36 protein-coding genes are annotated in these 44,889 nt (G+C 66.7%); 16 read left to right on the top strand and 20 right to left on the bottom strand.

Translation table 11 applies throughout. From position 1 onward, the window contains the following. Positions 1-392 precede the first annotated feature (392 nt). Complete coding sequence (locus tag KA419_16075; protein MBP7867451.1) at positions 393-2,546, top strand: glutamine synthetase III; 2,154 nt, start codon at positions 393-395, stop codon at positions 2,544-2,546. A gap of 192 nt (positions 2,547-2,738) precedes the next feature. Here KA419_16075 and KA419_16070 read toward each other — a convergent pair whose 3' ends face one another. Both KA419_16070 and KA419_16065 read right to left on the bottom strand, forming a co-directional pair. Further along, a complete protein-coding gene (locus KA419_16070; protein MBP7867450.1) occupies positions 2,739-4,559 on the bottom strand; it encodes a M3 family oligoendopeptidase in 1,821 nt (606 codons plus the stop codon). Between the two features lie 286 nt (positions 4,560-4,845). Continuing rightward, the gene (locus tag KA419_16065; protein MBP7867449.1) at positions 4,846-5,409 is read right to left on the bottom strand and encodes a ribonuclease H-like domain-containing protein; all 564 of its coding nucleotides are present in this window, start codon (positions 5,407-5,409) and stop codon (positions 4,846-4,848) included. A gap of 165 nt (positions 5,410-5,574) precedes the next feature. Between KA419_16065 and KA419_16060 the strand changes: the two genes are divergently transcribed. Then, positions 5,575-6,636 (top strand): AIM24 family protein, encoded by a 1,062-nt coding sequence (locus tag KA419_16060; protein ID MBP7867448.1) that lies wholly within the window; start codon positions 5,575-5,577, stop codon positions 6,634-6,636. A 189-nt stretch (positions 6,637-6,825) separates the two neighbouring features. Beyond that, positions 6,826-7,038 (top strand): hypothetical protein, encoded by a 213-nt coding sequence (locus KA419_16055; protein ID MBP7867447.1) that lies wholly within the window; start codon positions 6,826-6,828, stop codon positions 7,036-7,038. Between the two features lie 200 nt (positions 7,039-7,238). On the opposite strand, the gene KA419_16050 is transcribed toward KA419_16055, so the two are convergent. After that, entirely contained in the window at positions 7,239-8,180 is a 942-nt protein-coding gene (locus KA419_16050) for a pseudouridine-5'-phosphate glycosidase (protein ID MBP7867446.1), read from the bottom strand. A gap of 706 nt (positions 8,181-8,886) precedes the next feature. Beyond that, the gene (locus tag KA419_16045) at positions 8,887-9,780 is read right to left on the bottom strand and encodes a hypothetical protein (GenBank protein MBP7867445.1); all 894 of its coding nucleotides are present in this window, start codon (positions 9,778-9,780) and stop codon (positions 8,887-8,889) included. 260 nt (positions 9,781-10,040) lie between these two features. Between KA419_16045 and KA419_16040 the strand changes: the two genes are divergently transcribed. The 5 genes from KA419_16040 (at position 10,041) to rnk (ending at position 15,308) form a co-directional block, all read left to right on the top strand. Beyond that, entirely contained in the window at positions 10,041-10,415 is a 375-nt protein-coding gene (locus KA419_16040; protein MBP7867444.1) for a PAS domain S-box protein, read from the top strand. 373 nt (positions 10,416-10,788) lie between these two features. Then, positions 10,789-11,184, top strand: coding sequence for a 4Fe-4S binding protein (locus tag KA419_16035; protein MBP7867443.1), 396 nt, complete (start codon positions 10,789-10,791; stop codon positions 11,182-11,184). A gap of 65 nt (positions 11,185-11,249) precedes the next feature. Continuing rightward, the gene (locus tag KA419_16030) at positions 11,250-13,388 is read left to right on the top strand and encodes an aldehyde:ferredoxin oxidoreductase (protein ID MBP7867442.1); all 2,139 of its coding nucleotides are present in this window, start codon (positions 11,250-11,252) and stop codon (positions 13,386-13,388) included. A 186-nt stretch (positions 13,389-13,574) separates the two neighbouring features. Beyond that, positions 13,575-14,852: an ATP-binding protein gene (locus KA419_16025; GenBank protein MBP7867441.1), complete on the top strand. Its 1,278-nt coding sequence runs from the start codon at positions 13,575-13,577 to the stop codon at positions 14,850-14,852. 39 nt (positions 14,853-14,891) lie between these two features. Beyond that, complete coding sequence (gene rnk, locus KA419_16020; GenBank protein ID MBP7867440.1) at positions 14,892-15,308, top strand: nucleoside diphosphate kinase regulator; 417 nt, start codon at positions 14,892-14,894, stop codon at positions 15,306-15,308. 41 nt (positions 15,309-15,349) lie between these two features. Here rnk and sfsA read toward each other — a convergent pair whose 3' ends face one another. The 3 genes from sfsA to thiL all read right to left on the bottom strand — a co-directional run bounded on the left by sfsA (position 15,350) and on the right by thiL (position 18,959). Then, entirely contained in the window at positions 15,350-16,060 is a 711-nt protein-coding gene (sfsA, locus tag KA419_16015) for a DNA/RNA nuclease SfsA (protein ID MBP7867439.1), read from the bottom strand. Between the two features lie 19 nt (positions 16,061-16,079). Further along, complete coding sequence (locus KA419_16010) at positions 16,080-17,603, bottom strand: glycosyltransferase family 2 protein (protein ID MBP7867438.1); 1,524 nt, start codon at positions 17,601-17,603, stop codon at positions 16,080-16,082. Between the two features lie 342 nt (positions 17,604-17,945). Next, positions 17,946-18,959, bottom strand: a complete 1,014-nt coding sequence (gene thiL, locus KA419_16005) for a thiamine-phosphate kinase (GenBank protein ID MBP7867437.1) — start codon at positions 18,957-18,959, stop codon at positions 17,946-17,948. A gap of 530 nt (positions 18,960-19,489) precedes the next feature. Between thiL and KA419_16000 the strand changes: the two genes are divergently transcribed. Continuing rightward, positions 19,490-20,338 carry a DUF4350 domain-containing protein gene (locus KA419_16000; protein MBP7867436.1) on the top strand — a complete coding sequence of 283 codons (849 nt, stop codon included), beginning with the start codon at positions 19,490-19,492 and terminating at the stop codon, positions 20,336-20,338. 745 nt (positions 20,339-21,083) lie between these two features. On the opposite strand, the gene KA419_15995 is transcribed toward KA419_16000, so the two are convergent. From KA419_15995 to nuoE, 7 genes are all read right to left on the bottom strand, one after another. After that, a complete protein-coding gene (locus KA419_15995; GenBank protein ID MBP7867435.1) occupies positions 21,084-22,577 on the bottom strand; it encodes a response regulator in 1,494 nt (497 codons plus the stop codon). Between the two features lie 49 nt (positions 22,578-22,626). Then, positions 22,627-23,019, bottom strand: a complete 393-nt coding sequence (locus KA419_15990; protein ID MBP7867434.1) for a response regulator — start codon at positions 23,017-23,019, stop codon at positions 22,627-22,629. Positions 23,020-23,300: 281 nt separating this feature from the next. Continuing rightward, positions 23,301-23,699, bottom strand: a complete 399-nt coding sequence (locus KA419_15985; GenBank protein ID MBP7867433.1) for a response regulator — start codon at positions 23,697-23,699, stop codon at positions 23,301-23,303. A gap of 11 nt (positions 23,700-23,710) precedes the next feature. After that, positions 23,711-25,732, bottom strand: a complete 2,022-nt coding sequence (locus KA419_15980) for a 4Fe-4S dicluster domain-containing protein (protein ID MBP7867432.1) — start codon at positions 25,730-25,732, stop codon at positions 23,711-23,713. Positions 25,733-25,748: 16 nt separating this feature from the next. Continuing rightward, positions 25,749-27,482, bottom strand: coding sequence for a [FeFe] hydrogenase, group A (locus KA419_15975; protein ID MBP7867431.1), 1,734 nt, complete (start codon positions 27,480-27,482; stop codon positions 25,749-25,751). 9 nt (positions 27,483-27,491) lie between these two features. Then, positions 27,492-29,495, bottom strand: a complete 2,004-nt coding sequence (locus tag KA419_15970) for an SLBB domain-containing protein (protein ID MBP7867430.1) — start codon at positions 29,493-29,495, stop codon at positions 27,492-27,494. Continuing rightward, positions 29,492-29,986, bottom strand: a complete 495-nt coding sequence (gene nuoE / locus KA419_15965) for an NADH-quinone oxidoreductase subunit NuoE (GenBank protein ID MBP7867429.1) — start codon at positions 29,984-29,986, stop codon at positions 29,492-29,494. Before nuoE ends, KA419_15970 begins: the two co-directional genes overlap by 4 nt. Before the next feature lie 501 nt (positions 29,987-30,487). On the opposite strand from nuoE, the gene KA419_15960 reads away from it, so the two are divergent. From KA419_15960 to KA419_15950, 3 genes are all read left to right on the top strand, one after another. After that, positions 30,488-31,876, top strand: coding sequence for a sigma-54-dependent Fis family transcriptional regulator (locus KA419_15960; protein MBP7867428.1), 1,389 nt, complete (start codon positions 30,488-30,490; stop codon positions 31,874-31,876). A 66-nt stretch (positions 31,877-31,942) separates the two neighbouring features. After that, on the top strand, positions 31,943-34,696 hold the full coding sequence (locus KA419_15955; protein MBP7867427.1) for a tetratricopeptide repeat protein: 2,754 nt from the start codon (positions 31,943-31,945) through the stop codon (positions 34,694-34,696). Next, positions 34,642-35,445 carry a CHAT domain-containing protein gene (locus KA419_15950; GenBank protein ID MBP7867426.1) on the top strand — a complete coding sequence of 268 codons (804 nt, stop codon included), beginning with the start codon at positions 34,642-34,644 and terminating at the stop codon, positions 35,443-35,445. Before KA419_15955 ends, KA419_15950 begins: the two co-directional genes overlap by 55 nt. 210 nt (positions 35,446-35,655) lie before the next feature. On the opposite strand, the gene KA419_15945 is transcribed toward KA419_15950, so the two are convergent. The 5 genes from KA419_15945 to KA419_15925 form a co-directional block, all read right to left on the bottom strand. Further along, the gene (locus KA419_15945; GenBank protein MBP7867425.1) at positions 35,656-35,850 is read right to left on the bottom strand and encodes a hypothetical protein; all 195 of its coding nucleotides are present in this window, start codon (positions 35,848-35,850) and stop codon (positions 35,656-35,658) included. Between the two features lie 75 nt (positions 35,851-35,925). After that, complete coding sequence (lon, locus tag KA419_15940; protein MBP7867424.1) at positions 35,926-38,313, bottom strand: endopeptidase La; 2,388 nt, start codon at positions 38,311-38,313, stop codon at positions 35,926-35,928. Positions 38,314-38,342: 29 nt separating this feature from the next. Continuing rightward, on the bottom strand, positions 38,343-38,777 hold the full coding sequence (locus KA419_15935; protein ID MBP7867423.1) for an Hsp20/alpha crystallin family protein: 435 nt from the start codon (positions 38,775-38,777) through the stop codon (positions 38,343-38,345). Between the two features lie 126 nt (positions 38,778-38,903). Then, a complete protein-coding gene (nrdR, locus tag KA419_15930; GenBank protein ID MBP7867422.1) occupies positions 38,904-39,362 on the bottom strand; it encodes a transcriptional repressor NrdR in 459 nt (152 codons plus the stop codon). 65 nt (positions 39,363-39,427) lie between these two features. Then, entirely contained in the window at positions 39,428-40,498 is a 1,071-nt protein-coding gene (locus KA419_15925) for a class I fructose-bisphosphate aldolase (protein ID MBP7867421.1), read from the bottom strand. Positions 40,499-40,669: 171 nt separating this feature from the next. Here KA419_15925 and KA419_15920 point away from each other — a divergent pair, with 171 nt between their 5' ends. The 4 genes from KA419_15920 to KA419_15905 all read left to right on the top strand — a co-directional run bounded on the left by KA419_15920 (position 40,670) and on the right by KA419_15905 (position 42,558). Continuing rightward, positions 40,670-41,311, top strand: a complete 642-nt coding sequence (locus KA419_15920) for a threonylcarbamoyl-AMP synthase (protein ID MBP7867420.1) — start codon at positions 40,670-40,672, stop codon at positions 41,309-41,311. Between the two features lie 110 nt (positions 41,312-41,421). Beyond that, positions 41,422-41,925, top strand: a complete 504-nt coding sequence (locus tag KA419_15915; protein ID MBP7867419.1) for a polymer-forming cytoskeletal protein — start codon at positions 41,422-41,424, stop codon at positions 41,923-41,925. A 13-nt stretch (positions 41,926-41,938) separates the two neighbouring features. Beyond that, a complete protein-coding gene (locus KA419_15910) occupies positions 41,939-42,391 on the top strand; it encodes a YqhA family protein (protein ID MBP7867418.1) in 453 nt (150 codons plus the stop codon). Further along, positions 42,388-42,558: a hypothetical protein gene (locus KA419_15905; GenBank protein MBP7867417.1), complete on the top strand. Its 171-nt coding sequence runs from the start codon at positions 42,388-42,390 to the stop codon at positions 42,556-42,558. The genes KA419_15910 and KA419_15905 overlap by 4 nt, the downstream gene beginning before the upstream one ends. 71 nt (positions 42,559-42,629) lie before the next feature. Here the strand turns inward: KA419_15905 and KA419_15900 are convergent, their stop codons facing one another. Next, positions 42,630-44,489 carry a trypsin-like peptidase domain-containing protein gene (locus KA419_15900; GenBank protein ID MBP7867416.1) on the bottom strand — a complete coding sequence of 620 codons (1,860 nt, stop codon included), beginning with the start codon at positions 44,487-44,489 and terminating at the stop codon, positions 42,630-42,632. Positions 44,490-44,889 lie beyond the last annotated feature (400 nt).

Genomic DNA, 44,889 nt, shown 5'->3' with positions numbered 1-44,889 from the left:
TAGACCCGCTCGGCGCCGTCGGCGACGATGTTCTTGCGCGCGATGGCCATGGCAGCCTCCTGGAAGTGGACTTCACCCTTACTAACGTTTTCGCCGAACAATATCCGAAGTTATTTCGCCAAACCGGTGAAAAAAAATGGGGGGAGGCTCCGCGCTGACCCGGGAGAGGGGACCGGGCCGCGGGGCGGGAGACGCCGGGAAGCGCCGCGAGCAGGCCCGGCGGGCAGGTCGGGAAGGGGGACACTCAGTCTTCCGCTTCGCTTGAGTGTCCTGTTCCGCTCTTTGCCCAGCCTGGAGAAGGCAGCCGCCGATGGCCTCTGCCCTGTGCTTTTCTTTTCCCGCAGTGCAGGGTATAATGCCGGTCTTTCAGGTCAGGGGGAAAAGGAGGCAGCATGCCAACCCGGGATTACGTGGGCCGGAAAGTGTCCAGCTATTTCGGTGAGAACACCTTCAGCTTCGAGGTGATGAAGGAGAAGCTCCCCGCAGACATCTACGCCCGCCTGGAGCGAGCGGTGAAGCACTTCGAGGAACTGCCCGTGGAAGTGGCTGACGCCGTGGCAGCCGCCATCAAGGAGTGGGCCCTCGGCAAGGGCGCCACCTCCTACGCCCACTGGTTCCAGCCGCTAACGGGTCTCACCGCGGAGAAGCACGACTCTTTCCTTTCTTATGGGCCGTCCGGCCGCCTCCAGGAGAACTTCACCGGCGCCAAGCTGACCCGGAGCGAGCCCGATGCGTCCAGCTTTCCCCACGGCGGGATGCGCAGCACTTTCGAAGCCCGCGGCTACGCGGCGTGGGACCCTTCCTCCCCGGCCTTCATCCTGGAGGGCGAGTTCGGAAAGACCCTCTTCATCCCCTCGGTGTTCGTTTCCTACGACGGCTGCGTTCTGGACAAAAAGACCCCGCTCATCAAGTCCATCAAGGCTGTCAGCGAGGCTTCCCTGCGGCTCCTGGGCCTGTTGGGCGCTAACGGGACCGAGTGGGTCTACCCCCAGCTCGGTCCCGAGCAGGAGTACTTCCTGGTGGAGACCCGCCACACGGAGAGCCGGCCCGACCTGGCCATGCTGGGCTATACCATCTTCGGGAGCCAGGCCCCACGGGGGCAACAGTTCGAAGACCACTACTTCGGGTCCATCAAGGATCGCGTCCTGGCTTTCATGCAGGAGTCCGAGATCGAACTGTACCGCCTCGGGATCCCCGCCAAGACCCGGCACAACGAGGTGGCCCCCAACCAGTTCGAGTTGGCCACCCTCCACGAGAACGCCAACATCGCCACGGACCACAACCAGCTGTTGATGGAGGTCCTCCGCAAGGCGGGGAACCGCCACGGCTTCACCGTACTCTTCCACGAGAAGCCCTTCGCCGGAATCAACGGCAGTGGGAAGCACAACAACTGGTCGCTGGTGGACTCCCGGGGGGTGAACCTGCTCGACCCGGGGGCCACGGAGTCGGACAACGTGCGCTTCCTCTGCGTCGTGACGGCGGTCCTGCTGGGTGTCCGAGCCTATGGCGACCTCTTCCGCGCCATCGTGGCCGGCCCCGGCAACGACGACCGGCTGGGCGCCGACGAGGCGCCCCCGCCCATCATGTCGGTCTTTCTGGGCTCGGAGCTTACCGACGTGCTGGAGCGGCTGGAGAGAGGCAAACTCCTCCCCCTCCGCCAGCCCGGGAAGTTCTCCACGGGGGTACCCTTCATCCCCCACTTCCCCCGGGACGCCACCGACCGGAACCGGACGTCTCCCATCGCCTTCACCGGAAACAAGTTCGAGTTTCGGGCCGTGGGGGCTTCCGCCTCCACCGCCATGCCCACCGCCGTGATCAACGCCATGGTGACCCACGGGCTCCACGTTCTCGCCGACGCCCTCGAGCGCCGCTCCGAGCGGGCGGAGGACCCCTTGGGCACTGCCCTAGCCGTGGTGGGGGAACTCTACGGGACGGCCCGGGAGTCCCACTTCGAGGGGGACAACTACACCCCCGAGTGGCGGGAAGAGGCGACGCGGCGCGGCCTCTTTGCCGCAGCCACGGCCCCGGAGGCCCTGGAGGCCCTGCGCGCCCCCAAGAACCTCGACCTCTTCCACCGTTTCCACATCCTGACCCCAGAGGAGACCCAGGCCCGCTACCGGGTGAACCTCCGCAACTACATCCACACCGTGGAGCTGGAGCTGCGCCTGGCGATCTCCATGGTCCGGACCCTCTACGTGCCCGGCGCCGTGGAGTCTCTCGGCGGACTGCTGGAAACAGCCTCCCGGGCGCGAGCGGCCGGTCCGGACCTGAAGGCCCCGGCAGAGGCGCTCGATGTCTATGCACAGGACGTGGCCGTGCGGGTCCAGGCGGTGCTGGAGCGCCTTCCGGAACTGGCCGCCCTGGAGGCGCGATTGGGAGCGTTGGCCGAGGAGGAGTGCGCCCGGTTCTGTGCGGATCAGGTTCGACCCGCCCTGCGCGAGGTCCGCTCCACCGTGGACGAACTGGAGCGCTGGGTGGATGCACGGCGCAGACGGGTACCCGGTTACGCCGATATGCTTACCATCCGGCCCGGGGGAGAGTTATAGGCACTTTCGCCAAAGAAAACCGGATCGCCAGGGGTGCCGCCTCGGGGCACGAAAGGCCGCCTCCACCGGGTCGTCGCCCCCGGGATCCATCCTGTGGCGTTCTTTACGTTTTTCGCGGCCGAAATTGCGGCGGTGGCGTCATCCGTGGTTCGGGTCGGGCAGGGGCCGGCGGTTGTGCTGGGCGGTCCGGGCTCAGGTCCTCGGAACCAGGGCGGACAGTTCGTCGAGATAGCCCCGGAAAACCGAAAGGCCTTTCTCCCAAAAAGCGGGGCTGTCGAGATCTTCCCCCACGGACCCCGCCAGTTCGGCAGGCGTGCGGGAACCGCCGGCGGCGAGCAGGTCCATGAACTTCCCGGCAAAGGCGCCCCCTTCCTCTTTCCATTTGCGGAAGAGGCACCATACGAAGAGTTGGCCGAAGGAATAGGCGTAGCAGTAGAAGGTGTAACGGAAGAAGTGGGGGATGGCCGCCCAGTTCCATCGCTGCTCCGGCAGGAAGTCCACCACGCCGCCGTAAAGATCCCGGGCGCGGGTCTCCCAGGCTGCGCAAAGCTCATCCGCGGAGAGGATCTCCCCGGCGATCCGCGTGTGAGTGTCCCACTCGAAGTCGATGTACATGTTTTGCCGGAAGAGGGTGGCGATGGCGTCCTCCAGGCGGCCGCAGAGGAACCCGACCCGCTGGCCGGGGGTCATGGGCGTCTCCAGGAGGCGCTCCGTCAGGAGCATTTCGCCGAAGACGGAGGCCGTCTCCGCGGCCACCAGGGGTGGGTGGTAGTTCAGCCAGCTCCGGCCGGAAGCCAGGAGGTCGTGGATCCCGTGCCCCAGCTCATGGGCCAGCGTGAAGACGTCGCGGAGTTGCCCGGTGTGGTTCAGGAGAATGTACGGACGGCACGACGGCCCCGGGCCGTAACAGAAGGCGCCGCCCTGCTTCCCTTTCGCGACGGGGGCGTGGATCAGGCGCTCGTCGAAGAACAACCCCGCCAGGCGGCCGGCCTCGGGGTGAAAGCGTCCGTAGGCTTCCCGCGTCAGTCGTTCGGCGGACGGGAAGTCGCAGAGGGGCGCCGGGTCGCCCACGGGGGCGTAGAGGTCGGCGCCCGTCAGCCGCTCGACCCCCAGGAGGCCGGCCTTGAGCCGGTAGTACTCCCCGACGAGGCCGTAGGCGCCGGCGATGACCCCCCGCATGCGGTCGAGGGTGGAGCGTTCCAGCAGGTTGTCGGCGAGGGAGGGCGCCAGGGGGTCGCCCCACCGGCGCGTGCCGCACTCCAGCGCGTGGTCCTGGGCGAGGCTGTTGAAGACGGTGGTGATCACGGCCCCGTGCTCGCCGTATCGGCCGTAGTACGCCTCGACGGCCTGCCGGCGGACGTCCGGGTCGGGGTCGTAGAAGAGGGCTCGCATCTCGGAGCCCGTCCGCACCCGGGCTTCGCCGCGCACCTCCGCACCGAACACGAAGGAGGCCGTCAATTCCTCGTACAGCCGGGTGAAGGCGAGGCGGCCCGTCACGTCCTTGCGCGCCGTCACCACCTCCTCCGGTTCGCTCAGCCGGTGCGGTGCGAAGGCCCGGAGGTGGCGCAGGAAGGTTCGGTACCCGGCCAGCCGGGGGTCGTCGATGAAGGCGTCGAGGGCCGGGCCGCCCCGTTCCATCAACTCCAGGCGGAAGAAGACGAGCTTCTCCTCCAGCCGGGCCTCCAGCAGGTCGGTTTTCACCAACAGTTTCTGGAGGGTGGGGTCGTCGGTACGGACGGCGAAGGCCAGGTGCGCGTAAGCCCGGACCCTGGAGAGCAGCGCCTGGATCTCCTCGTAACAGGCGATCGCCCGAAGCACCGTTCCCGCCGCGTCCAGGGTGCCCCGGAACTTCCTCTCGAAGGCCTCCGCCAGCGGCTCGAGCGTCTCCATGTCCCGGGCCAGGGCCGGGTCGTCGGGCGACCGGTAGAGCCCCGAGAGGTCCCACACGGGCTGGGGGGAGGGGACGGCGCCGGAGGTTGGCGGGATGGACGTGTCCGGTGATGGCTGGGTCATGAGGATCTCCTTTGCGGCTTGCCCGGGGCCCGGTTCCTGAACATATTTCCTGCAGCCTGCGACACCTGGCGATGAAACAGGTGGGATCACGCCCCGGACGGAGCTACGGAGGTAAGTGCCGGTTACCGGTCTGCCGGCATTGTCGCCCCGGAAGGGGCTCCCGAACGGTTCACCGAGCGACGTCCAGGCCCTCTCCGGATCGGATTCCGGCGCCATAACCGCCCCGGCACGCAACGCGGGGCCGATCGTCCCCATCGCAAACACCGGAGCCGACCCGCTTCTGCCGTCACCACGAAACCCCGACGGTGCGCACCTCGCCGTTCTTCTCCCGGAACTTGACGTGCCGATTGGCCTTGCCGAACTCGTACACCCGGCGGGTGACCTCCACGTCGTCCCGGCAATAGGTCTCGATCAGGTCCATCCGGCCTTCCTTGAACCACCGCAGGGCGTCCAGGCCCGACCCGCTCTTCCCCTTCCCCAGGGTGGCTCCCGCCACGTTGTCGAGACCGATGCGGAAGCCCAGCCGGTCCGCGAGGTGCTCCATGAGGTCCAGCGTCGGCAGCTTCCGGTGCCAGCCGCCGGACCGGTAGGCGGACAGCACGGGATAGTCGAACCCCTTGACGTTGTAGCCGATCACCAGGGTGCTGGCCAGCAGTTCGTCGATCAGTCGCTCCATGTCGGGCTCGAAAAAGGTCCGGTAGGCGTCCGCGGCGTAATCGTACATCACGGCCAGCGAAACCCCCATCCGGGCGAGGTTGCCCCGCCCCCCCACCTCCAGGAAGCTCCGCTGGGTCTCCAGGTCGAAAACCACCACCCGTTCGGGGGTGTCGAAAAGGCTGAGTTGCGGCATCGGTTCCCTCCCCATCCCGTCGGCATCAAGGACGCAGTGTAGCCGTCCGGGGATTCGGCGGCAAGAAAATTCTCCCCCGGGAGAAGGCTACCCCTTCCCCGGAGCGCCCTCTTTGCGATATAATCTTTTCGGTTTCAGAATAAACCCTCGAACGAAGGAGACACCATGCCGGAGAACATTTTCCTCTTTGAGAACGGGCAGCAGCACGGACCCTACACTTCCCAGCAGCTCAGCGAGTGGATCCAGGCCCAGCGGGTCAATCCGAGCTCCCTGGCATGGTTCGAGGGGCTTCCGGGGTGGAAGCCCCTGAACGAGGCCTGCCCCGAACTGTTCCAGCAGGCGCCTCACATGGCCCCCACCGTCCCCCACTGGCAGCAGCAGCAGGCTCAGGCGGCAGCTCCCCAGCCACAGCAGCCCCAGACCCCGGCCCAGCCGGCTTACGGGGCGCAGCAGCCCTACGCACCCCAGCCCGCGCCTGCTTACGGGCAACCGCAACAGCCGGCCCCCCAGCAGTGGCAGCAACCGGCGCCCTACACCCCCCCCAAGACCGTCTTCGAGGTCATCACCAAGAACTTCTTCCGGTTGCCGAAGATCACCCTCGAGAATGAAGAAGTCGTGCTGGAGTCCGGCGCCCTCCACTACATGCTGGGGAACATCGAGATCGAGTCGAAGCTCCCGTCCATGGGCGGGGCGTTCAAGTCCCTGCTGTCGGGGGAGAACATCGTTCGGCCGCGCTACCGCGGCACCGGTGAGATCTACCTGGAGCCCACCTTCGGCGAGGTCAACATCATGGACATCCGCAACGAGGAGTGGATCCTGGACCGGGGCGCCTTCATGGCCGCAGACCGCACCATCGAGGTGGGGATGTTCACCAACAAGGCCTTCTCCGGGTTTTTCGGCGGCGAAGGTTTCTTCCAGACCTCCATCAAGGGGTCGGGCAAGTTCTTCTACCTCTCGCCGGGCCCCGTGGAGCGCATCGACCTCAACGGCGCCCAGACCCTGGTGGTGGACGGTTCCTTCGCCGTGGCCCGGACCGCCTCGCTGGAGTACACCGTGGAGCGCGCCACCAAGAAGCTCTTCGGCTCCATGACCTCGGGCGAGGGACTGGTGAGCAAGTTCCGCGGGACGGGCACCGTCTGGATCGCGCCGGTCCCCAACGAGTACATGGCCATGATGTCCAGCTTCGGGTCGATCCAGGCCGCCATCGCCAAGATCCAGACGAAGTAGCCTGACGATTGCCGGGTGTCCGCAATCGAAACCCCGGAAATGGGAAGCGGGGTGTGATCATCGAACCGATCGAACCGATCGGCCCGATCGGGCCGGTCGGACCGGTCGGACTGGTCTGACGATGGTCCGATTGGCCGGATCGGCCCGATCCGGTCCGCCCTTTCAACTCGAGCTTCTATTGAGGTAAGCGTGCATCCCGTTTTCCCCGAACCCGTCACCGCCCTGCCCGAGGCGGACATCCCGCTGCCGGGGCTGAAAGCCTTCCTGCTCCAGGGCGAAAACCAGCAACTGCTGTTCATGGCCTTTGCCGAGGAGGTCCGGTTGCCCGAGCACGCCCACGCGGCCCAGTTTGAGGAACGGTGCCAGGTTCTATCCAACCCTTTTGTTATCTTTGAGACATAACGGCGCGGCTCGCAACTGTTTTAAAATCAGCAGAGCATACCAACCCGCCCGGGACCGGCACCGACGGGCCGGCCCGGGCCCCCTCCATGCCCCTGTGCCTCCGCGAGAGAATATTCCGGAATATCTCTCACGAAGGCACGGAGCACTTGGACAACACGCGGTCCCCTGCCTGGGGTAGATCTCGAAATCCGGGTCCGACATCAGCCTTTTCGGGCCCGTTCGCCGGAACCGGCCAGGGCCGCGGCGATGCGGGCGGCCAGGGCGGCGTTGTTGCGGACCAGGGCGACGTTGGCCTTCAGCGACGCCCCGCCCGTGGCCTCCACCACCTTCGCCAGGAGGTACGGGGTCACGGCCTTCCCCCGGACGCCCTCGCGGGCGGCCTGGTCCAGGGCGGTCCCGATGGCCGCGTCCATGACCGCCGCGTCCAGCGCCTCCGCCCCCGGGACCGGGTTCACCACCAGCACGCCGCCCCCCAGCCCCAGCGCCCGCTGGGCGGCCAGCACCCGCGCCACCTCGCCCGGGGTGTCGCAGCGCCAGGGGGCGTCGAAACCGGACCGCGGCGTGTAGAAGGCGGGGAACGCGTCGGTGCCGTAACCGATGACGGGGACCCCGAGCGCCTCCAGGGCCTCCAGGGTCCGGCCGATGTCCAGGATGGCCTTGGCGCCGGCGCAGACCACGGCCACCTCCGTCCGGGCCAGCTCGCCCAGGTCCGCGGAGACGTCGAAGCTCTCCAGCACGTCCCGGTGCACGCCGCCGATCCCGCCGGTGGCGAAGAGCGGGATCCCCGCCAGCCGCGCGCCGATCATGGTGGCCGAGACGGTGGTGGCGCCGCACAGGCCCCGGGCCAGCACCACCGGGAGGTCCCGGCGGGAGACCTTGACCGGTGCCGCGGCCGGGTCGCCCATCCGGGCGATCCCGTCGGCCCCGAGGCCCACCACCAGGCGCCCGTCCAGGACACCCACCGTGGCGGGCACGGCCCCGTTCTCCCGCACGAGCGCCTCCACGGCCAGGGCCGTCTCCACGTTGTCCGGCCACGGCATCCCGTGGGAGATGATGGTGGACTCCAGCGCCGTGACGGCCCCGCCGCAGGTCAGCGTGTCCGCCACCTCCTCGTCGATCCGAAGAAAATCCTCGCGCCCCATGGACGTCTCCTCTGTTTTTAAAGTGCGGTGACACGTGTCGTGGCGCCGCTTTCGTCACCGGGAACTCTCGCCGGCAGACAGCTTTGTTCAACTGCCCCAAAGAACAGCATGGAAAACCGCTTCCTTTTCACCTCGTCCCTCCTCCCTGTTCTTATTCCGGCGATGCTCTCACCGGGCGCACCGTGCCAGGTTCTATCCAAACCCCTTATTATCTATGAGACATAATGACACGTTTCGCAACCGGCTTAATATCAGCAGAGCATATCGACCCGCCCGGGACCGGCACCGCCGGGCCGGCCCGCGTCCCCTCCGTGGCCCTGGGCCTCCGTGAGAGAATAATCCGGAACATCTCTCACGGGGGCACGGAGGCACAGAGAGAGAAAGACCAATAAATCTATGAGATAAATCTTGGCCATCTGATTCTCTTCTCCGTGTCCCCGTGCCTTCGCGAGGGAGCATCCGGACCGTTCACCGGTTCGCCGTCCGGCTTATCCGGGTGGGTCCACTCTGCGCACAAACTGTCGGACCAGACCTCACAGTAACGCCAGGACGTCAAGGGGGATTTCGGAACCTCACCATCCCACTTTATGCCACGACGTTTCCAGGCCCAGCGCTTTCAATTCCCTGCGTTCTTGCGCCCTGCGTTTCAACTTCCCCCGCTTCAGGACGTCCTGGCGGTCGCGGCTCAGATCACGCCGGATCATGATCACCGGAGCAGGTCCGGCGAGAGTTCAGGGCTGACGGGGCCCGACACCCGGCACGCGAGGGCGGCGCAGCGGGCCGACACTGCCGCGGCGCGGCCCGGGTCAAGCCCGGCCAGGCGGGCGGCGAAGTAGCCGGCCAGGAGCGCGTCCCCGGCGCCGGAACAGTTCGCCCCGTTCACCGGCTCGGCATCCACGGCCTGCTCGACGTCGCCGTCGGACAGGACGAAGCCCTCGGCGCCCAGCGAGACCAGCACGGCCCCCGCCCCCCGCCGGCGCAGTTCCCGGGCGCAGGCGAGCGCCTCCGCCCGGCCCCCGCACGGCATCCCGCTCAGCGCCGACGCCTCCAGCGGGTCGGGCTTGACCAGGGCGCACCCCGCCAGGGACTCCCGGAGGCGCGGCGCCCGGGCCGCGGACACCGGCTCCAGGGCGAAGGGCACGCCGTGCGCACGCAGGGTCCGCGCCAGCGCCGTCAGGGTCTCCTCCGAAAGGTTGGCCTCCAGGACCGCCCCGTCGAACGCTGTCCAGTCCAGTCCGAGGGCGTCAACCGCGGCGGGGGTGAGGGCCTCGGTGTCCACGTCGCAGAAGCCGGCGTGCAGGGAGCCGTCCGGGTCAAGGACCGCCACGTACCGGCCCGCGGGGACCTCGACCGCGGAGAGAACCTGGACACCCATTTTCTCCAGCCGCTCGCGGATGCCCGTGGATACGGGCTCCGACGCCAGGTGCGTCACGAAGGTCACCGCGCAGCCCAGCCGCGCGAAGTTCTCCGCCAGGTTGCGCCCGACGCCCCCGTCCGCCGCGGCGATGTCCGAACGGTTGGACGTCCCGTGGACAACTGCGGCTTGGGGCCTCACCACGACGTCCGCGTTGCACCCGCCCACCACCAGGATCTTCGGCACGTTCTCCTCCTGCCTGAAAGCCGGATTCTACACGCTCCGCTCCCGGGCGTCAACGCACCCCGGAAGCGCGGGAGAAAAGTCGTCCCGCCTCACGCGAAGGCGCCAGGACGCGAAGCCTTGCAAAGGGAAAGAGAATCGCCTCCGCAATGACAGGCCTTCAAAGCCCTGCCGCCCTGGACGCTTCCAATGAGCTCGCCGCGGCCCTTGACAATGGCGCCGGCCCGGTGCATGCTCCCGGTTCGATTCGGAAAGGAGTGTCCATGAGCGAACAATTTCTGTCGGAAAGCTTCGAGGAGTTTCCCGGGGCCGTCACCCTCTGCGACGAGAACGGGATCATCCGTTACATGAACCGGAAGGCGGCAGACGTCTTCCAGGCGGACGGGGGCGGCGACCTGGTCGGCCGCAACGTGCTGGACTGCCACCCCGAGCCCTCCCGCACCAAGCTGGAGACCATGCTGCGAATAGGAGAGCGCAACGTCTACACCATCGAGAAGAACGGCGTCCACAAGCTCATCTACCAGGCGCCCTGGTACCGGGACGGCGTCTTCGGCGGTCTCGTGGAGCTATCCCTGGAGATCCCCGCGAAGATGCCCCACTTCGTCCGTGGCCAGCCGAAGGCAACTACTGGGGATTGAGATTATTTCCATCTGAAACCTCTCGTGCGGAAAACGAAGAGTGACGGCCTCGTAACAGTCTCTTTCTCTCGCAGAGGCACGGAGGCTCGGAGAAATGCAAGTTATATTTCATAGAAAAAACTGGTCTTATGATTCTTCTCCGTGCCTTCGTGCCTCTGTGAGATCAAAAATCCGGACTTTTTGATGCGAGGGCATCAAGAGTGGGTGTCCTCCACTCTTGCGGCAAAGCCCCGGCGGGCCCACTGCGGCGAGGAATGTAGCAACCGTCACGGAATTCCGCTGTTCGCGGCCCTTTTCCCCTCTTTCGTTTTGACTTTTCGCGGGCGGCTACCTATAATTCCTCGACTATTTTGGGGAGGAGGCCACTGAAGCCATGAAGTACCTGAAAACCTATCCCGAGAAGTGCACCGGGTGCGGGACATGCATGCGTGTCTGCTCCACCACCTTCTTCAAGGAGGACAACCCCCGGCGCTCCGCCATCCGGGTCGAGGCCGACGGGGAGAACCGCTGGAAGATCACGGTTTGCAACCAGAAGTGCCGCCTGTGCGTGTCGGAGTGCCCCGTGGTGGCCATCACCGTCAGCAAGCAGGGTGTCCCGCTCATCAGCAAGAAGACCTGCGTCGGCTGCCTGGCCTGTGTGGCCGTCTGCCCCATCGGCGCCATGATGACCGACGACGGCCTGGAAAACCCCTTCAAGTGCATCGCCTGCGGCGCCTGCGCCAAGCAGTGCCCCGAGCACGCACTCGAGATCGTCACCGAGGAGGAATGACCATGTCCTGCGCCACGCCCGTCACCATCCCCGAGAACACCCGGCTCCACTTCGACATCGCCGGCATGAAGGCCGCCCACCGGCTGCTGGCGGAATACACCTACGAATTGCGCCCCGTGGTCCGCGGCTACAATATGCGCTCCCTCCACATCGACCTGGGCGCCAACCGGATCACGGAACTGCCGGTGTCCGAGGAGATGAAAGAGAAGTTCACCGGCGGCAAAGGCTTCGCCCTGCGCCTGCTGTGGGACGGCACCACCGGGAGCACCCGGTGGAACGACCCCGAGAACGTCCTCTCCATGGGCTTCGGGCCCCTTTGCGGCAACACCAACTACCCGGGATCGGGCAAGACCATCGTCACCACCATTTCGCCCCAGACGGGAATCCCCGTCGACTGTAACGTGGGCGGGTACTTCGGCCCCTACCTGAAATTCTCCGGCTTCGACGCCCTGGCCATCACCGGTAAGGCCGCCGGGGAGGTCATCGTCTTCATCGATGGCGACAAGGGGCTCGTCCGGATCTTCGAGGCCCCCGGCGAGGCGGTGGACAGCCACGTGCTGGCGGAGCAGATGGTGGAGATGTTCGCCGAAAACGAGGCCGGCAAGCAGTTCATCTCGTCCGTCTCCGCCGGCACCGGCGCCGAGCACGCCTGGATCGGCTGCCTCAACTTCTCCTTCTACGACAAGCGCCGCAAGGTGGCCCGCCTCAAGCAGGCCGGCCGCGGCGGAACGGGCACCGTCTTCCGCGACAAGAAGATCAAGGCCCTGGTGGTCAAATACTCCGGCCTCAAGGTGAGTTCCAACCAGCCGGCGGACCTGGCGAAGCTCCAGAAGACCGGCCTCAAGCTCCACAAGGAGATCATCACCTACGACGACCAGCAGTGCCGCATGCGGGAGATCGGGACCGCCCACCTCACCGAGATCATGGACGAGTACGACCTGCTCCCCACCAAGAACCACAAGTTCGGCTCCCACCCGGAGGCCCCCAAGCTCTCGTCCCACGAGTTCGTGAAGCTGGTCACCCACGGCCTGCCCGACGGCTGCTGGTTCGGCTGCACCATGGCCTGCGCCAAGGCGGCGGACGGCTTCGAGCTGGTTTCCGGCCCCTACAAGGGCCACAGGGTCACCGTGGACGGCCCGGAGTACGAGACCGTGGCCGGCTGCGGCTCCATGCCCGCCATCTGGGACGCCCGCGCCGTCATGGAGATCAACTTCTACTGCGACACCTACGGCCTGGACACCATCTCCTTCGGCACCCTGCTGGCCTTCGTCATGGAGTGCTGGGAGAACGGCGTCCTCAACCTCGAGCGGACCGGCGGCCTGGACTTTTCCTGGGGCAATTCGGCCTCCGCCTTCGAGCTTCTTCACCAGATCTCCCGCGGCGAGGGCTTCGGCCTGATCGCCGGGAAGGGCGTCCGCTACATGAAGAAGCACTTCGCCGAACACTTCGGCGCCGACCCGGCCTTCTTGCAGGACATCGGCATGGAGTGCAAGGGGCTGGAGTACTCCGAGTACGTCTCCAAGGAGTCGCTGGCCCAGCAGGGCGGTTACGCCATGGCGCTCAAGGGCCCCCAACACGACGAGGCCTGGCTCATCTTCATGGACATGGTGAACAACCACATCCCCACCTTCGAGGCCAAGGCGGAGGCACTGCACTACTTCCCGCTGTTCCGCACCTGGTTCGGGCTCCAGGGACTGTGCAAGCTGCCCTGGAACGACATCGAGCCCCCCGACAACGCCCAGACCTCGGAACCGGCCAAGGTCCCCGAGCACGTCCAGAACTACGTGGACCTCTTCAACGCCATCACCGGCGCCAGCATCGTCAAGGAGGACATCATCCGTCAGTCGGAGCGGGTCTACAACTTCCAGAAGACCCTCTGCCTGCGTCTGGGGAAGGGCAAGCGCGAGCACGACATCCCGCCCTACCGCTCCCAGGGCCCGGTCACCGTGGAGGAGTACGAATCCCGCGCCGAGCGCTACGACAAGCAGCTCAAGGAGAAGGTGGGCATCGACCCGGCGGGGATGTCCTCCGCCGAGAAGGTCAAGGCGATGCGCGAGTACCGCGTCAAGCAGTACGACAGCCTGCTGAACGCCGTCTACAAGCGCCGAGGCTGGACGCCGAACGGGGTTCCGACCCTCGAGCACCTGAAGGCCATCGGCATGGACCTGCCCGAAGTGGTGGAGGTCGTGAAGCAGCACCTGTGACGTGGAAATCCGCACAGAACGCAGGAGCGCAAAGGGGATTCCTTTTGCGCTCTTTTCCTTTTCACGGACGGCGTGGTGAGGCCCCGGTTCTTTCCACCGGGAAGCCTGGAATTGTCTTGACGTTCCTGTCACGGCAACATAGTATTCCCCTCGAGATCGTGAGCGTATTCCATGGAAAGGGGTACCGTGTCCTTTCCCCGAGCCATTGTCCATGACGTCCTGACAGGCCTCTCGGAACCGGAGGTGATCCTCCTCCTGGGCGCCCGGCGGACCGGCAAGACCACCGTCGCCCGGCAGGTGGCCGAGACGTCGGGGTACCCGCCGGAGAAAGTCCACGTCTTCGACCTGGAGGATCCCCGCAACCGGGAGCTGTTCCGCGACGCGGGCCTTGAGGCCATGCGCCGCGTCCTCTGGCTGGAAGGCGTCCTGGAGGGCCGGAAGGGCCTCCTGGTCTTCCTGGGCATCCAGCACCTCCCCGACCCCTCCAACCTCCTGAAACGGCTCCACGACCACTTCCCCTGGCTCACCATCCTCGCCACCGGGCCCTCGAGCGTGGACGCCCGGCGGAAGTTCTCCGACTCCCTGGCGGGCCGGCAGCGGACTTTTCTCGTGGAGCCGCTCTCGTTTGACGAGTTCCTTCAGTTCAGGGGGGAGGACAAGCTGCGAAAGCTGCGGGAATGCTTCGCCGCGGAGGGGGACCCGAAGGGCCTGGGGGAACTCGTCGGCACGCACGCCCCGGACTTGTCCGCCCTCATGGAAGAATACCTCTGCTACGGTTCCTACCCGGAAGTCGTCCTGCTTCCCGACAAAAAGGCCAGGGTGGCCAAACTCGAGGCGATCGTCGAGGCGTACGTCCGGAAGGACGTCCGGGACCTGGCACGGGTCGAAAACCTCGATGGCTTCACCCGGCTCCTGAAGTACCTGGCCGTGCACTCCGGGGCGGAGCTGCACCCCGGCTTCGCCGCCGCCGCCGTCGGCCTGTCGCGCGTCACCGTCAGGAAATACCTCGCCCTCCTCGAGCAGACCTTCATCACCCGGCCGCTGCCGCCGTTCTTCCGCCGGCGGGACAAGGAGATCTCCCGGACGCACAAGGTCTATTTCAGGGATGCCGGAATCCGCAACCTGCACCTCATGAATTTCGACCCCCTCGCCCTGCGGACCGACGCCTCGGTTCTGTTCGAGACCTACGTCTGCAATCGCCTTCTCGGCGGCGCCCCCCCCGGAGCCCGGCTCTTCTTCTACCGGACCATGGAGCGGACGGCGATCGAGTTCGTCCGTGAAGATCAGGGCGCACTGACCCTCGTCAAGATCCGGCCGGGGGACCAGCGAACGGTCCCCCGGGCACTGCCGGAGTTTCGGAAGAAATACCGGGGGCAGCTGGACGTCCGGCGGAGCTGGGTGGTCACCCGGTCGTTCTTCGATTTCACCCGGGACGTCAAGTTCGTGCCGATTTTCCTGCTATAATCGAGTGTCGTTGCCGCTTTTTTTCAAGAGGAGGCCCCGATGAGCCGCAGAAGGATTCACATCACCCAGGTCGACCTGATGAGACTGAAACGGATGATCCTGGAATTCGAGCAAACCAGCGGCCGCGACCAGCGGCATCTCGGGGAACTCCAGGACGAGCTGAGACGGGCGAAGATCGTCGCCTCCAGCGAGGTCCCCCCTGAGGTGATCACCATGAACTCCCGCGTCCGCATCCAGGACCTGCACTCCGGTGAAGAAATGGTCCTTACCCTCGCTTATCCCGCGGAGGCGGACATCGACCGGCAGCGGATCTCGGTCCTGGCGCCCGTCGGCACGGCCCTGCTGGGGTACAAGGTGGGCGACGTCATCTCCTGGTCCGTACCCGCCGGGACCCGCCGCTTCAAGGTCCTCGAAATGCTCTACCAACCGGAAGCCGCCGGGGATTTCAACCGGTAGCCGGCGGGGAGGAAATCCCAACCGATGCCGCGAGGCGCCGGCTACAGGATGACCGGGATGCGGCGGCCGAGGGAGAGGCCGTCGCGGGAGGGGCGGCTGGTGTACGCCAGGATCTCCAGCCCCTTTCGGAAGGCCAGGCGGAGGGCGGCGGCGAAGGCCGGGTCGGTCTCGTCGTTGGGGCGCAGCCCGCTCGCGTCCTCCCGCTGCACCAGGAAGAAGACGGTGCCGCAGACCCCCTTCCCGGCGATGGCCATGAGGTCGCCGAGTTGGCGGGTCCCGCGGGTGGTGGGGGCGTCGGGGAAGAACGCGACGCCGTCCCGCACCAGGCTCGCCCCCTTCACCTCCAGGTAGATGTCGATGCCCGCCGTCAGGAGGTGGAAGTCCACCCGCCCACCGCCCGGGAGCCGCTTCTCCCGGGCGCCCAGGTTGTAGTCCCGGAACTCGTGGAGGCGCCCCGCGCGGAGGCAGGCCTCCACCAGGGCGTTGGGCAGGGCGGAGTTGATCCCCACCAGGACGCCGGCGTGACGCGCCAGCACCACGGTGTGGGCGGTCTTCCGGCCGGGGGCCGGGTCCGCCCGCAGGTACAGCTCGACACCGGGCGCCAGGATCTCCCGGAGGCGCCCCGGGTCGTGCAGGTGGGCGGAGAACGCGCTCCCGCCCCGTTCCACGGTGACGAGGAAGCGGTTCTCCCGCCGCACGAACCGCGCGGGTTCCAGGGGCGCCGGGAAAGGGAGGTCGCAGGTCGTTGTCACGGGCGGGCCGTCCCCTTCGTCACGCCTCTTCCCCCATCCGGGACCGGATGCGCCGCCACTGCACGTTCACGAAGTCGAACTTGAGCAGGCCGTGCAGCAGGGAGCCGAAGCCCGTGTAGAAGTACCCCACGATGAAGAGGGTCAGGAAGGGGAGGACCATCCAGCACCCGATGCTGAGGGAGTAGCCCAGGACGTAGAGGAAGAAGGCGCCCAGCCCGATCTCCACCAGGGGCCAGACACCGATCTTTCCCCGGTAGGTGCGCACGCGCCGGCGCCAGTCGCGGCCGCCGTTCTCCGAGAGGCTGTACTTGGGGGTCCGGACGAACTCGTTACGGTACCCGAAGATCGCCTCGATGACCGCCTTCCCGTTGGTCACCGAGATCCCGATTCCCACCGCCATGAGGAAGGGGAGGAGGAGAGACCGTTTCTTCCAGTCCCGGTAGAGCGCCTTCTGGCTCTCCACGTAGAAGAGGACCACGCTCAGGGTGGACGCCAGGAAGATGGGCACGTCCATGAGGTACTTGAGGTGCTCGCCGGCGTTGGCGCGCACGATCATGGCGGGGAGAAGCAGCAGCGCCAGCACCGTCATCAGCGGGTAGACGAAGTTGGACGCCAGGTGGAAAAAGGCCTCGGTTTTGACGTGGCGCGGGATGGGCGCGCGCAGGATGGTGGGGAGCAGCTTGAGGCAGACCTGCGTGGAGCCCTTGGCCCAGCGGTTCTGCTGGTTCTTGTAGGCGTTCATCTCGGCGGGCAGTTCGGCGGGGGTCTCGATCTCGGGCAGGTAGACGTACTTCCAGCCCTTGAGCTGGGCGCGCAGGCTCAGGTCCAGGTCCTCGGTGATGGTGTCGTGCTGCCAGCCGCCGGCGTCGTCGATGGCGCACTTGCGCCAGAGACCGGCGGTCCCGTTGAAGTTCACGAACTTGCCGCCCCGGCTCCGGGGGAAGCTCTCCATCATGAAGTGGCCGTCCAGGAAGATGGCCTGGACCCGGGTCAGCAGCGACTGGCGGGCGTTGATGTGCCCCCACCGCGTCTGAACGATGGCTACCCTGGGGTCGGTGAAGTAGTGGACGGTCTTCTGAAGGAAATCGGAGGGCGGCAGGAAGTCGGCGTCGAAGATAGCCACGATGCCGCCTTTGGCGGTTCGGTTGCCGTTTTCGAGGGCGCCGGCCTTGAAGCCGGTCCGGTCCGTGCGGTGCACGTAGTCGACGTCGAAGCCCCGCTCGCGCCAGAAGAGGGTCGCCTTGTGCATGATCTCCACGGTGTCGTCGGTGGAGTCGTCCAGGACCTGGATGTGGAGGCGGTCCTTGGGGTAGTCGAACTGGCAGACGGACTCCAGCAGCCGAGCGCCCACGTACTTCTCGTTGTACATGGGGAGCTGCACCGTCACGACGGGCAGTTCCTCGAACCGGGCGGCCGGCTCGAAGTAGACGTTGCGGTTCTTGCGGTAAAGGTAGATGTAGTAGTACTTTCTCAGGCCGAAGAGGCTCATCACCAGCAGGACGCCGAAGTAGATCCCCAGGATGGTGTAGTCGAGGGTGTCCAGCCGGAAGATGGCCTCGCCCGCCGAGGGGTTGAAAATCCCCGACGCGAGGCCGGCCACGGGTTCGGAAGCGATGGGCACGGGGCGAACTCCGGAAGAGAGATACGGGAGGCTGACGAAGGAGGCAGGAGTCTGAATTCAGGAGCCGGTAGAAGGATAAAGGACGGTGCCGACATCCGGGGGTTACCTTCGAGATTCTGTGGGGATGGAAACAGGCGTTCCCCTCCGCATTCGGTCTCCTGACTCCTGTCTTCTTGCACGTCGTCATCGACCCGAAGTGTAACGATATCATGCCCCCCGCCGGGATAATGGCTCTTTTTTGTATTGAATTGTAAGGATTTGTAATCAGCGTGCCGGCCGGAAGTGGTCGAAGCCGGCGACGGGGAGGGGGTGGGTGCGGCGGCCCTCCCGCAGGAGGACCTCGCCCGGTGTTCCTTTTACCACCGTTCCCACGGCGGTCAGCGGGGGGAGGCCGGGGCGGCACGCCGCGGTGAGGATCAGCCGTTCCCAGCACGCCGGTGGGGCGGTGAAGAGCAACTCGTAGTCCTCGCCGCCGCCCAGGACATCCGCCAGGGTGAGGCAGGGGTTTCGGCGGACGAGGGCGTCCAGGCTCCCCGCATCCAGGCGGGCGGCCACCCCGCTGCGCCGGCCGATCCGGGGCAGGTCGGCGGCGATCCCGTCGCTGAGGTCCATGGCGGCGCTCACCCCGCCGTCCTCGCGCAGGTAGCGCCCGAGGGAGAGGCGGGGGACGGGGCGGAGGTGCGCCGCGAGGCAGTGGTGAACGGCGGTGGGATCGGCCGCCACGGGTTCCGGAACGGTGTCGGCGGCGCCGGTGGTGCGGGCCTTCCCGCCCCTCAGGCGCCAGCCGGCCCGGAGCAGCCGCAGCCCGGCCCCGGACAGGCCCGGGCACCCGGAAACCGCGATCACGTCGCCGGGGCGGGCGCCGTCCCGCCGGAGGGCGGACCCCGCCGGGACTTCACCAATGGCGGTGCCGCAGAGGCAGAACCGGCCCGCGGCGGAGAGGTCCCCCCCGGCCAGGGGGGCGCCGAAAGCCTTCAGGCAGGCGGCCAGCCCTGCCATGAGCCGTTGAAACCGAGGCCCCCGGTCGGGGGGGAACGCCGCCCCGAGGAAGAAGGCCACGGGGTCGGCGCCCATGGCGGCGAGGTCGCTCAGGTTGGACGCGGCGGTCTTCCAGCCCACGTCCTCCGGGGAGGCGGTGCCGAAGCGGAAATGCCGCCCCTCCACCAGGAGGTCGGTGGTGACCGCCAGCTCCCACCCCGCCCGGGGCCGGCACAGGGCGGCGTCGTCGCCGATGCCCAGGCGGACGAAGGGGTCTTCCGCCCGGTCCAGACCCTGGATCCAGGCGACGAGGTCATCCTCGGAGACGTCTGTCGGGGCGGTGTGTTTCACGGTGGTCTCTCCGGCGAGGGATCGGGCGCGATTTTCAGGATACACGCCGCCCCGTCCGGATTCAACATCGAAGCGGTCGCAGCGGCAAGCCCTGAAGAAGAGACGGAGGCGGAGGCGGAGGCGGAGGCGGAGGCGGAGGCGGAGGGGGAGACGCCTGCCAGGAAAGGACGAAAGGACCAAAAGGACCAAAAGGACCAAAACAACCCAAAGGATGAGTCGAAGCTCTATTTGGTCCTTTGAGTCCTTTAGGTCCTTTTGGTCTTTTCTCCGGGGACCGGCGCCCTTCTGCAGCAACAAACCCGCCCCTTTTCTCGTAGGTTTGAGAGGCTGAAACGGCTCGGTTGTTTTTACGGCCGGCCGCCCTGCCGGGCCCATCATCACCGAGGAGGAATCCAGCGATGTTCCCTCGCCCCCATTCCAGGAACCTTTTGTTTTCCTTCCTTCTGCCCCTCGCTTTTTCCGTTGCTGCGGGCCAGCAGGTGGCAGACACCGCCTTCCGGCCGCCCCTCCCCCAACCGGCCTTCGAAACGGGGAAAGGACCGCGGGTGCTCATCGACGAGGCCCACCACAACTTCCACACCGCCGACGGCCGTTACCTGCCCTTCGCCAACCTCCTCCGGCGGGACGGCTACGCGGTCCGGGGCGGACGGGCCGAGTTCAGCCGGGAAACCCTGGCCGGCATCGACATCCTGGTGATTTCCAACGCCCTGGCCGCGCGAAACGTGGAGGACTGGAGCCTGCCCAACCCCTCGGCCTTCTCCGACGCGGAGATCGCTGCCGTCCGGGCGTGGGTCGCCGACGGGGGCGCACTGCTGCTCATCGCCGACCACATGCCCATGGCCGGGGCGGCGGAGAAGCTGGGCGCCGCCTTCGGGATCCGCTGGAGCAACGGGTTCGCCCTGGACGAAAAACGGCCCGGCCCCCTGGTTTTCCAGCGGGACTCCGGCCTGGCCTCCCACCCCATCACCGAAGGCCGAAACCCCGGCGAGCGGGTCGACACGGTGGCCACCTTTACCGGATCGGCCTTCCAGGGCGACGCCGACACCCGGCCCCTGCTCACCTTCCAGGGGCCCGTGGTCTCGCTGATGCCTTCCACCGCCTGGGAGTTCAAACCGGAAACACCCCGCGTCCCGGTCGCCGGCTGGCTGCAGGGCGCCGTTCTCCGGTGCGGGCGGGGGCGGGTCGCCGTCTTCGGTGAGGCCGCCATGTTCACCGCCCAACTGGCGGGGCCGGAGAAAAAACCGACCGGCATGAACGCCCCGGCGGCCCCCCAGAACGCCCGGTTCCTGCTCAACGTGATGCACTGGCTCAGCGGCCTGCTGGACTGAGCGCGGCGTCGCGCGGGAAGCGGCGCTCCGATTCTCCGTGCCTTTGTGAGGAATCTTCCGGAAGCTGTCTCCCGAAGGCGGGGCGACCCGGTGAAGGCAGGCCTTCGCGCCCCCTGGCCCAACCTGGCGATACGTTTTCCTTTGCGGGCTTTGCGCCTTGGTGAGATCCGGACCCGGACCGGCTCTCGCCAAGGCGCAAAGCCCGCCAAGGAAGACGGCATGGGCCGCAAATCACGCTCCCGAACGACGTTTCAAGAGCTCACCCCTCGCCATCGTTGCCCGATTGGGCAGCGAATTTCCGACCCTGGCGAGTCACCGCGAGCGTCCGATCTGGTTCGATTTATAATCCTCCTCCCCGATTCCCCGAAGGGAAAAGGCGTTTGGGCCCGGGGCTAGCCGCGGACGCCGGGGAGCCCAAGCCGGAGCGCGAAACGGTGACGGGCGTCCGCGGCGCCGCCCCGGGGTCAAGACGTGGCAGCGCGGGGGGAATTAAAAACAAACGCTTTTATTACAAACATTTCACCCCTGACGGGGTGAGGGCGCGGTGGCGATCGACTCCTGGGGGCGGGAAAACTCGCCCGGCGGCCCCGTCTTCTCGAACGTCCCCTTGCTTGCCAAGAAGCCGGATGCACGGAGAATCCCGGAAAGCTCTTGCACTTTTTCCCGGGACGTCGCCCGGTAAACGTGGCCTCGGCAGACAACCGGGATCGACAACATGTTGGTAAAAACGCAGCCGCGAAATCGCCTAAAGACTGTCCGACGCCGTCCCCGAGGGGAGGGGGAAGGTCAGGGTGAAGGTCGAGCCCTGGCCCCTGACGCTCTCCACGCGCAGGTCGCCGTGGTAGACGTCCATGATCTTGCGGACGATGGAGAGGCCGAGGCCCGTACCCGAGATCCGGCTGGTCTCCTCGCTGCGGACGCGGAAGAACTCTTTCCCGAGGTGGTCGAGGTGCTCCCGGTCGATGCCGATCCCGGTGTCGGCCACGGCGATGGACACGCTCTCCCCGGTGACGGCGTACGAGACCGTCACCACGCCCCCGGGGCGGTTGTACTTGACGGCGTTGCTCACCAGGTTGGTCAGGAGGCGGTCCAAGTCGTCCCGGTCCACGAGGATGCGGGGCAGATCGGCCGGCACGCGGTGGTCCACCGTGACGGGTTTCTGGTCGATGGTGGGCTTGAGCAGGTCCAGGACGGAGTCCACCATCTCGACCGCGTTCAGGGGCTCGATGCGGCGGGTGATGGTCCGGGCCTCCAGCCGCGTGATGTTCAGGATGTCCTTGATGAGGTTCTGGAGGGAGGCCGCCCGGTCGCGGCAGCGCTCCAGCATCCCCGTGGCCTTCTCGGGCATGGCGCCCACGGTTCCGGCCAGCAGGACCTCCAGGTAGCCCTCGATAGCCGCCAGCGGGGCCTTCAGTTCGTGGCCCACCACGGAGACGAAGCGGGACTTGGTCCGGTCCAGTTCCTTGAGGCGGCTGATGTCCCGGAGCACCAGGACGGCCCCCACGAAGTGGTCCTGCTCCCGCAGTCGGGTGATCTTGGCCATCACCGTCGTCTTCTCGTCCAGGTCGTACTCCGTGGTGATCCGCTCGGCCTCGGGGTCCTCCGCGTTCAGCACGGCATCGACCCGCGGCCCCAGCGAAGTTGCCCCCAGGACGGCCCGGTAGTCCGCCCCGGACAGGTCGGTTTCAACGCGGAGCATCTGGCGGGCCACCGGGTTCGCGTAAACCACGACCCCCTGCTGGTTGATGACCAGGAGGCCGTCGTCCATGGACTGGACCACCATCCGCAGGCGGCCCCGTTCCTTCGACAGTTCGAGCAGCGTGGCCTCCCGCTCCGCCAGGAGCCGGCGCTTCTCCTGCACCAGGAAGCGTTTCTCGAGCCCTTTCTGAACGTTGATCTTCAGTTCGTCGGGGGTGAAGGGCTTCGCCATGAAGTCGTAGGCGCCCAGGCGGGTGGCCTGCACCGCCGCCTCCAGGGAGGCGTAGGCGCTGATCACCATCACCACCACGTCGGGGTCCTTCTCCAGGGCCGCCTTCACCACGTCCAGACCGTCGACGTTCCCCGGCATCTTCAGGTCCACCAGGACCATGTCGTAGGCCTCGGCCGACAGGGCCTCCAGACCACCGGCCCCGTCGCCGGCCTCGTCCACCCGGTAGCCCTCGGCCGCCAGGACCCGCCGGATTCCCCGCCGGATCCCCTCCTCGTCGTCGATCACCAGCACTCGTGCCGCGTCCCTCATCACCTCACCTCTCTGTTCACGTCCCGTCGAACCGGGTTGACCCGCGGGCTCACGCCAGGCCCAGGACGGCCTTGACGCGCTGCAACAGCTCTTCCGGCCGCAACGGTTTGCTCAGGAACATGTCGGCCTTGATCCATTCCCGTTCCCCGGGCGAGTCCAGGTCGAAGCTCATGCCCGTCTCCCGGGTCACGCCCGTCAGCATCAGAACGGGTACACCCGCCGTGGCGGGGTCGCCCTTGATCCGCCGGGCGGCCACGAAACCGCTGTCCCAGTGCTCCATCATGAGGTCGAGGATCACCAGGTCGGGCGGGTCGGCCAGGGCCGCCGCCACGCCGTCCTTTCCGGAGTAGGCGTGCTTCACCGCGAAACCGGCGGCCTCCAGCACGGTCCGGTTGATCTCCACGAAATCCGCGTCGTCATCGATAATCAGGATCTTCTTCATCTCTTTCTCCACCCAATTCTAACCACTAATTTTCACTAATTTTCACTAATTATTGCATATCGGAGCGGCTCCCGAACCAGGGAAAGACGTCGTTCCCAACCTCACGCCAAGCCGCAAAGCCGCCAAGCCTCGCAAAGGAATTCCGAAAAGCGTTCGCCATGAACGCTTTGCGAGGCTCTGCGCCCTGGCGCCTTTGCATGAGACCGTTCAAACGTATCCGTCTCATGCCGTTCATTTTCTTTCACCCTGCCCCATCCGTGTCCATCCGTGTTTATCCGTGTTCATCCGTGGTTTGTCTCTTTTCCGAGCAGCTCCGCCACCGTGGTCAGCAGCAGGGCGGGCTTGACCGGCTTGTCGAGGAAGCGGTCGACCGGGAGCCAGTCGGCGTCGGGCTCCAGCGGGGCCGGGAACCGCTTCTCCACGTTCACGGACGTGAGCATGACCAGGGGGATCCCCCGCGTCCGCGGGTCCGCGCGGAGCCGCTGCGCCACCTCGATCCCCTCGGTTTCCGTCGTCATCATGACGTCCAGCAGCACCAGGTCCGGGGGGTCGGCCGCGATGCGCTCCAGGGCGCGGGCGCCGTCGTAGGCGTTCTCCACCGCGTAGCCGGCGGACTGGAGCACCAGGGTCATCATGTCCTGGAAGTCGGGGTCGTCGTCCACCACGAGGATTTTCACCATTCCAGCCTCCTTCAGATCCAGTGTCCGCCGGCGCTCTCCGGGGAGCGGCCGGGAAGGTTCAGCCGGAAGGTGGTCCCCCGGCCGACCTGGCTTTTCACGTCGATGTTCCCGCCGTGCATCTTCACGATTCCGTAGGCGATGGCGAGACCCAGCCCCGTCCCGCGCCCCAGTTTCTTCGTGGTGAAGAAGGGCGTGAAGATCCGCTTGACGTTCTCCGGGGGGATCCCGCAACCGGTGTCCGTCACCTCGAACTCGGCGTCCCCCCGGACCGTGTTCCACCGGGCGCGAAGGGTGATGGTCCCGGTGCCGTCCATCGCCTCCATGGCGTTGTGGAGGAGGTTGTCCAGCACTTGCCGGAACTGGTCGGGGTCGAGCCAGACTTCCTCGAGAGCGGGGTCGAGTTCCACCTCCAGGCGAACGCCGGCGAAGCGGGTGTCCACTCGTTTCTGCCGGACGATCTCTCCGAGGAAGGTCCCGATGGACGTCTTCTGGAGCTGCACCCGGCTTTGACGGGCGAAGTTCAGCAGGCCCGCCACGATCCCTTTGCAGCGGTGGGCTTCCTTGACGATCAGTTCGACGTCCTCGCCGAGGTCGGGGCGGTCCTTGAGGTTCTCCCGGACCAGGTGGCTGAACATGAGGATGGTGCCGAGGGGGTTGTTGATCTCGTGGGCCACCCCGGCAGCCAGCTGTCCCATGGACGCCAGCTTCTCCGTCTGGACCAGGTTCTGCTGGGTGCTCTGGAGCAGGCTGTTGGTGTCCTGCAGCTCGCGGCAGGTCTGCTCGAGGCGGTCCACCAGGAACGGCAGGCACATCTCCACCTCCGCCCGCCCGCGGCACACGGCCTCCGCCTTCTCGCGGCAGCTCGGGTAACCGCAGGCGCCGCAGTTGAGCTGGTCCTGGGGTTTTTCCTTGCCCATCCGCCGGAGGGCCTCCGCCAGTTCCTCCTCCGGGACCTCGGGCTCGACCACCGGCGACCGCTCGAAGGTGCGGGTCAGGTCGAGCCGGCCCAGCCAGTCCGTCACCTCGCGGTCCCACTCCTGCAGGTCCATCTCCCGGACGCGCGCGCGGGCGTGCTCCACCACCCGGGTCCGCCGCCAGACGAGGTTGTGGTGGCTGATCATGGCCGGGCCGTTGATGCACCCCTCGCACATCAGGAGGTCGATGAAGTCCGCCTTGAAGCGGTCCCGCACCAGGTCCTCGAGGATCCAGATGCACCGGCGGCGGCCGTCCGCCGAGACGATGCCGGCGTCGAGGGGGCCTTCGCGGATGTCGGCGCTCTTGAGGAGCCCGTCCTCCACCGGGAAGAGCTGGCCCAGCCCGGGTTTCGGGCCGTCCAGGCCCGACTCGGGGGCCGTGGCGGGGTCGATTCCCTTCGCCGCGAAGAGCTGCCAGAGTTCCTCGAAGGTCAGGACCTCGTCCACGGCGCCTCCCGTCAGGGGGTCGTGAGCCTCCTTCTTCTTCCCGATGCAGGGCCCGATGAATACGATGCGGGACGCGGGCCCCCACAGCTCCCGGGCCACCCGCGCCATGGCGACCATGGGCGAGGCAACGGGCGCGAGATTCGGGATCAGTTCGGGGGCGTATTTCTGGATCAGGTAGACCACCGCGGGGCAGGGCACGGCGATGACGGGCTTGACGGAAGAGGTTTTGCGGAGCTTCTGGTAGGCCCGGGCGTTGAGGTCGGCCCCGAAGGCCACGCTGCAGACCTTGTCGAAGCCCAGGGCCCGGACGGCCCCCACGATCCGGGAGGGGTCGTAGCTCTCCGGGATGGCGCAGTAGGAAGGCGCCAGCAGGGCCACTTTCAACGGTTTCGGCTCCGCCAGGAAGTCCCGGACCGGGCCGGTGCCGTCCAGGATCTTCTTGGCGCCCATGGCGCAGGCCCGGTAGCAGTTGCCGCAGCCGATGCAGCGCTCCGGGATGACCCGGGCCTGGCCTTTCTCGACCTTGATGGCCCGGGCGGGGCACTCCCGCACGCAGCCGTAGCAGCGCCGGCACTTTTCCGGAATGGTCTCGATGACCGCGACCGGTTGCATGACCCGCCCGCCTCCTTCAGTACTGGTCCCGCTCCGTGTAGCGGGTGTGGAGCAGTTCGTGGGCCCGGTGGCTGTTCGGCTCCCCGAGGTACTCGTCGTAGAGCGCCTTGACGCCCGGGTTCTCGTGGGACCGCCGCAGCGCCTTCCCCCGGTCGATGGCGTAGACGGCCTTCATGCGGGCCTCGAGCACCTCCCGGTTCCGTGGCAGCGGCTGCCCGCCCCCGTCGATGCACCCGCCGGGGCAGCACATGACCTCGATGAAATGATAATCGGTCGCTTCCCCCGATTTGATCCGGTCCAGCAGGGCGGCGGCGTTTTTCAGGCCGCTCACCGCGGCCACCTTGAGCGTCAGGCCGCCCACCGGCACCTCGGCGGTTTTCACCCCGTCCAGGCCCCGGACGGCGGTCACGTCGGTTGACGCGGCCTCCTCGCCGGTCAGGAGGTAGTGAGCGGTCCGGAGGGCGGCCTCCATCACCCCCCCCGACGACCCGAAGATGTCGCCGGCGCCGGAGGCGATCCCCAGCGGGTCGTCGAAGGGCTCGTCCTCGAGCCGGTGGAAGTCGATCCCGGCGATCCGGATCATCCGGGCGAATTCCCGGGTGGTCAGGACGGCGTCCACGTCCGGGTGGGCGTGGGCGCCCATCTCGGGCCGCCGGGCCTCGAACTTCTTGGCGGTGCAGGGCATGACGGAGACCACGTAAAGGTCTTCGGGCGCGATCCCCTCCTTCTGGGCGAAGTAGGTCTTGATCATGGCCCCCATCATCATCTGGGGCGACTTGCAGGTCGACACGTGGGGCAGCAGGGACGGGTGGAAGTGCTCCACGTACTTGACCCAGCCGGGGGAGCAGGAGGTCAGCATGGGGAGCGGCTTGCCGGTCCGGACGCGGTCCACCAGTTCCGTCGCCTCTTCCAGGATGGTGAGGTCCGCGGCGAGGTTGGTGTCGAAAACGCGCTTGAAACCCAGCCGGTGGAGGGCCGCCGGGATCTTCCCGGTCACCACGGCCCCGGCGGGGAGACCGAACTCCTCCCCCAGGGAGACCCGGATCGCCGGCGCCACCTGGACCACCACGTACTTCCGGGGGTCGTTGAGGGCGTCAAAGACCGGCTTGAGGTGGTCCTTCTCGCGGAGGGCGCCCGTCGGGCACTCCAGGACGCACTGGCCGCAGAACACGCAGGGCGCCACGTTCAGGTCCCGGTTGAAGGCGGGAAGGACCATGGTCTCGAAGCCCCGCCCGGTGAAGTCGATGGCCCCGACGTTCTGGATTTCCTCGCAGACGCGCACGCACCGCCCGCAGAGGATGCACTTCTCGGGGTCCCGCTCGACGGCGGGGCTCGACAGGTCCATGTGGTACGCGCGGACCTTCCCCGAGAAGCGTTTCTCCCGGACCCCGTACTCGGCGGCCAGGGCCTGCAGCTCGCACGCCAGGTTCTTGGGGCAGTAGAGGCAGTCCTGCTTGTGGTTGGCCAGCAGCAGCTCGATGATAGTCTTGCGGGCCTGGCGCACCGCCGGCGTGTTGGTTTGAACCGACAGGCCCTCCTCGGCGGGGAAGGCGCAGGCCGGGACCAGGCGGCCGTCACCCCCGGCCTCCACCACGCAGATCCGGCAGGCCCCCGTGGGGGATAGCCCCTCGAGGCTGCAGAGGGTGGGGACCTTCACCCCGACCTCCCGGGCCGCCTCCAGGAGGGTGGCGCCCCGCCGCACCTCGACGGGGCGGTCGTTGATACTCAGTCGAACGCGTTCTTCGCTCATGTCGGTCTCCTATTCCGCGGTGATGGCGCCGAACCGGCAGACCTGCCGGCAGGTGTCGCACCGGACGCACTTGTCGTCCAGGATGAGGTGGGGCTGCTTCTTCTGCCCCACGATGGCCTTGGTTGGGCACTTCACGGCACAGACGGTGCAGCCCGTGCACTGGTCCGGGTTCACGGCGTAGGTCAGCAGGCCCGTGCAGGCGCCCGCCGGGCATTTGCGGTCGTAGACGTGGCTCTCGTACTCGTGCCGGAAGAAGCGCAGGGTGCTCAGCACCGGGTTGGGGGCCGTCATGCCGAGCCCGCAGAGGGAGGTGGACCGGATGGTCTGCGCCAGGCGGTCCATGTTGACGATCCCCTTGAAACGGAGAAGGTTGTCTTCCTCGGAGGTGGCGCGGTACGGCCGGACGATCAGGTCCAGGATCTCGAAGAGCCGGGTGGTCCCTTCCCGGCAGGGGATGCACTTCCCGCACGACTCCTTCCGGATGAAGTCCATGAAGAAACGGGCCACGTCCACCATGCAGGTGTTCTCGTCCATGACCACCAGGCCGCCGGAGCCCATCATGGCTCCCACATCCTTCAGGGACTCGTAGTCCACCGGGATGTCGAGGTGCGCCTCGGGGATGCAGCCGCCCGACGGCCCGCCGATCTGGACCGCCTTGAAGGCCTTGCCGCCGGGGATGCCCCCGCCGATGTCGAAGACGATCTCCCGCAGGGGGATCCCCATGGGGACCTCCACCAGGCCGGTGTTCCGGATCCTGCCCGTGACGGCGAACACCTTGGTGCCGGTCGAGTTCTTCGTCCCCAGGGCGGCGAACCACTCGGGGCCTCGGCGCAGGATGGACGGCACGTTGGCCAGGGTCTCCACGTTGTTGATGACCGTGGGGCGGCCAAACACGCCTCTCACGGCCGGGTAGGGCGGCCGGGGCCGGGGCATGCCGCGCTTCCCCTCGATGGAGGCGATGAGGGCCGTTTCCTCGCCGCAGACGAAGGCGCCGGCCCCCTTCTTGATGTGGAGGCGGAAGTCGGTGCCGCTGCCCAGGATGTTGTCCCCGAGAAGCCCCCAGGACTCCGCCTGCGCAATGGCGGCCTCGAGGCGCTCGATGGCCAGCGGGTACTCCGCCCGGCAGTAGATGATGCCTTCGGCGGCCCCGATGGCGAAACCCGCGATGGCCATGCCCTCCAGGAGGCGGTGAGGGTCGCTCTCCATGACGCCCCGGTCCATGAAGGCGCCGGGGTCGCCCTCGTCGGCGTTGCACACCAGGTACTTCGGCCCCGTCCCGGCGTTCCGGGCAAAGCCCCACTTCCGGCCCGTGGGGAACCCGCCGCCGCCCCGGCCCCGCAGCCCGGACCGGAGGACCCGGTCCACCACGCGCCCGGGGTCGTTTTCCTTCAGGACGTCCGCCAGGGCGCGGTAGCCGCCGGCGGCGACGTACTCCTCGAGGGAGGTGGGGTCGATGTGGCCGCAGTTCTCCAGGACGACGCGCAGCTGCTTGGCGAAGAAGGGGAGGTCGGCGGCGAAGGGCACGCCGTCCCACGCCCGGGCGCCGTTGGCGGAAGTAAACTGGCAGAGCGGCTTCACGGGGGTCTCCGAGACCCCCGTGGCCAGCTTCACCACGTCGTCCGCGTCGCCTGGGACGACGTTGGAGAGGAGGAGCCGGTTCCGGCCGGGGACCCGGACGTCCACCAGGGCCTCCTTCTCGCAGTAGCCGATGCAGCCCGTGGAAACCAGTTCCACGTCGAGCCTGTCCGTTCGGAGGCGCGCGGCGATCGCCGCGTGGACCTCCCCGGCGCCCGAGGCCAGGCCGCAGGTGCCCATCCCCACGAGGATGGCCGGCCGGTCGGCCGTCTCGCGGCGGACGCGGGCTGCCCGGGCGGCGACGGCGGACCGGCAGAGCGCGTCGTCGTGGCAGAGGGGGCCGTCCAGCCGGCAGGCGACGAAGTCCGGGCAGGGTTTTCCCGGCGCGTGGGTGCAGCGCGGGCAGCAGGGGTCGTTGAGGCGCATCGGGGCCTTCATTGCCGGACCTCCTCCTGCTTGCGGTAGCGGGCGAGGATCCGGGGCACCTCGTTGACCTCGAGCCGGCCGTGGAAGTCGTTGTTGACGGCGATCACCGGGGCGATGCTGCAGGCCCCGATGCAGGCCACGGTCTCGATGGAGAAGAGGCCGTCCCGCGTGGTCTGGCCGGGGCTGACCTTCAGTTCCTGGACCAAGCGCTCCAGGATGGCCGCGGACCCCTTCACGTGGCAGGCCGTCCCGCGGCAGACCCGGATCACGTACTTCCCCGGCGCCGTCAGGCGGAACTGGTTGTAGAAGGTGGCCACGCCGTAGATCTTGCTGGTGGGGATGCTCAGGTGGTTCGCCACCCGGCAGATGGACTCCTCGGACAGGTAACCGAACCGCTCCTGGGTGTCCTGCAGGATGGGGATCAGCCAGCGCCGCTCGCCGGACGGGTACTTCGACAGGATTTCGTCCAGGGCGGTCGTTTCAAACTGGATCACTGCGCTCATGGGTCTCCCTCGTCGAGAATTCGCAATACAGGATCGTCATGCAAACTGCGCGCCAAAACTTCCCCACCGCTGAACCCGGGTTACCCGGAAATGGAACCACGAAATACCCGAAATACACGGACAGGAGCGGGGGACAGGCCCGCGCGGTACGCGCGGGGGCGTTCCAGCCCGGGGCGAGCGAAGCAACGCCCCGGGGACCCCGTCCGTTCCTCCATCGGGTTCACCCGCCCCGAAGGCGGCGGGAGCCCACCGATGATCTCAAATCTTGCGCATTTTGCCCAAAATCCCACTTCGAAGGGACTGACAGCCGGGAGAGAATCGTGTCAAATCCGACAAAATCCGGGGAAGGCGGGGGAACTTTTTGTCAATTCTGACAATCAAACCGCGGGCGGTTTGGGCGGGTTTCTGATATGATATGAAATATGAGACGGTTGCGCCGGCGATGCCTCGCGGGGAACGCGATAAAGCGCAACTGAACGTTGCAGGGACAGGAAAACGACCATGGACAAGACCCCCCTGGTTCTGACCGTCGACGACGAGGAGGGCATCCTGCGCTCCATCGAGCGGATCCTCCTCCAGCAGGGCTACCGGGTGGCGGCCTTCGGCAACCCCCGGGACGCGCTGCAGTCCATCCGCGCCGAAGCCCCCGACCTGATGGTGGTGGACCTTCACCTGCCGGAGATGGACGGCATCCAGCTCATGCAGGCCGCCCGCACCATCGGGCAGGACACCGAGTTCGTCTTCGTCTCGGGCACCGGCACCATCGAGTCCGCGGTGGAAGCCATCAAGCAGGGCGCCTACGACTTCATCGAGAAGCCCTTCGACCGGACCGGCCTGGTCAAGGTGGTCCGCAAGGCGCTGGAACGGCACCGGCTGCTCCGGGAGAACCGGGAATTGCGCCACCGTCTCGAGCAGCTCTCCGACGGCGACCACGCCTTCACCTCGCAGAACCGGCGGATGCGGGACGTCCTGGACCTGGTCCGCCAGGTGGCGCCCACGTCGGCCACGGTTCTGGTGGTGGGGGAGAGCGGGACGGGAAAGGAGCGGGTGGCGGAAATCCTCCACCGCCTGAGCAGCCGCCGCCAGAAGCCCTTCATCAAGATCAACTGCGCCGCGCTTCCGGAGACCCTCCTGGAGTCGGAGCTGTTCGGCTACGAGAAGGGGGCTTTCACGGACGCCCGGGAGAGCCGTGCGGGGCGCTTCGAGATGGCCTCGGGCGGGACCATCCTCCTGGACGAGATCGGCGAGACCAGCCCCGCCATGCAGGTGAAGCTCCTGCGGGTGCTCCAGGAGCACGAGATCGAGCGGCTGGGCGGGGGGAAGACCCTCCCCGTGGACATCCGGGTCATCGCCTCCACCAACGCGGACCTCGAGTCCCTGGTGAAGGTCGGGAAGTTCCGCCAGGACCTCTACTTCCGCCTCAACGTGATCTGCGTCTCGCTGCCGCCGCTCCGGGAGCGGACCGAGGACATCCCCTTCATGGCCCGCGCCTTCCTCAACGACTACGCCGCCAAGAACGGCCGCCCCGGCATGACCCTCTCCAACGAGGCGATGGAACTCCTGCTCCGCTACCCCTGGCCGGGGAACATTCGGGAACTCCAGAACGTCGTCGAGCGGGCGGTGATCGTGGCCCGGGACGACTGCATCCTCCCCCGGGACCTTCCGAAGGGACTGCTGGATCTGGTCGAGGACGACCGCCCCGCCGCCCGCAAGGGCCCGGACGCCCCCCTGGGCGTGGACCGGAGCGACCTCGCGCTGCCGTTCGGGCTCTCCCTGGAGGAGGCCGAGCGCCGGTACGCCCGGGAGACCCTCCGGCGGCTCGGCGGGAACAAGCCCCTGGCCGCCAACCTCCTGGGCGTCAACCTCCGGACGCTGTACCGGAAGCTCTAGTCGAACGGCGTTGATACGCTCCGCCTCAGGCAGAATCTCTGAAATCCGGAATGCAAGGAGGCGACCATGGCCATCGGCGGCAGAAGCACCCTGGGCATCGTTTTCTGGGCGACCCTGCTGACGGCCAACGTGCACGGGGGGCTGGAAGCCGCTCCGGCGCCGGTTGATCCGGCGGTGGTGGAGTCGGTGAAGGAAAACTCCCTGGCTGACCGGGCAGGGTTGAAGGCCGGGGACGTCATCACCGGCCTGGAGGAGCAGGACAACCCCTCGCTCGAAGCGGTCCTCGCTCGCCGGTCGGACTGGGAGAAGGCCGGCGAAACCCGGTTCCGGGTCCGCCGCGGGTCGGAAATCATCCCGGTCAGGCTTCCGCAGGGTGATTGGGGGTTCGAGTTGCGGCCGGTTCTTTCGGAAACGCTGCTGGGCACGCTCAGAGAGGTCCGCCAGGCGCTGCGGGTGGAGGAAACCAGAGTGGGGGGGCTGGCCCGATGGCAGGCCCTGGCGGACCAGGTGGAGAAGGAAGGCCGGCCCGGCCCGGCGTGGTGGCTCCGGCTGGAACTGGCCAGGGCGCTGCGGGACCTGCGCCGATGGCAGGATGCCGAAAACGTCTGCCGTGGTGTCGCTGAACACGCGCCGGAGTCCGGAGTCTGGCGGTTTTTCGCGCTCCTGTCCCTGGCGCAGACCCTCTCTTCCGCCGGGGCCGAGGACACGGCCGCCGAGATCTTTACCCAGGCCCGAGCCCTGGCCGCGGCCCCCGGCTCGGAGGCCCGGCTGGCCGCCGTGCTCCAGTTGAACAGCCTTTTGGAGCAGCGTCGCGGACGGTTGCCGGAAGCAATGGAACTGGCGGAAAAGGTTCTGGCCATCTGGGAACGGCTTGCCCCGGACAGCCTGGCCTTCGCCGCCGGGCTGACCAACCGGGGTCATTTGTTTCGGGAACAGGGCAATCTGGCCGCCGCCGGGGAATATTTCAAGCGGGCCCTGGCCATCCAGGAACGCCTGGCCCCGGCCGGCACGGAAGTGAGTTCCAGCATCAACGGCCTGGGGCTCGTGGAATGGAAGCGCAGCAACCTGGCGGCGGCCCGGGAACACTTCCAGCGGGCCCTGGAGGTTCAGGAGCGCCTGGCCCCCGACAGCCTCAACGTGGCCTCGTGTCTCAACAATCTTGGCCTCGTGGCCATCGACCAGGGCGACCTGGGGGCGGCCAGGCACTTCCTGCAGCGTGGCCTGGCCATCCGGGAGCGCCGGGTGCCGGGCACTCGAAGGGTCGCCGACTGCCTCGTGAACCTGGGCAATGTAGCCTGGTGGGAAGGCGACTGGGTCACGGCGAGGAAGCATTACCTCCAGGCGCTGGCCATCGAGGAACGCCTGGCCCCCGACAGCCTGTCGGTTGCCGACATCCTCAACAACATCGGGCTGGTGGCGTGGAAACAAGGCGACCCGGCCGCCGCCCGGGTGTACCTGGCGAAAGCCCTGGTTCTCCGTGAGCGTCTGGCCCCCGGCAGCGTGGATTTAGCCAACAGCCTCAACAACCTGGGAGCCGTGGCGGGGGACCAGCAAGACTTCCCGGCCGCGAAGGATTACTTCCTCCAGGCGCTGAGGATCCAGGAGAAGCTGGCCCCCGGCGGCATCGATCTGGCCAGGAGCCTGGAGAACCTGGGTTCCGTGGCCCTGGACCAGGGCGATCCGGTCTCGGCCGTGCCGTATTTCCTGCAGAGCCTGGAACTGCGGGAACGGCTGGCCCCCGGCGGCCTGGACGTGGCCCGCAGCCACAGCGACCTGGGCAAGGCACGGAAAGCCCAGGGAGACCTGGCGGCGGCCCGGGAACATCACCGAAAGGCGCTGGAAATCCGTGAACGCCTGGCCCCCGGCAGTGTCACCATGGCCGACAGCCTGCAGCAGTTGGCGGAGGTCGAAGGGGCGATGGGGCATCTCCCCCGGCGCCTGGAATTGCTGGAAAAGACCGTGGATACCATCGAGGCCCAGCGGGAAAAGACCGGTGCGGCCTCGGCCAAGGCATCCTTCTCGGCGAACCAGGAGGGGTGTTACACGAACCTGATCGCGGCCTACCTGGAAGCGAATCGATCGGCAATCGCCCTGGAGACCTTGGAACGTTCCCGTTCACGGGCGCTCCTGGAAATGATCTCCTCCCGGAGCGTGGACCTTCAGGGCGAGGTCCCCGGCCCCTTGCTGGACCGGCGACGGGACCTGGCCAGGCGGCGGACCTTCCTCTACAACCGACTCGCCCAGGCCGATGCCCAGACCGACTCCGGGCAGATCGACGCCTGGCGTTCCGAACTCTTCATGCTTCCCCAGGAGGAGGATGCCCTGGCTGAGGAAATCCGGCAGGCATCTCCCCGCTTGGCCGCCCTGGAGTACCCCAAACCACTGGGGTACTCCGGCATCGTGAAAGCGCTGGAACCGGGCACCCTGCTCATCGCCTACGCCGTGGCGGAAGAGCGGACCCACCTGTTTGCGCTGCTCCGGTCCCGGTCGGGGAAAGCCTCCCTCCGAACTGCCATCCTGCCGGTGGGACGGGGAGAGATCGAGCGGCGGGTTCGCCTGCTGCGTTCGCAGTTAGGGTTGAATGCGGCCTCGAGAGCGGATTCTCAGGCCTGGAAAAAAAGCGCGGAGACCCTGTTCGCCCTTCTCCTGGCGCCGGCCGGCCGGGAGATCGCCGCCTGCAAACACATCCTCCTTCTTCCCGACGCCGCCCTTCACCTGTTGCCCTTCAGCGTGCTCACGCCGTCCGAGAAGCAGCGGCCGAGGGATTGGCGGCCAAACCCCTCGGCCTCCAGAAACCCTTGTCCGTCCAGCCTTCCCTGACGGTGTACGCCAGCTTGCAGGCCGACCGCCCGCGTTCAGCCACCCCGGGTGAGGCCACCTGGGCCGGCTTCGGGGATCCCCTCTACCCGGTCGGGGACCCTGACGGCGGCAGGGAGCCGGTCAACCCCGCCGACGGCGGGTTCCTCCTCCAACCACTCCCCGGGACAAAGGAGGAGGTCCTGTCCATTTCCGCCCTTTTCGGCGGCCCCCGGTCCAGGGTGTTTCTGGGTGGGGAAGCCAACGAGGACGCCGTGCGAACGCTCCCCGGGGAGACGAAATACCTCCATTTCGCCTGCCACGGGCTGATTGACGCCGATTTCCCCATGAACTCCGCCCTCGCCCTCTCGCCCGCGCCATCTTCGGAACCTCTCGATGCCGCCTCCCGGGACGATCACCGGCGCGACGGTTTCCTCCAGGCCTGGGAGATCATCCAGGATCTCCGGCTGGACAGCGAGTGCGTGGTCCTTTCGGCCTGTGAAACGGGCCTGGGAAAGGTGCTCGGAGGCGAGGGGATCATGGGTCTGTCCCGGGCCTTTTTCTACGCCGGGGCCCGGAGCGTTGTCGTCTCACTCTGGCCCATTTCCGACGAGTCCGCCCAGTGTTTCATGGAAACGTTCTACCGGGAGATTCTCGCCGGCGCCCCGCGCGATGTCGCTCTCCTGCGTGCCCGGGCCCGGTTGGCCCGGGAAGGGAACTACGCCCATCCCTTTCACTGGGCCGCCTTCGAACTGCACGGCCGCCGAGACTGAACCCCCGGTCAACCGGCATGGATGAACCGAAAAACATGAAATAGTTCAACGTGGCGTAAATTGCGCAGCACGTCCGGGCCAGACCCGCTCCGGCAGTCGTGGAAGTTCTCAGTAAAGTTCGCGAAGCCAGGACCGCGCCGAACGCAGGGTCACGTTCCCCTCCGTGAATTCCCGCTTGAGGTGACGGACGACCTGGATGCCCCGCAAACCTTACTTTCCGCAAAAGTGCAGCAGATGCGGCGCACGGTTGGTCTCCGTCCGCTTCGCCTCCACGAGGAACTTCGGCTGGTCGTTCTCAACGTGGCAGAAATCGACCTCGCGCCCGTCCCGGATCTTCAGGTAGTGGAGGGCCGACCGGGTCCCCTTCAGGTCCTCGTCGGCCACCGCCTGCTTGAGAAGGGACAACGCGACGACTTTGCGGAATTGTCAAGGCAAAACCGCCTTCGCTTGCGGTTCTGCCTCGCCCCCCCCGAAGGCCGTTCAGGCATTGACGCCCGTTGGGTGGGCCTGCGGGCCGATGGCGCGCCGCAGGACGTCCTGGACGGAGTCCACGTAGGTGAACTCCATCCCCTCCCGGACGAAGTCGGGGAGTTCCTCCACCTCCTTGCGGTTGATCTCGGGGAGGATCACCGAGCGGATGTCTGCCCGGCGGGCCGCCAGGACCTTCTCCTTGACGCCCCCGATGGGCAGGACGTCGCCCCGCAGGGTGATCTCCCCCGTCATGGCCACCTGCCGGGAGACGGGCCGGTTGGTGCAGACGGAGATGAGGGCCGAGGCGATGGTCACGCCCGCCGAGGGGCCGTCCTTGGGCGTGGCGCCCTCGGGCACGTGGATGTGGAAGTCGTGCTCGTCGAAGAAGGTGTCCTCGATGCCGTACTCGGCGGCGTTGGCCCGGGCGAAGCTGTGGGCGGCCCGGGCGGACTCCTGCATCACCTCCCCGAGCTTTCCGGTGAGGAGCAGGTTGCCCTTGCCCTTCATGGCGATGGCCTCGATGAAGAGGATGTCGCCGCCGGTGGGGGTCCAGGCCAGCCCCATGGCGATGCCGACGCGGTCCTTGTTGAGGAGCTTCTCCCGCGGGATCTTCTCGGCGCCCAGGTACTCGTGGACGTTGGCCTCCGTCACCCGGACCTTGACCGACTCCCCCCGGGCCACGCGCTTGGCCGTCTTCCGGCAGACCTTGGCGATCTCCCGCTCCAGGTTGCGCAGGCCGGCCTCCCGGGTGTAGCCGCCGACGATCCGGAGGATGCCGTCGTCGGCAAACTTCAGGGTCGTGCCCTTCAACCCGTTTTCCTTCAGTTGTTTCGGCACGAGATAGCGCTTGGCGATGTGGAGTTTTTCCTGCTCCGAATACCCGCTCAGGTGGATCACTTCCATGCGGTCCAGGAAGGCCGGCTGGATGGTCTCCAGCATGTTGGCCGTGGTGATGAACATGACGCTGGAAAGGTCGAAGGCCACTCCGAGGTAGTTGTCGCGGAAGGAGAAGTTCTGTTCGGGGTCCAGCACCTCGAGGAGGGCGGAGGAGGGGTCGCCCCGGAAATCCATGCCGATCTTGTCCACCTCGTCCATCATGAAGACGGGGTTGCGGGTGCCGGCCTGGTGGATCCCCTGGACGATGCGGCCCGGCATGGCGCCCACGTAGGTCCGCCGGTGCCCCCGGATCTCGGCCTCGTCGTGAACGCCGCCCAGGGAGAGCCGGACGAACTTCCGGCCGAGGGCGCGCGCGATGGACCGCCCCAGGGAGGTCTTCCCGACGCCGGGGGGGCCGACGAAGCACAGGATCGGCCCCTTGTGGCCCTGGGCGATCTTGCGCACGGCCAGGTGCTCGATGATGCGTTCCTTGATCTTCTCCAGGTCGTAGTGGTCGGTGTCCAGGATCTTCTGGGCCTTGTCGAGGTCCAGGTTGTCCTTGGTGTGCTTGCTCCAGGGGAGGTTCACCATCCAGTCGAGCCAGGTCCGCTGGGTGGCGGCTTCCGCCGACTCGGGGTGCATCTTCTCCAGGCGGTTGATCTGCCGCTCCACCTCCTCGAGGGCCTCCTTCGACATCTTGGCGGTGTTCGCCTTCTGGCGGTAGGACTTGATCTCCTGGGCGAACTCGTTTCCCTCGCCCAGTTCGTCCTGGATGGCCTTGAGCTGCTGGCGCAGGTAGTACTCGCGCTGGGAGCGGTCGATCTCGTCCTTGGCCTGGGCGTTGATCTTCTGCTGCATCCCCAGGAGTTCGATTTCCCGCTGGAGCATCTCGTTGACGCGCTGCAGGCGGCGGATCGGGTTGATGACGGAGAGGACCTCCTGGGCGTCCTTGACCTTGAGTTCGATGTTGGCGGCGGTCAGGTCCGCCAGCCGGCCCGGGTCGTCCAGGTTCGAGATGATGGCCATGATCTCGGTGGAGATGTTCTTGCCGAGGTTGCCGGCGTTCTCCACCGCCGCCTTGACGTTGCGGATCAGGGCTTCGACCCGGATTCCCGCCGGTTTGGCGTCGGGTTCCCGGACGGCCTCCAGCCGGGAGAGGATGAAGGGGCCGGAGAAGTCGGGCTCGACGATGCGGGCCCGCATCAGCCCCTGCACGAGGATCCGGAGCCTCCCGTCCGGCAGCTTGAGCATCCGCATGATGATGGCCACGGTGCCCATGGGGTACAGTCCGTCCTCCCGGGGCTCGTCCTCCTGGGGGTCCTTCTGGGTGGCCAGGAGGATGAGGCGGTTCTGGGATAGCGCCGAGTCCACGGCCTTGATGGAGGATTCCCGGTTCACGTAGAGGGGGACCACCATGAAGGGGAAAACCACCACGTCCCGGAGGGGAAGCAGCGGCAAGATGCCCGGGATCTGGACCTGCCCCTCGGACGATTCCACCGGGTTTCCGTTGTTCTGTTCCATTGTCAGTCCACCTCAGTCCATTTTACGTTTCACTCGTCCGACTCGAACCGGATGGGAACCTCGTAAACGGTTCCCCGCCGGTCGATCAGCTTGGGGAGAATCACCGTCAGGATACCGTTGGCCATGGAGGCGGTCACCGACTTGGGGTCGATGACCCAGTGCAGTTCCACCTGTTTCCGGAACGACCCGTAGGCTCGCTCCAGGAGCAGGAACCGGACCGCTTCCTTGTTGAGGAAATCCGGCTCCCGCTTCACCCCTTCGACGCGCAGAAACCGGCCGGAGATGCTCACGCGGACATCATTCTCCTGGACCCCCGCCAGGTCCAGCCGGATGACGATCTCCGTCCGGGTCTCGGCGAGGTCCATGCCGGGGGCGAAGGGCTCGGCCTCGAGCTTCGAGAGCTCGTGGGAGAACAGCAGGTCGTGAAGACTGGCGGTGTTCTTGTGGCCCGGTCTGTTACCCATCCTTGACATCCCCGTAAAAGGTACCATCGCCCTCCGGGCGATGGCTCAACCAAAGGCTGTACAAACACTTTCCCGTTCGTTTTCCGACGATTTGCGACCCCGTCGCCCCGACTCCACCCCGGGGGCTCACGCCCGCGACTCGAAGATTTCGCCGATTTCGCGCAGGAACTCGTTGACGTCCTTGAACTCCCGGTAAACGGAAGCGAAGCGGACGTAGGCCACCTTGTCCAGGCCGTGGAGGCGCTGCATGACCTTCTCCCCGATCTCGGCCGTGGGGATTTCCCGGTCGGAGTTCTCCTGCATCCAGGCCTCCACGTCCTCTACGAAACGTTCCAGGTCGGACCGGGAGACCGGGCGTTTCTCGCAGGCGCGCATCAACCCCGCCAGGATCTTGCCGCGGTCGAAGACCTCGCGCCGCCCGTCCTTCTTCACCACCACCAGCGGGATCTCCTCGATGCGCTCGTAGGAGGTGAAGCGGCGCCCGCAGGAGAGGCACTCCCGCCGGCGCCGGGTACTGTCGCCGTTGCGGCTCTCGCGCGAGTCCACGACTTTGTCGCCCAGGTGTCCGCAGAAAGGGCATTTCATCGTCAAATCCTCCCCCGGCGGTCCGGCCGCGGGCTTTGCGCGCCCCGGGCCGCACCGTTTTCGGGTCAGGCCACTTCCACGTCCTTGCAGAGGTAGACGTCCTGGATGGCGTTGAGGAGCTTGACGCCCTCCTTCATGGGTTTCTGGAACGCCTTCCGGCCGCTGATCAGGCCCATGCCGCCGGCCCGCTTGTTGACGACGGCCGTTTTCACCGCGTCCAGGATGTCCTGCTTCCCGGCGGCCCCGCCCGAGTTGATGAGACCGATGCGCCCCAGGTAGTTGTTGATCACCTGGTAGCGGCACAGGTCGATGGGGTGCTCGCTGCAGAGGTCGGTGTAGATCCGGCGGTCGAACTTGCCGTAGTCGGACTTGCCCATGTTCAGGGCCTCGTAGCCGCCGTTGCGCTCCGGCATCTTCTGCTTGATGATGTCCGCCTGGATCGTGGCGCCGAGGTGGTTGGCCTGGCCGGACAGGTCGGAGCTGACGTGGTAGTCCTTCCCCTCGATCTTGAAGGCGTTGTTCCGCAGGTAGCACCAGAGCACCGTCCCCAGCCCCAGTTCGTGGGCGGCCTGGAAGGCTTCCGAGATCTCGACGATCTGCCGGCCGCTCTCGTCCGAACCGAAATAAATGGTCGCCCCCACCGCCACGGCGCCCAGCTCCCACGCCTGCTCCACGGAGGCGAAGAGGATCTGGTCGGCCTTGTTGGGGAAGGTGAGGAGTTCGTTGTGGTTGATCTTGACGATGAAGGGGATCTTGTGGGCGTATTTGCGGGCCACGGCGCCCGTGACGCCCAGGGTGGAGGCCACGGCGTTGCACCCGCCCTCGATGGCCAGTTTCACGATGTTCTCCGGGTCGAAGTACTCCGGGTTGGGCGCGAAGGAGGCCCCGCCCGAGTGCTCGACACCCTGGTCGACGGGGAGGATGGAGACGTAGCCGGTCCCCGCGAGGCGCCCGGCGTTGAAGATCCAGGCCAGGTTTTTCAACACGTTGATGTTGCGGTCCGAAGGCCCGAAGATGCGGTCGATCCAGTCCGGCCCCGGAAGGTGAAGGCTCTCCCGAGGTATCTTGGGGTTGTTGAAACCGAGCAGGTGGTCGGCTTCCGGTCCGAGGACTTCCCTGATCTGGTCGATGGTCATGGTGTCTCTCCTCAGTTGAATTTCCGGTTATTTATTATATGCACGCTATGGCCAATGTCCACCCGGAAGTCGGACGGCCCCGGATATTTTTTGCAAATGCCTACCGTCTGTGATAAAAACGCGGATCGTCACCCCGGAAAACCGCCCGGCGGGCACTGTACGGAAGGTATTATGGAAACGCGAATTGTCAAGGTGCATTTTGAAACCCCCGACCGTTCCACGCTCAAGGCCGTGTCCCGCATGCTGGTGGACGGGGGCGTCTGCGTACTGCCCACCGACACCATCTACGGGCTGCACTGCCGGGCCGACCGGCCCGACGCCGTCCGGGACCTTCTGCAGCTCAAATGCCGCCCCGCGGACAAGCCCATGGTCGTCCTCGTTCCGTCCCCCGACTTTCCCGCGAAGGCCGGCATCCCGGTCCCCCCGATCGCCCGCCGCCTGATGGACAAGTTCTGGCCGGGCCCTCTCACGCTGGTGTTGCCCGACCCCGGCGTCTTCCCCCCGGAAGTGACCGCCGGGCTGCCCTCGGTCGCCCTCCGTTACCCCGGCTACCCGATCCTCCAGAAAATCCTCGAGTACGCCGGTGTCCCCCTCGTGTCCACCAGCGTGAACATCAGCGGCGAAGAACCGCTTCAGACCGTGGAAGAGATCATCCGGCGCTTCGGCGGGCGGGTCCGGGGCATCCTGGACGCTGGGGCCCTCGAGCCGCGCCGTCCCTCCACCCTGGTCTCCCTGGTGGAAACTCCCCCCCGGGTGATCCGGGAGGGGGCCATCCCCGCGTCCTTCATTCACCTCGACCCCGTTGATTCGTGATTTACTTTTTGAGTGAAAGGTGTAATATCGGTCCTGGATCCGGTGGAAAGTGAAACGACCCGCGGGCCCCGGGCCCTTCACCGGCAATGCAGGGAGAAGAAGAGGGAACCATGGCGCTATTCAAGAAGGACCGCAGCGACGAGTCGGTGAACTACCCCATGATGGAGGTGGAAAACGTCGCCCCCGTGGAAACGCGGCGGGCCGCCGCCCCGGGCCCGCAGTCCCCGTCGGGCGGCTCCGTCATCGGGAAGGGCCTCAAGTTCGTCGGGACCATCACCGGGGATGAAGACCTCACCATCGACGGGACTGTTGAAGGCGAGATCAAGACGAGCCGTGTCGTCGCCATCGGCCCCGGGGGCTTTCTGAAGGCGAACGTGCACGGCGAGTCGGTGATGGTGCTGGGGCGCGTCGTGGGAAACATCTCCGCGGACCAGAAGGTCGTCCTCAAGCCCACGGCCAAGGTGGAGGGCAACATCACCTGCGTCAGTTTCGTGGTGAACGAGGGCGCCTCCTTCGAAGGCAACATCAACATGCGCCAGGCCGCCAAGAACCAGGGGCCCCGCCGCAACGAAAGCGAAATTCCCCGGGAAGACGAAGCGATTTCAACCCCCTGACCCGTTTCGAACGATGAAAAACCCGATCAGAGAATTCCGTTTCGTTGCCGTCGTCGGGACGCTTTTCATCTTCGTGGCCTCGATCTCCACTTTCGTCTGGGGCTCGATACGAACCGTCAAGCTCGTCCAGGTCCTCCTGGTGGATTTCGACCGGTTCACCGCGGTGTCCGCCATCGAGGTTCTGGACTCCTTTCTGATCGCCTCGACCCTCCTGCTCTTCGGTTTCGGGCTCTACGACCTCTTCATCGGCGGCCTTGGCCTTCCCGCCGCGCTCACCATCAGGGATTTCCACGAATTGAAAAGCCGTCTCAGCGGCGTTCTCATCCTGCTGATGGTCGTCTTTTTCATCGAGCACTTCGTTCAGTGGAAGACCGGTGAGGATATCCTGCGCCAAGCCGCCGCCCTGTTCCTGGTTGCTGTCGCGCTGATCGCCTTCAACCGCTTCGGAGACACGGAAAAACAGTGAACCGCTCCGGGGCGAAAGACGGACGCTTCCGGGAAATGGGCCGCAGCGGGAAAACACAGTTGAGCGCCGGGACGACCTGCGTGGTCTCCGACGGCCTGAGTTCGCACCGCTCGCACTCCGAGCCGGGGGCCACGCTGCTCATCGTCGATGGGGATTTCCTGCGGTAGCCTTTGCCCGGAGGGCCGGCGGACACCGTAACGCCCGTTCCGGAGCCGCATCGGGAAGCGGCGCCCCCGGCTCACTTGCGGTAGATGAACCGGGCGACGTCGGCCTCGGAGATGATGACCGTGTCGCCGTTCTGCAGGACGGTTTCGGAAACCCGAGGTGTCCCCAGCGCGTTGACAAAGGTCCCGTTGGTGGACCCCATGTCCTGCAGGATCGGCTGGCCGTCGCGGATCCCCACCCACAAATGCCGCTTGGAGACCCGCCCGTCGGGGATGACGACCTGGGCGGAGTTGGCGTCCCGGCCGATGTACACCCCGGCGAGGGAGAGGGCGAAGCGCTGGTCCCGCAGCGGGCCGGAGGTGAAGACGATTTCACCGGGGCTGGCGAAGGCCGGGGGGACCACGATGGTCTTCCCGAAACTGTCGGGGGCCGCCTGCCCGGGGTAACCCATACCAGGGGGCGGCGGGGGCGGGACGGGGGGTTGCGGTTCCACCGGGCCGTACCCCTGCGGGTAGGGGGCTTCGCCGTAGGGGCCTGCCGGGGGATACGGCGGCGGGGGGGACGCGCCGTAACCGGGGTCGGGGTAAGCCGGCGGGGCGCTCCCGTAGGGGGCCTCGCCGTAGGGCGGGTAGGCCTCCGGGGGTTGCTCGTAGGCCTCGTAGCCGCCGTAGGGCGCCTCGGGAGGGACTTTCTTCTTTCTTCCCACGACGATCAGGATGACCACCGTCAGGACGAGGACGAGGCCGCCGCCGCCGATCCCCACCCAGAGCCAGATGTTCTTCGCGTCCGTCGATGAGGCGGTTTCGGCCGTGGAAGCCCCTCCGGACGGCGCCCCGGCGATGGGCTTGTCGCGGCCGGCGCCGATGGCCCTCCGGCACTCCTCCACGAAGCGGCCGGCATCCAGGTGCTGGGGGTAGAGCCGCAGGACCTCCTCGAACTTGGTCTTCGCCGCGGAGAAATTCTCGTTCCAGTAGAAGTTCAGCGCCTCGGTGAAGGCGGCGGTGGAGGGGCTGTCCGTGTTGGTGGTCCCCGCCTGGTGGATGAAGTCCATGATGGCGGTGGAGGGGAAGATGAAGGAGAACCCGCTGACTTCCTGCCCCCCGACGGTGTCCCCCCGGAAGGTGAGCATCCCGATGACCTCCCCGCGGTCGTTGAGGACCGGGCCGCCGGAGTTGCCGTGGGTGGTGGGGGCGCTGATCTGCAGCACCGGGCAGCCGTCCTCGAGGGTTTTCCGGGCGGAGACCTTCCCGTCGGTGATGGACGGCTCCAGGATGGAGGCGGAGTCCAGGACGTCGGTGTCCGCCGCAGCCGGAAAGCCGATGACGGTGATGTGGTCCTGAAGCTGGACCTTCTCGAAGTCCCCCAGCTTGAGAACGGGGGCGTTCTGCACGTCGATCTTGATGACGGCGATGTCCTTGCCTTCCCCCACCGGGGCCCCGAAGGACCGGACCGCGAAGGGGAGGTGCCGCTTGTCGGGCATGAGGACCAGGTGGATGTTCTGCGGTTCGCCGTTGACGGTGGTCATGCTCAGGATTTCGCGGCGGATCGCGTCGTTGATGGAGGCGGGGTTGATGGACAGGTCCCGGCAGACCGACTGGACGTACTGGTTGATGAGGGGCTCGAGCGCCTTCTCCCGGTTCCCCATGGTGAATTCTTTCGTGATTTCCACGACGTGGGCGTTGGTGGCGATGAAACCCGAAGGGTTGACGAAGAAACCGGACCCGGAGGCGATGGTGGAGACGGGGTACTGCTTCTGGATCCCTTTCGCTTCCCAGGTGAAGGTGAAGTTGGCGCTGACGCCGTCGATGATGCGGACGACGGAGGGTTTGCAGATGCTCGCCCGCCGCTGCTCGGTGTCCGCGGCCTGGCCGGGGGCCGGGGCGGGCAGGGTGTTCGTGAGGATCGCGAGAAGGAGGATATTTTTCAAGCGCATGGCAACCCCTTGCCGATTCGGGTTTCAGGCGGCTGGCCTCATGCTATCAGGATTCCGCCCCGGCATCAAGCCGCATTTTCAGGCACCCCGCGGCCTTCCGTTCGAACGGCCTCGGCACAGCACTTTCGCAAGGGAAAAAGTTGGCATGATCTAACCCCGCACTGATCGGGCTATCCGCTCGCGGAACGCCCGGGGTCACCTCACAAATCATTCTTGCAATATCAAGTTCCCTCTTGACTAGCCCCAAAACTTACAGTATATTCCATGTAAGATAGGAGGTCGCCATGGATTCTGACAACAAACTGCTCGGTTTTCGCAGCCAGTTGGCCCGCAAACTCCCTCAATTCCGCGAGATGTTGCCCGGCTCGCTCATCGTCAGGCAGCTGACGTGCGGCAAAGC

Source organism: Acidobacteriota bacterium (genome assembly GCA_018001935.1).
Taxonomy (GTDB): domain Bacteria; phylum Acidobacteriota; class JAAYUB01; order JAAYUB01; family JAAYUB01; genus JAGNHB01.
The sequence above is the reverse complement of the archived record's forward strand: the minus strand, read 5'-3'. Positions and strand labels throughout refer to the sequence as shown.

What these genes read in the sequence shown, in the direction of transcription:
- KA419_15900 (MBP7867416.1), bottom strand. Translation starts at nt 44,489, where the DNA reads ATGCGCTTGAAAAATATCCTCCTTCTCGCGATCCTCACGAACACCCTG.
- KA419_15995 (MBP7867435.1), bottom strand. Translation starts at nt 22,577, where the DNA reads ATGAGGGACGCGGCACGAGTGCTGGTGATCGACGACGAGGAGGGGATC.
- nrdR (MBP7867422.1), bottom strand. Translation starts at nt 39,362, where the DNA reads ATGAAATGCCCTTTCTGCGGACACCTGGGCGACAAAGTCGTGGACTCG.
- KA419_15955 (MBP7867427.1), top strand. Translation starts at nt 31,943, where the DNA reads ATGGCCATCGGCGGCAGAAGCACCCTGGGCATCGTTTTCTGGGCGACC.
- KA419_15910 (MBP7867418.1), top strand. Translation starts at nt 41,939, where the DNA reads ATGAAAAACCCGATCAGAGAATTCCGTTTCGTTGCCGTCGTCGGGACG.
- KA419_15925 (MBP7867421.1), bottom strand. Translation starts at nt 40,498, where the DNA reads ATGACCATCGACCAGATCAGGGAAGTCCTCGGACCGGAAGCCGACCAC.
- KA419_16030 (MBP7867442.1), top strand. Translation starts at nt 11,250, where the DNA reads ATGAAGGCCGCCCACCGGCTGCTGGCGGAATACACCTACGAATTGCGC.
- lon (MBP7867424.1), bottom strand. Translation starts at nt 38,313, where the DNA reads ATGGAACAGAACAACGGAAACCCGGTGGAATCGTCCGAGGGGCAGGTC.
- KA419_16050 (MBP7867446.1), bottom strand. Translation starts at nt 8,180, where the DNA reads ATGGGGCGCGAGGATTTTCTTCGGATCGACGAGGAGGTGGCGGACACG.
- KA419_15915 (MBP7867419.1), top strand. Translation starts at nt 41,422, where the DNA reads ATGGCGCTATTCAAGAAGGACCGCAGCGACGAGTCGGTGAACTACCCC.
- KA419_16060 (MBP7867448.1), top strand. Translation starts at nt 5,575, where the DNA reads ATGCCGGAGAACATTTTCCTCTTTGAGAACGGGCAGCAGCACGGACCC.
- KA419_15960 (MBP7867428.1), top strand. Translation starts at nt 30,488, where the DNA reads ATGGACAAGACCCCCCTGGTTCTGACCGTCGACGACGAGGAGGGCATC.
- KA419_16075 (MBP7867451.1), top strand. Translation starts at nt 393, where the DNA reads ATGCCAACCCGGGATTACGTGGGCCGGAAAGTGTCCAGCTATTTCGGT.
- KA419_15980 (MBP7867432.1), bottom strand. Translation starts at nt 25,732, where the DNA reads ATGCAACCGGTCGCGGTCATCGAGACCATTCCGGAAAAGTGCCGGCGC.
- KA419_15985 (MBP7867433.1), bottom strand. Translation starts at nt 23,699, where the DNA reads ATGGTGAAAATCCTCGTGGTGGACGACGACCCCGACTTCCAGGACATG.
- KA419_16035 (MBP7867443.1), top strand. Translation starts at nt 10,789, where the DNA reads ATGAAGTACCTGAAAACCTATCCCGAGAAGTGCACCGGGTGCGGGACA.
- nuoE (MBP7867429.1), bottom strand. Translation starts at nt 29,986, where the DNA reads ATGAGCGCAGTGATCCAGTTTGAAACGACCGCCCTGGACGAAATCCTG.
- KA419_15970 (MBP7867430.1), bottom strand. Translation starts at nt 29,495, where the DNA reads ATGAAGGCCCCGATGCGCCTCAACGACCCCTGCTGCCCGCGCTGCACC.
- KA419_15990 (MBP7867434.1), bottom strand. Translation starts at nt 23,019, where the DNA reads ATGAAGAAGATCCTGATTATCGATGACGACGCGGATTTCGTGGAGATC.
- KA419_15920 (MBP7867420.1), top strand. Translation starts at nt 40,670, where the DNA reads ATGGAAACGCGAATTGTCAAGGTGCATTTTGAAACCCCCGACCGTTCC.
- KA419_15975 (MBP7867431.1), bottom strand. Translation starts at nt 27,482, where the DNA reads ATGAGCGAAGAACGCGTTCGACTGAGTATCAACGACCGCCCCGTCGAG.
- KA419_16065 (MBP7867449.1), bottom strand. Translation starts at nt 5,409, where the DNA reads ATGCCGCAACTCAGCCTTTTCGACACCCCCGAACGGGTGGTGGTTTTC.
- KA419_16070 (MBP7867450.1), bottom strand. Translation starts at nt 4,559, where the DNA reads ATGACCCAGCCATCACCGGACACGTCCATCCCGCCAACCTCCGGCGCC.
- KA419_15935 (MBP7867423.1), bottom strand. Translation starts at nt 38,777, where the DNA reads ATGGGTAACAGACCGGGCCACAAGAACACCGCCAGTCTTCACGACCTG.
- rnk (MBP7867440.1), top strand. Translation starts at nt 14,892, where the DNA reads ATGAGCCGCAGAAGGATTCACATCACCCAGGTCGACCTGATGAGACTG.
- KA419_16040 (MBP7867444.1), top strand. Translation starts at nt 10,041, where the DNA reads ATGAGCGAACAATTTCTGTCGGAAAGCTTCGAGGAGTTTCCCGGGGCC.